The 55,612-nt window shown below is 72.6% G+C and carries 57 protein-coding genes, 1 tRNA gene, 1 pseudogene and 2 riboswitches (2 of these 61 only partly in view); of the genes and pseudogenes, 12 read left to right on the forward strand and 47 right to left on the reverse strand.

The genetic code is table 11. The features are described from left to right. The 4 genes from FDO65_RS21330 to FDO65_RS21345 all read left to right on the forward strand — a co-directional run. Positions 1-97, forward strand: partial view of a glutamate ABC transporter substrate-binding protein gene (locus tag FDO65_RS21330; RefSeq protein ID WP_137451780.1) — the 3' portion only. Its footprint begins 854 nt before the window's first position; the window shows 97 of its 951 coding nt (coding positions 855-951); its start codon lies beyond the left edge, outside the window; it ends in the stop codon at positions 95-97. Between the two features lie 225 nt (positions 98-322). Next, entirely contained in the window at positions 323-970 is a 648-nt protein-coding gene (locus tag FDO65_RS21335; protein WP_420847561.1) for an amino acid ABC transporter permease, read from the forward strand. Further along, the gene (locus tag FDO65_RS21340) at positions 967-1,941 is read left to right on the forward strand and encodes an amino acid ABC transporter permease (RefSeq protein WP_137451782.1); all 975 of its coding nucleotides are present in this window, start codon (positions 967-969) and stop codon (positions 1,939-1,941) included. The genes FDO65_RS21335 and FDO65_RS21340 overlap by 4 nt, the downstream gene beginning before the upstream one ends. Then, the gene (locus FDO65_RS21345) at positions 1,938-2,594 is read left to right on the forward strand and encodes a class I SAM-dependent methyltransferase (protein WP_137451783.1); all 657 of its coding nucleotides are present in this window, start codon (positions 1,938-1,940) and stop codon (positions 2,592-2,594) included. Before FDO65_RS21340 ends, FDO65_RS21345 begins: the two co-directional genes overlap by 4 nt. Positions 2,595-2,601: 7 nt before the next feature. Here the strand turns inward: FDO65_RS21345 and rny are convergent, their stop codons facing one another. From rny to FDO65_RS21375, 6 genes are all read right to left on the reverse strand, one after another. Further along, positions 2,602-4,398 carry a ribonuclease Y gene (gene rny, locus FDO65_RS21350; RefSeq protein ID WP_420847562.1) on the reverse strand — a complete coding sequence of 599 codons (1,797 nt, stop codon included), beginning with the start codon at positions 4,396-4,398 and terminating at the stop codon, positions 2,602-2,604. Between the two features lie 536 nt (positions 4,399-4,934). Continuing rightward, on the reverse strand, positions 4,935-5,678 hold the full coding sequence (locus FDO65_RS21355; RefSeq protein WP_137451785.1) for a regulatory protein RecX: 744 nt from the start codon (positions 5,676-5,678) through the stop codon (positions 4,935-4,937). A 264-nt stretch (positions 5,679-5,942) separates the two neighbouring features. Next, positions 5,943-6,983 (reverse strand): recombinase RecA, encoded by a 1,041-nt coding sequence (gene recA / locus FDO65_RS21360; RefSeq protein WP_137451786.1) that lies wholly within the window; start codon positions 6,981-6,983, stop codon positions 5,943-5,945. A 280-nt stretch (positions 6,984-7,263) separates the two neighbouring features. Continuing rightward, the gene (locus FDO65_RS21365) at positions 7,264-7,473 is read right to left on the reverse strand and encodes a DUF3046 domain-containing protein (RefSeq protein WP_137451787.1); all 210 of its coding nucleotides are present in this window, start codon (positions 7,471-7,473) and stop codon (positions 7,264-7,266) included. A gap of 175 nt (positions 7,474-7,648) precedes the next feature. Next, a complete protein-coding gene (pspM, locus tag FDO65_RS21370; protein WP_137451788.1) occupies positions 7,649-8,557 on the reverse strand; it encodes a phage shock envelope stress response protein PspM in 909 nt (302 codons plus the stop codon). Positions 8,558-8,612: 55 nt separating this feature from the next. Beyond that, positions 8,613-9,449 carry a PspA/IM30 family protein gene (locus FDO65_RS21375; protein ID WP_137451789.1) on the reverse strand — a complete coding sequence of 279 codons (837 nt, stop codon included), beginning with the start codon at positions 9,447-9,449 and terminating at the stop codon, positions 8,613-8,615. Between the two features lie 359 nt (positions 9,450-9,808). Here FDO65_RS21375 and FDO65_RS21380 point away from each other — a divergent pair, with 359 nt between their 5' ends. Next, a complete protein-coding gene (locus FDO65_RS21380) occupies positions 9,809-11,056 on the forward strand; it encodes a type 2 periplasmic-binding domain-containing protein (RefSeq protein ID WP_166442335.1) in 1,248 nt (415 codons plus the stop codon). A gap of 24 nt (positions 11,057-11,080) precedes the next feature. Here FDO65_RS21380 and FDO65_RS21385 read toward each other — a convergent pair whose 3' ends face one another. The 5 genes from FDO65_RS21385 to FDO65_RS21405 form a co-directional block, all read right to left on the reverse strand. Continuing rightward, positions 11,081-11,788, reverse strand: a complete 708-nt coding sequence (locus FDO65_RS21385; protein ID WP_137451791.1) for an MgtC/SapB family protein — start codon at positions 11,786-11,788, stop codon at positions 11,081-11,083. A gap of 103 nt (positions 11,789-11,891) precedes the next feature. Further along, positions 11,892-12,824 (reverse strand): hypothetical protein, encoded by a 933-nt coding sequence (locus tag FDO65_RS21390; protein WP_137451792.1) that lies wholly within the window; start codon positions 12,822-12,824, stop codon positions 11,892-11,894. Positions 12,825-12,889: 65 nt separating this feature from the next. Further along, positions 12,890-13,246: a VOC family protein gene (locus tag FDO65_RS21395; protein ID WP_137451793.1), complete on the reverse strand. Its 357-nt coding sequence runs from the start codon at positions 13,244-13,246 to the stop codon at positions 12,890-12,892. 89 nt (positions 13,247-13,335) lie between these two features. Further along, on the reverse strand, positions 13,336-14,409 hold the full coding sequence (locus FDO65_RS21400) for a hypothetical protein (protein ID WP_137451794.1): 1,074 nt from the start codon (positions 14,407-14,409) through the stop codon (positions 13,336-13,338). Then, the gene (locus tag FDO65_RS21405; protein WP_137451795.1) at positions 14,409-15,470 is read right to left on the reverse strand and encodes a helix-turn-helix transcriptional regulator; all 1,062 of its coding nucleotides are present in this window, start codon (positions 15,468-15,470) and stop codon (positions 14,409-14,411) included. Before FDO65_RS21405 ends, FDO65_RS21400 begins: the two co-directional genes overlap by 1 nt. Positions 15,471-15,568: 98 nt before the next feature. Here FDO65_RS21405 and FDO65_RS21410 point away from each other — a divergent pair, with 98 nt between their 5' ends. After that, positions 15,569-16,162: a TIGR03086 family metal-binding protein gene (locus FDO65_RS21410; RefSeq protein WP_137451796.1), complete on the forward strand. Its 594-nt coding sequence runs from the start codon at positions 15,569-15,571 to the stop codon at positions 16,160-16,162. 62 nt (positions 16,163-16,224) lie between these two features. Here FDO65_RS21410 and gcvP read toward each other — a convergent pair whose 3' ends face one another. The 13 genes from gcvP to FDO65_RS21475 form a co-directional block, all read right to left on the reverse strand. After that, entirely contained in the window at positions 16,225-19,104 is a 2,880-nt protein-coding gene (gene gcvP / locus FDO65_RS21415) for an aminomethyl-transferring glycine dehydrogenase (protein WP_137451797.1), read from the reverse strand. A gap of 125 nt (positions 19,105-19,229) precedes the next feature. Next, a riboswitch (glycine riboswitch) is annotated at positions 19,230-19,337 on the reverse strand. Further along, a riboswitch (glycine riboswitch) is annotated at positions 19,338-19,448 on the reverse strand. A 113-nt stretch (positions 19,449-19,561) separates the two neighbouring features. Beyond that, positions 19,562-20,968: an MFS transporter gene (locus FDO65_RS21420; RefSeq protein WP_240757801.1), complete on the reverse strand. Its 1,407-nt coding sequence runs from the start codon at positions 20,966-20,968 to the stop codon at positions 19,562-19,564. Beyond that, the gene (locus FDO65_RS21425; RefSeq protein ID WP_137451798.1) at positions 20,965-21,459 is read right to left on the reverse strand and encodes a MarR family winged helix-turn-helix transcriptional regulator; all 495 of its coding nucleotides are present in this window, start codon (positions 21,457-21,459) and stop codon (positions 20,965-20,967) included. The genes FDO65_RS21420 and FDO65_RS21425 overlap by 4 nt, the downstream gene beginning before the upstream one ends. 290 nt (positions 21,460-21,749) lie before the next feature. Continuing rightward, positions 21,750-22,295, reverse strand: a complete 546-nt coding sequence (locus tag FDO65_RS21430; RefSeq protein ID WP_137451799.1) for a MerR family transcriptional regulator — start codon at positions 22,293-22,295, stop codon at positions 21,750-21,752. Positions 22,296-22,533: 238 nt separating this feature from the next. Further along, positions 22,534-23,064, reverse strand: a complete 531-nt coding sequence (locus tag FDO65_RS21435; RefSeq protein WP_137451800.1) for a bifunctional nuclease family protein — start codon at positions 23,062-23,064, stop codon at positions 22,534-22,536. A gap of 72 nt (positions 23,065-23,136) precedes the next feature. After that, entirely contained in the window at positions 23,137-23,871 is a 735-nt protein-coding gene (ftsR, locus tag FDO65_RS21440; RefSeq protein ID WP_137451801.1) for a transcriptional regulator FtsR, read from the reverse strand. Positions 23,872-24,002: 131 nt separating this feature from the next. After that, positions 24,003-24,476, reverse strand: coding sequence for an FHA domain-containing protein (locus FDO65_RS21445; protein ID WP_205850230.1), 474 nt, complete (start codon positions 24,474-24,476; stop codon positions 24,003-24,005). A 201-nt stretch (positions 24,477-24,677) separates the two neighbouring features. Beyond that, entirely contained in the window at positions 24,678-25,082 is a 405-nt protein-coding gene (gene gcvH, locus FDO65_RS21450) for a glycine cleavage system protein GcvH (protein WP_137451802.1), read from the reverse strand. A gap of 122 nt (positions 25,083-25,204) precedes the next feature. Next, positions 25,205-25,975, reverse strand: a complete 771-nt coding sequence (locus tag FDO65_RS21455) for a DUF881 domain-containing protein (protein WP_240757803.1) — start codon at positions 25,973-25,975, stop codon at positions 25,205-25,207. Between the two features lie 2 nt (positions 25,976-25,977). Beyond that, the gene (locus tag FDO65_RS21460) at positions 25,978-26,328 is read right to left on the reverse strand and encodes a small basic family protein (RefSeq protein ID WP_137451804.1); all 351 of its coding nucleotides are present in this window, start codon (positions 26,326-26,328) and stop codon (positions 25,978-25,980) included. 61 nt (positions 26,329-26,389) lie between these two features. Then, positions 26,390-27,412: a DUF881 domain-containing protein gene (locus FDO65_RS21465; protein ID WP_137451805.1), complete on the reverse strand. Its 1,023-nt coding sequence runs from the start codon at positions 27,410-27,412 to the stop codon at positions 26,390-26,392. Beyond that, positions 27,405-28,004 carry a cardiolipin synthase ClsA gene (gene clsA, locus FDO65_RS21470; protein ID WP_137451806.1) on the reverse strand — a complete coding sequence of 200 codons (600 nt, stop codon included), beginning with the start codon at positions 28,002-28,004 and terminating at the stop codon, positions 27,405-27,407. Before clsA ends, FDO65_RS21465 begins: the two co-directional genes overlap by 8 nt. Beyond that, the gene (locus FDO65_RS21475; RefSeq protein ID WP_137451843.1) at positions 28,001-28,501 is read right to left on the reverse strand and encodes an NUDIX domain-containing protein; all 501 of its coding nucleotides are present in this window, start codon (positions 28,499-28,501) and stop codon (positions 28,001-28,003) included. Before FDO65_RS21475 ends, clsA begins: the two co-directional genes overlap by 4 nt. A gap of 178 nt (positions 28,502-28,679) precedes the next feature. On the opposite strand from FDO65_RS21475, the pseudogene FDO65_RS21480 reads away from it, so the two are divergent. Then, a pseudogene (locus FDO65_RS21480) lies at positions 28,680-29,774 on the forward strand (chorismate-binding protein); the annotation flags it as partial. On the opposite strand, the gene FDO65_RS21485 reads toward FDO65_RS21480, so the two are convergent. From FDO65_RS21485 to FDO65_RS21520, 9 genes are all read right to left on the reverse strand, one after another. After that, entirely contained in the window at positions 29,742-31,127 is a 1,386-nt protein-coding gene (locus FDO65_RS21485; RefSeq protein ID WP_205850233.1) for a UTP--glucose-1-phosphate uridylyltransferase, read from the reverse strand. The pseudogene FDO65_RS21480 and the gene FDO65_RS21485 overlap by 33 nt on opposite strands. Positions 31,128-31,317: 190 nt before the next feature. After that, entirely contained in the window at positions 31,318-31,470 is a 153-nt protein-coding gene (locus FDO65_RS22365; protein ID WP_166442337.1) for a hypothetical protein, read from the reverse strand. Positions 31,471-31,733: 263 nt separating this feature from the next. Further along, complete coding sequence (locus tag FDO65_RS21490; protein WP_137451808.1) at positions 31,734-34,427, reverse strand: rhomboid family intramembrane serine protease; 2,694 nt, start codon at positions 34,425-34,427, stop codon at positions 31,734-31,736. A gap of 101 nt (positions 34,428-34,528) precedes the next feature. Next, positions 34,529-34,996, reverse strand: a complete 468-nt coding sequence (locus FDO65_RS21495; RefSeq protein WP_137451809.1) for an NUDIX domain-containing protein — start codon at positions 34,994-34,996, stop codon at positions 34,529-34,531. Next, positions 34,993-36,090, reverse strand: a complete 1,098-nt coding sequence (locus FDO65_RS21500) for a LacI family DNA-binding transcriptional regulator (protein WP_240757806.1) — start codon at positions 36,088-36,090, stop codon at positions 34,993-34,995. The genes FDO65_RS21495 and FDO65_RS21500 overlap by 4 nt, the downstream gene beginning before the upstream one ends. After that, positions 36,087-36,542: a hypothetical protein gene (locus FDO65_RS21505; RefSeq protein ID WP_137451810.1), complete on the reverse strand. Its 456-nt coding sequence runs from the start codon at positions 36,540-36,542 to the stop codon at positions 36,087-36,089. Before FDO65_RS21505 ends, FDO65_RS21500 begins: the two co-directional genes overlap by 4 nt. Before the next feature lie 54 nt (positions 36,543-36,596). After that, positions 36,597-38,183: an AAA family ATPase gene (locus FDO65_RS21510; RefSeq protein ID WP_137451811.1), complete on the reverse strand. Its 1,587-nt coding sequence runs from the start codon at positions 38,181-38,183 to the stop codon at positions 36,597-36,599. Between the two features lie 96 nt (positions 38,184-38,279). Beyond that, on the reverse strand, positions 38,280-38,825 hold the full coding sequence (locus FDO65_RS21515) for a DoxX family protein (RefSeq protein ID WP_137451812.1): 546 nt from the start codon (positions 38,823-38,825) through the stop codon (positions 38,280-38,282). A gap of 44 nt (positions 38,826-38,869) precedes the next feature. After that, entirely contained in the window at positions 38,870-39,169 is a 300-nt protein-coding gene (locus FDO65_RS21520) for a DUF3253 domain-containing protein (RefSeq protein WP_137451813.1), read from the reverse strand. Between the two features lie 163 nt (positions 39,170-39,332). On the opposite strand from FDO65_RS21520, the gene FDO65_RS21525 reads away from it, so the two are divergent. Then, entirely contained in the window at positions 39,333-39,806 is a 474-nt protein-coding gene (locus tag FDO65_RS21525; protein WP_137451814.1) for a hypothetical protein, read from the forward strand. A gap of 19 nt (positions 39,807-39,825) precedes the next feature. Next, entirely contained in the window at positions 39,826-40,206 is a 381-nt protein-coding gene (locus tag FDO65_RS21530; protein WP_137451815.1) for a DUF4175 domain-containing protein, read from the forward strand. Positions 40,207-40,216: 10 nt separating this feature from the next. On the opposite strand, the gene FDO65_RS21535 is transcribed toward FDO65_RS21530, so the two are convergent. The 3 genes from FDO65_RS21535 to FDO65_RS21545 all read right to left on the reverse strand — a co-directional run bounded on the left by FDO65_RS21535 (position 40,217) and on the right by FDO65_RS21545 (position 43,639). After that, the gene (locus FDO65_RS21535; protein WP_420847563.1) at positions 40,217-40,804 is read right to left on the reverse strand and encodes an MSMEG_1061 family FMN-dependent PPOX-type flavoprotein; all 588 of its coding nucleotides are present in this window, start codon (positions 40,802-40,804) and stop codon (positions 40,217-40,219) included. A 191-nt stretch (positions 40,805-40,995) separates the two neighbouring features. After that, complete coding sequence (locus tag FDO65_RS21540) at positions 40,996-42,132, reverse strand: GGDEF domain-containing protein (RefSeq protein ID WP_137451817.1); 1,137 nt, start codon at positions 42,130-42,132, stop codon at positions 40,996-40,998. Between the two features lie 100 nt (positions 42,133-42,232). Then, positions 42,233-43,639, reverse strand: coding sequence for an MFS transporter (locus FDO65_RS21545; protein ID WP_166442338.1), 1,407 nt, complete (start codon positions 43,637-43,639; stop codon positions 42,233-42,235). A 107-nt stretch (positions 43,640-43,746) separates the two neighbouring features. Between FDO65_RS21545 and FDO65_RS21550 the strand changes: the two genes are divergently transcribed. Next, complete coding sequence (locus tag FDO65_RS21550) at positions 43,747-44,046, forward strand: YciI family protein (RefSeq protein ID WP_137451819.1); 300 nt, start codon at positions 43,747-43,749, stop codon at positions 44,044-44,046. Positions 44,047-44,101: 55 nt separating this feature from the next. Then, positions 44,102-44,512: an SRPBCC family protein gene (locus FDO65_RS21555; RefSeq protein WP_205850234.1), complete on the forward strand. Its 411-nt coding sequence runs from the start codon at positions 44,102-44,104 to the stop codon at positions 44,510-44,512. Between the two features lie 75 nt (positions 44,513-44,587). Here FDO65_RS21555 and FDO65_RS21560 read toward each other — a convergent pair. The 9 genes from FDO65_RS21560 to FDO65_RS21600 all read right to left on the reverse strand — a co-directional run bounded on the left by FDO65_RS21560 (position 44,588) and on the right by FDO65_RS21600 (position 53,110). Beyond that, a tRNA-Pro gene (locus FDO65_RS21560) sits at positions 44,588-44,661 on the reverse strand. 28 nt (positions 44,662-44,689) lie between these two features. Then, positions 44,690-46,609 carry an MFS transporter gene (locus tag FDO65_RS21565; RefSeq protein WP_240757808.1) on the reverse strand — a complete coding sequence of 640 codons (1,920 nt, stop codon included), beginning with the start codon at positions 46,607-46,609 and terminating at the stop codon, positions 44,690-44,692. 177 nt (positions 46,610-46,786) lie between these two features. After that, entirely contained in the window at positions 46,787-48,232 is a 1,446-nt protein-coding gene (gene der / locus FDO65_RS21570; protein WP_137451820.1) for a ribosome biogenesis GTPase Der, read from the reverse strand. Further along, entirely contained in the window at positions 48,229-48,966 is a 738-nt protein-coding gene (locus FDO65_RS21575) for a lysophospholipid acyltransferase family protein (protein ID WP_137451821.1), read from the reverse strand. Before FDO65_RS21575 ends, der begins: the two co-directional genes overlap by 4 nt. Further along, positions 48,963-49,676 carry a (d)CMP kinase gene (cmk, locus tag FDO65_RS21580; RefSeq protein WP_205850235.1) on the reverse strand — a complete coding sequence of 238 codons (714 nt, stop codon included), beginning with the start codon at positions 49,674-49,676 and terminating at the stop codon, positions 48,963-48,965. The genes FDO65_RS21575 and cmk overlap by 4 nt, the downstream gene beginning before the upstream one ends. Continuing rightward, on the reverse strand, positions 49,673-50,452 hold the full coding sequence (locus FDO65_RS21585; protein WP_137451822.1) for a pseudouridine synthase: 780 nt from the start codon (positions 50,450-50,452) through the stop codon (positions 49,673-49,675). Before FDO65_RS21585 ends, cmk begins: the two co-directional genes overlap by 4 nt. Positions 50,453-50,514: 62 nt before the next feature. Beyond that, entirely contained in the window at positions 50,515-51,366 is an 852-nt protein-coding gene (gene scpB, locus FDO65_RS21590; RefSeq protein ID WP_205850236.1) for an SMC-Scp complex subunit ScpB, read from the reverse strand. Beyond that, complete coding sequence (locus FDO65_RS21595; RefSeq protein WP_137451823.1) at positions 51,363-52,307, reverse strand: segregation and condensation protein A; 945 nt, start codon at positions 52,305-52,307, stop codon at positions 51,363-51,365. Before FDO65_RS21595 ends, scpB begins: the two co-directional genes overlap by 4 nt. Next, positions 52,304-53,110, reverse strand: coding sequence for a ParA family protein (locus tag FDO65_RS21600; protein WP_137451849.1), 807 nt, complete (start codon positions 53,108-53,110; stop codon positions 52,304-52,306). Before FDO65_RS21600 ends, FDO65_RS21595 begins: the two co-directional genes overlap by 4 nt. A 620-nt stretch (positions 53,111-53,730) precedes the next feature. On the opposite strand from FDO65_RS21600, the gene FDO65_RS21605 reads away from it, so the two are divergent. Next, a complete protein-coding gene (locus FDO65_RS21605) occupies positions 53,731-54,954 on the forward strand; it encodes an AI-2E family transporter (protein WP_137451824.1) in 1,224 nt (407 codons plus the stop codon). A 103-nt stretch (positions 54,955-55,057) separates the two neighbouring features. Here the strand turns inward: FDO65_RS21605 and FDO65_RS21610 are convergent, their stop codons facing one another. Beyond that, the gene (locus FDO65_RS21610; RefSeq protein WP_137451825.1) at positions 55,058-55,357 is read right to left on the reverse strand and encodes a DUF1540 domain-containing protein; all 300 of its coding nucleotides are present in this window, start codon (positions 55,355-55,357) and stop codon (positions 55,058-55,060) included. Between the two features lie 182 nt (positions 55,358-55,539). Further along, positions 55,540-55,612: the 3' portion of a site-specific tyrosine recombinase XerD gene (locus FDO65_RS21615; protein ID WP_137451826.1), read on the reverse strand. Its footprint extends 1,097 nt past the window's final position; 73 of the gene's 1,170 nt are visible here — the last part of the coding sequence; the start codon falls outside the window, past its right edge — the gene reads right to left on this strand; its stop codon occupies positions 55,540-55,542.

Genomic DNA, 55,612 nt, shown 5'->3' on the forward strand with positions numbered 1-55,612 from the left:
CGCGATGATCGCCGACGGCTCGTGGGAGAAGGCCCTGCAGGACACCGTCGGTGCGTCCGGCTTCACCCTGCCGGCGCCCCCGACCCCGGGCGCCTGATCCCCGTCCCACCCGTCGGTCGTCGACCCGCATTCGTGATCACCACGATCGGCTGACCGTCAGTCCCACCGGCAGTGCCCGCCGCCCCGGCTCCGGCCGGGGCGGCGGTCCGGTGTTCCCCCGATCCCGACCGCCGGCCCGGGTCGGGTTCCGTGAAAGGAGCGTGCGGGCGTGGACTTCAGCTTCCTGTCCGACCCCCGGTACAACCTGCTCGGGGCCTTCTGGATGACCGTGCAGCTGACCTTCTGGTCGGCCATCGGCTCGTTCGTGCTGGGCGTGCTGCTCGCCGCCATGCGGGTGAGCCCAGTCCCGCTGCTCCGCGGCTTCGCCGGGACATGGGTCAACGTCATCCGCAACATCCCACTGACGCTCATCATCATCGTGATGGCGCAGGTCATCGCCAACCAGCTCGGGGTCCGGCTGGCCCAGCGGGAGGCCGGCGTCAACCCCCAGGTGTTCCTGGACAACCAGAACTTCCGGCTCGCCGTCGTCGGGTTCATCATCTACACCTCGACGTTCGTCTGCGAGGCCGTCCGCGCCGGTATCAACACCGTTCCGCCGGGCCAGGCCGAGGCGGCCCGGGCCATCGGCCTGAAGTTCACCCAGGTACTCGGCATCGTCGTGCTGCCACAGGCCGTGCGGGCGGTCATCGCCCCGCTGGGGTCCGTGCTCATCGCCCTGACCAAGAACACCACCGTCGCCTCGGCGATCGGGGTGGCCGAGGTCGCCCTGCTCATGAACACCCTGATCGAGAACGAGGCCGACAAGCTCACCGCGGTGTTCATCGTGGTCGCCGCCGGCTTCATCGTCCTGACCCTGCCGACCGGTCTGTTCTTCGGCTGGCTGGCCAAGCGGAAGGCGGTGCGTCGATGACCCAGCTCGCTCCGGACGCGGCTCCGAAGGCCCGCGCGGCCAAGCCGGCAAAGGACCGGGCGTCGGTGCTCTACGACATCCCCGGTCCGCGGGCCCGACGCGTCAACCTCATCGTCAGCGTGGTGTTCGGGCTGCTGCTCGTGCTGCTGGCCTGGTACGTCCTGACGACGCTGGCGGGCAAGAACCAACTGGTCGCCGAGAAGTGGACCCCACTGGTCGACCCGCAGAACTGGACCACCTACCTGCTGCCGGGACTGTGGGCGACCATGGAGGCGGCGCTGCTCAGCGTCGTCATCGCGTTGCCGATCGGCGCCCTGCTGGGCATCGCCCGGCTGTCCGACCACGCGTGGGTGCGCTGGCCGGCCGCCGTCATCGTGGAGTTCTTCCGGGCCATCCCGGTCATCATCCTCATGCTCTTCGCCTTCGAGTTCTGGTTCCTCTCCTTCGGCACGGCCAGCCCGTTCGCCGGGGTCGTCATCGGCCTGGTGCTCTACAACGGCTCGGTGCTGGCCGAGGTGTTCCGGGCCGGCATCCTCGCCGTGCCCAAGGGGCAGACCGAGGCGGCGGAGGCCATCGGCCTGCGCAAGGGCCAGATCATGACCGGCATCCTGCTGCCGCAGGCCATCACCTCGATGCTGCCGGCCGTGGTCAGCCAGCTCGTCGTCATCGTCAAGGACACCGCGCTCGGCGGCATCCTCGTCGGGTACGTGGAGCTCCGGCGGGCGGCCAACACGTCGGCGTCGAACTACGGCAATCTGTTGCAGACCTATGTGCTGATCGCGGTCGTCTACATCGTCATCAACCTGCTGCTGACCTCGCTGGCCGGCTATCTGGAGAAGCGACTCCGGACCCGCCGGGGCGGTCGCACCCGGGTAGCGGTCACGCCGGTCGACGGGCAGACCGACCTGCTGGGCCGGCAGGACGTCACCGTGGTCGACGTCCCCGGGGTCGACGAGTTCAAGAAGAAGTGAGCCATCCGATCGGCTGGCGGACCCTGCCGACGCGGGCCCGGCTGGCCGCGGCCCGCCGGCTGCGCGGCGTGTCCATCGACCTCGACGCCCTGGCCGCCACCGTCGCCAGTCTGACCCCCGGGCCCCGGATCCTCGAGATCGGGTGCGGGAAGGGGAGCCTCGCTCTGGCGCTGCTGCGCGCCCTGCCGCCCGGGTTCGAGTACCTCGGCGTCGACCCCGGGGAAAGTCCCGGTCGCCGGTTCGCGACAGCGCGCCGTCTCGGCGATCTCCCCGACGGTGCGGTCACCTTCCGTCGGCTCCGCTCCGCCGAGCTGCTGCCCGCCGAGGCGGGTCGCTTCGATCTCGTGCTGCTGGTCGACGTGCTGCACCATGCTCCCGACGACGAACGGCGACCGGTGCTGCGGGACGCGGCCCGGCTGGTCGCCCCGGGCGGGTTGGTCGTGGTGGTCGACTGGGCCCGCGGTCGCTCGTGGGCCGATCCGTGGTGCCTGCTGACCTGCCGGTGGATCCCGCGGGACGAGCACGCCCGCTTCCTGGACCGCGCCGAGTTCGACGACATGCTGGGAGCCGAGCTGGGCGAGCTGAAACCGGTCATCACGACCGGAGTGCCGCCGCGGCGCAACAATGTGTTGTCCGTCCGCCGCCGGAACTGACCAGAGGTCAGCGGGCGATCTCGGTGGCCCGGGACTCGCGGATCACCGTCACCCGCACCTGACCGGGATAGGTCAGCTCCTCCTCGATCTGCTTGGCCACCTCGCGGGCCAGGACATGGGCGGCCAGATCGTCGACGACGTCCGGCTTGACCATGACACGCAACTCGCGACCGGCCTGCATGGCGAAGACCTTGTCCACGCCCCGCTTGGACGCGGCGATGGCCTCGATCTGTTCGAGCCGCTGCACGTAGGACTCCAGCGACTCACGGCGCGCGCCGGGTCGACCACCGGAGCACGAGTCCGCGGCCTGGGTGAGGACCGCCTCGACGGTCGAGGGCGCCACTTCGTCGTGGTGCGCCTCGATGCAGTGCGCGACCGCCTCGCTCTCGCCGAAGCGCCGGGCGAGTTCGGCCCCGACGATGGCGTGCGAGCCCTGGGCCTCGTGGGTGAGGGCCTTGCCGATGTCGTGGAGGAACGCCCCCCGGTTGACCACGGTGGGATCGATCCCGAGTTCGGCGGCCATGCCGCGGGCGATGTGCGCGGTCTCGACCAGGTGGCCGAGGACGTTCTGACCGTAGGACGTGCGGTACTTGAGCCGGCCGACCAGGCTGACCAGCTCCGGGTGCAGATCGGTGATGCGGACGGCCAGCAGCGCGTCCTCGGCGGCCCGCTGGCACAGCACCTCGACCTCGTCGCGAGCCCGCTCGTACGCCTCCTCGATGCGGTGCGGGTGGATACGCCCGTCGTCGATGAGGGTCTGCAGGGTGATGCGGCCGATCTCGCGGCGCACCGGGTCGAAGCAGGACAGCAGCACCGCTTCCGGGGTGTCGTCGATGATGACGTTGACGCCGGTGATGGTCTCGAAGGCCCGGATGTTGCGGCCCTCACGGCCGATGATGCGGCCCTTCACGTCGTCGGCCGGCAGGTGCAGGACGGCGACGACGGTCTGCGCGGTCTGGTCGGAGGCCACGCGCTGAATGGCGTCGGCCACGATCGCGCGGGCACGCTGCTTGGCGGTCCGTTGGGCGTCGGCCTCGACGCGACGGATCATCAGCGCGGAGTCCCGGCGGACGACCTCCTCCTGGCTGCTCAGCAGTTCGGCGCGGGCGTCCTCGGCGGTCAGTCCGGCGATGCGGCTCAGTTCCTGCTGCTGGGCAGCGATGGCGGCGTCGACCTCGGCGGCGCGGCGGGCGAGCTCCTCCGCACGGTGGGCCAGCTCGGCGGCCTGGGCGTCGAGCGCCGCGCGCTCCTGTTCGACGTCGTCGACCCGACGCTGGAGGTCGGTGCGGGTCGACTCGAGGCTCTGGTGGTCGTCCCCGAGGCGGCGGCGCTCGGCGGCGAGGGCCTGCTGTTCCTGGGTGAGCGCGTCGCCGGCCGCGCGGACCTTGCGTTCCAGGTCCTGGACTTCACGGCGGTCGGCAGCCACGGAGGCGACCGCTTCCTGGGTGGCCTTCACCCGGCCCAGCTCGACCTGCTCCTGCGCCTGGGCGGCCAGCTCCGCGGCCCGCTGGCGGGCCGCCGCCAGCGTCCGTTCGGCGTCCGCGCGGGCGTCGGCCCGGATCTGTTCGGCGTCCTGCCGGGTCTGGCGCCGGAGTTCCTCGGCGGCCTCCGTGGCGGCGCGACGAACGGCGTCGGCGGCCTCGGATGCCGCGGTGGCCTCGGTGCTGAGCAAGCCGTAGGCCCGGCCCACGGAGTTCTGCTCCTCCGGGTCGGCCGACGCGGCCGGGACGGCCGGGAGCGGGGTGGACGCCGATGACTGGCGGTGCGCACCGCCGGCGGGCCGGTCGACGGTCGTCTCTCGCAGGAGTCGACGCAGGGTGGCCTCATCGAGGACGGGGCCATCGGGACGGCGGCGGACGGCGATGACGGCGGCGACCACGGCCACCAGAACGAGCACGACCAGAACGACCAGGAGCACTTCGGACACAGCCACCCTCCCCTCGTCGATGCCGCCGCGGTCGACATCGGCGATGTCGTCCCGAGCCCGGCTCACAGGAAGGCAGAAGGCACGCCACGAAGGACGACGCGGCGCCGCGGGCCGGTGCCCGCCATCACGCCGCCCACCATGACCCGGTCGGAACCGGGCCGGTGCGGTGGAACCCATGCCGCTATCGGTATGCGCCGCCTGTCGGTGCGCGTTTCGTCACTCTCCTGAGATCTCCGAGGTTAGGTAGCCGCCCTCCGAGGGTCAAGCCGACCGTCGCCGTCGACGACCCGGCCGGACACCTAGGCGGTGGCGGCATCCGTTCGGCAGGTTGCCTCGTTCGCTCCGCGAGCTCCCCGCCCCAGAGTGAGTGTCACGGCCCTCGGCCTGATCGGGCCGGCCGGCGTCCCCGACGGTCAGGACGATCGCAGACTGCGGCGCGGCCAGCGACGACGGCCCGGGGGGCCGTCCGCGTCGTCCGGCGCCGCGCTCGGCTCGTCCTCGTACCCTCCCGTCGCTGCGCCGTCGGCCTCCTGCGCGTCCTCGCTCGCGGCGTTAGTGGAGTCTTTGGAATCGGGAAACTCCGTGAGGTAGGCGGCGACCGCGTCCGACACGACGGCGTAGGCCAGTCCGGACGGGTACCCGCGCCGAGCCAGCAGACCGACGAGGCGCCGGCGGGCGGCGACCGAGCCGCGCTGCATGGCAGCGTCGATCCGCCGGGCCACCAGATCGGCGGCCCGCACCCGCTCGTCCGCGTCGTCGATGTCGGCGACCGCCGCGGCGACGATCTCGTCGTCGAGGCCCTTCCGGCGGAGTTCAACGCGCAACGCACCGGCGCCTAACGACCGGTCCCGCTGTTTGGTGCTGACGTACGCCGCGGCATACGCCTCGTCGTCGATCAGGCCCACTTCGGTGAAGCGGTCCAGGACCGAGTCGGCGACGTCGTCGGGGATACCTCGACGACGCAGCACGTCGGCCAGGGCGGCGCGGGGCTTGGCGGCAGCGGTGAGCTGACGCAGGCAGATCTGTTTGGCGACGGTCTCCGGGTCCCCGGGCGCGTCCTCCGGGTGGCCACCGTCGGCTCGCCGGCCGCGACTCGATCGTCGGCCGTCACCGTCACCGGCACCGACCGGACTCGCCGACCCCGGCGATCGGGGCATTGATCGCCGGTCGGAGACGGGGGTACCAGCACCCTTCAAGTCTGCACAGGAGCCGATCGAGCGGGCGGATCGATCGGGAGCGGGCCGCGCCGGTACCGCCGCCAGCTGCTCGGCAAGATGGGCGATCAAGGCGGCCCGATGCTCCGCTGACAACCCGGCGGTCCGGCCGGCCGGACTGTCAGAGCGATCCGGGGTGCTCACACGGTCTCCTCAGGGCGTGCTGCGGTGCGGGTCGGCGGGAGGGCCGACCCGCACCGCCCGGCGTCAGAAGTCGACCGGTGCCGGGGCGACATCGTCGGCGTCGAGCCGGGCACCCACGCCCAGCTTCTCCTTGATGCGCTTGTCGAGCTCGTTGGCGATGTCCGGGTTGTCCCGCAGGAAGTTGCGGACGTTCTCTTTGCCCTGACCCAGCTGCTCGCCCTCGTACGTGTACCAGGCCCCCGCCTTGCGGACGAAGCCCTGCTCCACGCCGACGTCGATGAGCGAACCCTCGCGGGAGATGCCTTGCCCGTAGACGATGTCGAACTCGGCCTGCTTGAACGGCGGCGCGACCTTGTTCTTCACGACCTTGACCCGGGTCCGGTTACCGATGACGTCGGTGCCGTCCTTGAGCGCCTCGATGCGGCGGATGTCCATACGCACGGAGGCGTAGAACTTCAGCGCCTTACCGCCCGTGGTGGTCTCCGGCGAGCCGAACATGACGCCGATCTTCTCGCGCAGCTGGTTGATGAAGATCGCGGTGGTGCCGGTGTTCGACAGCGCACCGGCGATCTTGCGGAGCGCCTGGGACATCAGGCGGGCCTGCAGACCGACGTGGCTGTCGCCCATCTCGCCCTCGATCTCGGCGCGGGGCACCAGGGCGGCCACCGAGTCGATGACGATGACGTCGACCGCGCCCGAGCGGATCAGCATGTCGGCGATCTCCAGCGCCTGCTCACCGGTGTCCGGCTGGGAGACCAGCAACGAATCGGTGTCGACACCGAGCGCCTTGGCGTACTCCGGGTCCAGTGCGTGCTCGGCGTCGATGAACGCGGCGATGCCGCCGGCGGCCTGGGCGTTGGCCACCGCGTGCAGGGCCACGGTCGTCTTACCCGAGGACTCCGGGCCGTAGATCTCGATGATGCGGCCGCGGGGCAGCCCACCGATACCCAGGGCGACGTCCAGGGCGATCGAACCGGTCGGGATCACCTCGATCGGGGCGCGGCCCTCCTCGCCGAGCCGCATGATCGAACCCTTGCCGTAGTTCTTCTCGATCTGAGCGAGGGCGATCGACAGCGCCTTCTCGCGATCCGGTGCGGCGGCCATGGCTCACCCCGTGCCTTTCGGTGTCTGTACTGCGTTCTTCGGTGGACTGCTGGGCGTCTCGGGGCGGCTCCGCAGGGCGAAGATGCGCTGTCTCTGACGTGATGCCAACGCTAGGCCGGACCACCGACAGTGGGTTCTTCGTCGTCGCCGCTGTGGACAGACCGCGATGATGGGGACAACTGTAAGCGTACGGGTGTTCGAAATTCCAGCTTTCGATCAGCGTGTCTCGTCGATCGCCCGCCGCGGCCGACCGGTCGGTCGGGGCACCACCCGGCTGCGGTCAGTCCGGCAGTCCGTAGCGCAAGCTGTCGGGCACGTCGAAGGCGTCGCACACCGCCGACCAGACGGCTTTGGGATCGTCCCCAGCCTCGAGGGCCTCGTCGACGGTGTGCCCTCCCAGGGCCCCGAACACGTGGTCACGAGCGACGGACGGCGCTCGCACCGCCCCGAACTGGGCATCCATCAGGGCACGGAACTCGGTCAGACGCACGGCCCCACGGTACGTGCCCGCGGGGCACCGCCGTGGGCACACTGGACCCATGGACCCCACCGGACTGTCCAGCCCGCTCGGTCAGTTGGCCATCGCGGCCGGGCTCATCGCCACCATCACCGTGTTGATCATCGCCTGGCGCCGCAACCGCTGACCGCTCGGAAAGTGGCCGGGCTCAGCCGGACCGGCCGTCGGTGATCTCCCGCATCCCGGCGGCCAGGGCGCGCAGGCGGTCGGCCGATTCGTCGACCGCGGCCGTTCCCGGGCCGACGACCCCGGGGGCCAGGGACGACGACAACGCCCGGGAGGCCGCCACCGTCTCCCCCGCCGCAGTGACCAGCCGGCCGTACCCGTCGACCCCGGCGCGGATCTCGTCGGCCAGCGACCGGGCCGTCACCTCGAGCCCCGGTCGGGCCTCGGCGGGGGCGGTCGACCGGGCCCGCAGCACCCCGCTGAGATCGGCGGCCCGGCGCCGCAGGTGACGTTCGGTCGCGTCGGCGGCCGCTAGGATGTCGCGCCGCAGTTCGACGACCGAGGGGTCGGCGTCTCCGGCCCCCGCCCGTCGAGCGTTCCGGGCGGGCGATCCGGTGAGTGGCACCGGCGCGACGCCGATGAGCGCGACCAACTGGCGCAGACCGTCCGAGTACCCGTCAAGCTGCTGCATGGCCGGCCGGACGGCCCCGTCGACCGCGGGGCGGGCCGGAGCCGGCGCCGGCAGAGCCGACAACTGCCGGTCCAGCCGGCGGACCGTGCCCACGCTCCGCACCACTCCGGCGGCGCACCAGGCCGCGACCAGGAAGAGAACGACGACCATGACCACGACCGGGGCGGACACCTCACCGGCCAGGCGCATCGCCCCCAGGATGCCGGTGGCCAGGCCGCCGGCCCCGTAGGCCACTGCGGCCCGGCGGGCGCGCCGACGACGACGGGCCACCACCGCGGCGGGGTCCCGGCGCTGACGGACGAACTCCGACGCGGCACCGGAGGCCTGGGTGACCAGATCGGCGGACCGACCCACGGCCCGGGCCGCGGCCGCTGCCGCGGCGGCCGGGGACTCGGGGCGGCGTCCGGACTGCGGACTCATCGCAGGCGTCCTTCCCGGGCAGCGGACGACCCGCTGCCCGGGCGGGACGGACCGATCAGCCCTGCTGGTTCGGCTGGGTCGACTTGGTGAACGAGGTGGTGCCCGGGTTCAACGCGGCGTCGGAACCGGTCGTACCCGTGTCGATGGAACGCGCCTGCTGCGAACCCAGTTCCGGGTGCAACTGCGAACGCAGCTGCTCCAGACGGGAGGCGCCGGCCATGTCCAGCGTCGACTTCTGGACCTCCAGCATGCGCCCCTCGACCGAGTTGGCGTGCAGCTCCGCCGAGCCCAGGGCGTTGGCGTACCGCTGCTCGATCTTGTCGCGGACCTCGTCCAGCGACGGAGTGCTGCCCGGCGCCTGCAACTGCGACATCGACTGCAGGGACGCGGACACCTGCTCCTGCATCTTGGCCTGCTCCAGCTGGGAGAGCAGCTTCGTGCGCTCGGCCAGCTTGGTCTGGAGCTGCATCGCGTTGTTCTCGACGGCCTTCTTGGCCTGCTGCGCGGCGCCCAGGGCCTGGTCGTGCATGCCCTTGAGGTCTTCCATCTGCTGCTCGGCCGCGACCAGCTGGGTGGCGAACGCCTGGGCCGTCTGCTCGTACTTCTCGGCCTCGACGGTGTTGCCCTTGGCCCGCTGCTCGTCGGCCAGCACCAGGGCCTGACGGGCGGAGGACTGCAGCCGCTCCACGTCGCCCATCTGGCGGGTCAGCTTCATCTCCAGCTGGCGCTGGTTGCCGATGACCGCCGCCGCCTGCTGGGACAGCGCGGCGTGCTGGCGCTGCGCCTCCTCGATGGCCTGCTGGATCTGCACCTTGGGATCGGCGTACTCGTCGACCTTAGACGAGAACAACGCCATGAGGTACTTCCAGGCCTTGCTGAACGGGTTCGCCATCGCGGTGCTGTCCTCTCCGCCGGTGGGGCAGATGTGATGTCGGGCCGGGTTCCGGTCCGCCTACGGCTCCCCGCCGGGACTCGCCGTGTCACCCATCGTTGCAGGTGATGTTGTCGGGTTCCACCTCGAACACCCCCAAGGGGGTTCTTTCGGGGGACACCCGGAGGGGTTCAGGGTCCGACCCCCGGGCCCAGGCCGCGAACTCGCGGTCGGTCGGCGGCGTCTCGGGGCTTCGCCGTCGGCGCTGGTCGGCCCGTCTTCACCCCCACCGGCGCTGCTCCGACCGGGTTACAGTGCTTCGACCCATGCCATCCCACCAGGCCCCCGGGCCGGACGCAGCAGAACGGAGCGGGCCCGCCGTGACCACCCCGCCGCCCCCCTCCGACGACAGCCCGGACGCGGACGCCGTTCCGGCCGACAAGGACCCCGCCACGCCGCCCGGTGGCCGCGCCGCCGGACAGCGACATTCGGCCGGCGGCCGCCGCTGGGCGGTGGCGCCGTGGATCATCGTCACCGTCGTCGCCCTCGTGGTGGTGGCCGGTCTGACCACGGCCTGGGTCGTCTTCACCGGCGAGGACCAGACGGCGCGACCCGCCTGCACCGGCTCGGTAGTCCTCCCGGTCGTCGCTTCGCCGGGCGCCGCCCCCGCCTTGCAGGAGGCCGCGCGCCGTTTCGACGCGACCGGCCCGTCGGCCCGGTCCACCTGCGTGACCACCTCCGTCGGGGAGGAGGCCGGCGGCCAGGTCGCCACCGCACTGCTCGGCGGCTGGGTGAACGGGACCGGCGACGCCCCGGCGGTCTGGGCAGTCGATGACACCGCCGATCTGGCGTCCGTCGAAGCCGCCCAGTCCGGGTTGACAGCCGGCCGGTCCACCGCTCTGGCCGCCACCTCCCCCGTCGTCCTGGCCGTCCGCCCGGCCGACGCCGCCGCGCTGGCCGGCCGCAGCTGGGCGGACCTGCTGGCCGACCCGAGCCTGGCCGGCCGCATCGCCCTGCCCGACCCCCGGGTGAACCGGGCCACCGCCTACGCGCTGCAGTCGATGATCGCCCCGGCCGGCGCCGCCCCCGCGGCGGTGGACACCGCTGCGGTCACCGCGGCCGGCCCGGCCCTGCAGGCCCTGGCCGCCGGCACCGCGAGCAGCGTGGCCACCACGTCCGACGCCCTGGACCAGCTGGCCACCGGCGGGGGGCCCTTCACCGCCGTCCCCGTCACCGAGGCCGACCTCGCGGCCGACAATGCCGCCCGCGGCGCTCAGGCGGCGCTGGTGGCGGTCTATCCCACCGGTCCGACGGCCGGGGACGAGATCCTGCCGGTGGCGTTGTCGGCGTCCTGGGTGACCCCCACCCTGAAGGAAGCCGCGGGCGCGTTGCTGGCCTACCTGCGATCGGCCGACGGGCGGGCCGCCCTGTCCGACGAGGGTCTCCGGGTCTCCGCCGAGACCGGGTCGGCGGCGGCATCGACCGCCGCGAGCACGGCGGCGTCCACCACCGCCGGAACCGGCGATCCGGCGACGGGAGTCGACCGGTCCGTCGCCGTCGTCCGCTTGCCCGACGCGGGCTCCGACGTCACCGCGGCCCTGGCCCAGGCACTCGGACTGCCGGCCTGACGGTCGCGGCCCACCGCTGCCGGACTATTCGAGTTCCTCGCCCTCGGTCATGCTGACGGCGATGACGTCGTCGAGGCCGAGCAGGGCAATGCGCAGGTCATCGGGCCGCGCGGCGCCCGCCGCCTCGATGTCGACGCCGGTGGTGCCGTCGGGTAACCGGTCCGCCGCCGTCAGCCCGATGAGGCCGTCCACCCGCCATCCGTCGGAGGTGAGGCGGTTCAGGACCGTCCGCAGCGCCCCGTGCCCCTGGACGTAGAGCACCCGCAGCCGGACGGGCTGCACGGCACTGCCCGGGAGTCGGCGGGCCAGCAGCGTGTAGCCGTACACCGTCACGAAGTGCAGCGCGGTGACGACCACGGCGATCAGCCAGAGCCCGGCGCCGGCGGCGAGGCCGACCGCCGCGGTCTCCCAGACGGCCGCCGCCGTCGTCAGGCCGCGGATGACGCCGCGCCGGGCCAGGATCAGGCCGGCGCCGAGGAACCCGATACCGGACACCACCTGCGCCGCGATCCGGGACGGGTCGAGGACGACCAGACCGGAACTGAGGACGTCGCCGAACCCGTACTTGGAGACCAGCAGGATCGCGGCGGCGGTGGTGCCGACCAGCGCCTGGGTCCGCAGGCCGGCGCTCTTGCCACGCAGTTGCCGTTCCAGACCGATGGCCGAGGCCAGTACGAAGGCCAGGAGCAACCCACCGATCTGCGCCGGGCCCTGCCCCTGGAAGTCGATCACCGGGCGGACGCTACCTCCGGCGATCGGGCCGTCGACCCGGAACCAGCGGACCGGGCCGGAACACCGTCCATCACGGTGAATCGACCGCGGAACTGACCGTCGATCAGCCGGCCAGCGGTAGTGGTCGCTCCCCCCAGCCGACCACCGAGTCGGTGAGTTGCCGATCCCCGGTGGCGACCACGAAGCAGTTCAGCGTCCACGGATCGGTCGGTCGGCTCGCCCCGTCCGACGACACCGGGTCGAGGACGACGGACAGCTGACCACCCGCCGTCGGGTCGGACATCCGCAACATCGCCGCGGCCATCGCGGCGCAGCCGGCGCGCATCTCCTCCCGGGACGTCAACGAACGGTCGCCGACGCGGGCGACGGCCAGCAGTTCCGCCCCGTGCGGGGCGTCGCAGGGCAGCAGGGTGGCCGTGCTGTCCAGGTCCACCCCGCTCACGGCGCCGGCCGAGCCGCCGGTCTGCGCAGCCCAGCACGTCGCGAACGCGGCCGGCAGGGAACGCTCCGCGGTGTAGACGCCGTCGAGCCGGCCGGTGTAGACGCCACCGGCGTGCGGGGTCGCGAGGCAGGCGATCCAGCGCTGCCCGCCCCGGCGCGCCTGTTCACCGGGCTCGATACGGGTGATGGTGAAGCCGAGAAACGGAGCCCAGCTGACGTTGTCGGTCCGGGGGGCCTCCGGCAGGGTGGGGCGGCGACCCACGTACTGCAGTCCCGCTGCCGTCGCGGCGGCGCGGAAGCACGGATCCCGGCGGCTGCCGACGAGCTCCTGTGGCGCGTCCAGGACCCCGACGACCTGCCCGCGAATCGGCCCGTCGCACGATCCGAAGATCAGCCCGTCCAGCGGCAGCGACTGCGGGCGGGTCTGTCCCGCCGGGCCCGCGTCGAGCAGGCACGTCCCGGCCGCCGGGGCGTCCGGGAATCGTTGCGCCTGGGCCTGCCCCACCACGCGCCGCCCCTGCACGACGACCGGCACGGTCACGGCCGCCAGCAGGGCGATCACCAGCACCAGCCCGCCGAGCCAGCGCCGTCGCATCACCCCAGACTAGGCAGGGCCCGGGGCCGGTGGCGAAGAGCGGTGTCGCCCAGCGGCCCCGGTCGTCAGTCGGTCAGCTGCCAGCGCATCCCGTAGGGGTCGGTGAAGTCGGAGATCGTCTTGCCGGTGACCGGGATAAACGTATTGGCCCGGCTGAAGGCGTGGCCGGCCGCTTCCAGGGTCTGCACGTCCGCCGCCTGATCGGTGGAGGAGAAGGCCAGATGGTCGATCACGAACGCGTCGAGGGTGGCGTCCTCCCGGAGCTCGAAGACCACCTGCTCCGACCCGGGCAGGGCCACCTCGACCGACCCGCGGGCCGGCGTGCGGTTGACCTCAACGAACCCCAACGTCGCGAAGAACGCCAGGGCGACGGACAGGTCCGGCACCTTCAGATCGATGTGATCCACCCGGGTCAGCACCATGAACACCTCACAGACGACGAAACACCTCAGCGCGGGACCACGCGATCGTCCCGCACCGCCCGCCACCCCCAGGCAGGCGGGGGCCGGCATCAGCCCGGGGCGAGCGGTAGGGACGACGACCCGACTCCGATCAGACTGCCGGTCAGCACCGGCGACCCCGCGGCGCCGTCCGCACCGTCCGGAACATCGGTGGTCAGGTAGCAGGTGATGTCCAGGCTCCGGTGGCCACGCTGCAGCCGGGCGTCCAGGGCCTCCGGTCCGACGCGCGACCGGACACCGACGGCCGCCAGGTCGGCGACCGTCCGACCGGTCATGGCCGCGGCCACCCGGTCACACGACGTCCGGATGTCCGTCGAGGACGTGACGAGCGGACCGGTCCGGCCGGTGGCCAGCATCTCCGAGCGGTGCGGCACGCCGCAGCTGACGAAGTCCATCCCGGCCGACACTCCCGCCCCCGTCCAGCACAGCCCGTACGGCAGGGGCAACGGTCCGTCGGAGATCGCGGCCGCCACCCGCCCCGAGTAGTACGACGCCGAGAGGCTCGGGGTCACCGCGCAGGCCAGCCAGTCCCGACCAGCCGCACGCTGCAACGGCCCCGGCTGCAACCAGCGGAACCCCAGGCCGATGGCCGGGACCCAGTGGACCGCCGCCTGGTCCGCCGGGGAGGTGGCCGGATCGGCCGATCCCGGGTCGGTGAACAGGTCGGGGTGGGTCCGGGTCAGCCGGTCGACCCCGACGTAGGTGGCGGCCGCGGACCGGCAGTCCAGCACCGGCGCGGACCCGGCCGGCCACGGGGTTCCCGGCGCCGTCGACGGCGGGTCGGCCCGGCGGACGACCAGGACGACCTCCCCGGCCACCGCGCCGTCACAGGCGCCGAGCACCACCGCGCCCCGGTCGACGTTCGGGGCGACCCCGTCCCCACTGCCGGTCGCGGCCCGGCCGGCGGACAGCGGCACGGTGACCGCGTCGGCCGGTCCGTCACCGCCCCGGGGGACCGTGCCCCACAGGCAGGACCCGACCCGCGGCACCCCGGGCAGATCGCCCGGAACTCCGCGACCGGCGATGCGCGGCCCGCTCAGGGCAGCCGGGAGTGCGGTGGCGACGACCATCGTCACCAGCAGCACCAGCGCGCCCACGACGCGGCCGGTGAGCCGCGGGCTCATCACCCCACGGTAGGCCGATCCGCGGAATCCGGTCCGGACCGCCCGGGTGATGGCGATGCGGGCGGTTCGGCGCCCGGCCCCTGATAGCGCCGGGCGGCTGTCGCCGCCGTCATCGCCGCCCGCGCACGCAGATCCGCCGGCCCGGTGATCTCGACGTCGTCGGCCAGCCCGAGGCACACCCCGATGACGGCCCGGGCCAGCCGGAAGTCGCCGCTCAGCTCGACCGTCCCCGTGTCGTCCGCTGGGCCCTCTCGGTGCCGGACCCTCAGTTCCCCGGCGGCGAGCAACGGTTGCAGCGCCGTCCGGACGGTCGCCTCGGCCGACGCCCGCACCCGCAGGTGCACCGTGGCCGCCGGTCCCGGCGACGACTCGAAACGGTGCCGCAGCTCGTCCCAGACGGCGACCAGCCGAGCGTCGGGCGGTAGCCGGGCCGGCTCGTCGAGGACCTGCAGCCGACGGACGCGGGCCAGCCGCCAGGTCCGGGGCTCACCGCGGTGGTAGCCGACCAGGTACCAGCGGTTGCCGTTCTCGACCAGGCCGAGCGGATCGACCATGCGGGTCACCGGCTCGTCGTCGCGCGGGGAGCGGTAGGCCAGCCGCACCCGGCGACGCTCGGTGGCTGCGCGCCGCAACGCGGGGAGGTGGGTGATGTCGTCCGGTTCGGCGAACCAGCGTCGTCGGTCGACGTGCACCACGTCGCGGAGCCGCCCGGCCGGTGCGGCCAGCCGGTCCGGCGCGCTCGCGGCCAGCTTGTGCAGGGCCGACCGCACCTCACGCGACAGACCGAGATCGCCGAAGGTGTCCAGGCCCAGGTAGGCGAACAACACCTGTGCCTCGGTGTCGGCGAGCCCGGTGACGTCGGCCCGGAAGCCGGGCAGCAGCGCGAACCCGCCGTGCCGACCCCGTTCGGCGTACACCGGGACGCCGGCGGACGACAGCGCTTCCACGTCGCGCAGCACCGTCCGCTCCGACACCTCCAGGCGGCCGGCCAGCTCGGCCGCGGTCAGCCGGGCGTGGGTGCGCAGCAGCAGCATGATCGTCAGCAACCGGTCCGCGCGCACCCGGGAAGTATGCGATCAATACCTGACACAAGGTGTCAGGTATTGCGGACAGGGTGGCGGCATCGCCCAGAGCGGGCGAGACGAAGGAGACCGCGATCATGACCAGCCCCGCCCCCACCGATCCCCGTCCGGCCCTGCAGCGCGCCATCGAGATCGCCGACGCCGTACAGGGCACCGTCGGACCGGACCATCTCGACCGCCCCACCCCGTGCGCCGAGTTCGACGTCCGCACCCTGCGCGGCCACCTGCTCACCGTCATCCGGCGGGTCGCCATCGTCCTGTCCGGCGGCCGGTTCGACGCCGTCCCGCACGTCACCGTCGTCGCCGACGAGGACTACGACCGGCAGTGGGCGACCGGCCGGGAGGAGCTGCTCGCCGTACTCCCCGGAGTCGACCTCGGTCGGACGGTCATCGCGCCGTTCGGCACCGTGCCGGCCGGTGCGGCCATCGGCAGCTACATCGGCGAGTTCCTCGTGCACAGCTGGGATCTCGTCGCGGTCACCGGTCGCGTCGACCTGCTCGACCAGGAGCTCGCCGCCGCCGTCCTGGATGTCGCGCGGCAGCGCATCCCCGCCGAGGGGCGCGAGAACATCCCGTTCGGGCCGGTCGTCGACGTGCCCGTCGACGCCCCGGCCACCGACCGGCTAGCCGCCTGGATGGGGCACGACCCGGCCTGGGCGGCGCGGGTGTGAGCCCACACCGAGGGGGGTTCTTCCCGCTCAGCGAGCAGAACCCCCCTTGGCAGCCGGGAAGCTCAGGCGTACGCCTCCGGACTGGGGCAGGAGCACATCAGGTTCCGGTCCCCGTACGCCCCGTCGATGCGACCCACCGGCGGGAAGTACTTGTGCGCCGGCGACACCCCGGCCGGGAAGACCGCCTCGGTGCGGCTGTACGGCCGCTCCCAGTCGGCGGCCAGCTCGGCCGCCGTGTGCGGGGCGCCCCGCAGCGGGCTGTCGGCGACATCCCACTCCCCCGCCGCGACCCGGTCGATCTCGCCCTTGATCGCGATCATCGCGTCGATGAAGCGGTCGATCTCGGCGACGTCCTCGCTCTCGGTCGGCTCGACCATCAGCGTGCCGGCCACCGGGAACGACATCGTCGGGGCGTGGAACCCGTAGTCCGCCAAGCGCTTGGCCACGTCGTCGACGGTGACGCCGGTCGCCGCGGTGATCGGCCGCAGGTCGAGGATGCACTCGTGGGCGACGTAGCCGCCGGCGCCCGTGTACAGCACCGGGTAGTGCTCCTGCAGCCGCCGGGCGATGTAGTTGGCCGACGCGATCGCGGTGAGCGTGGCCCGCCGGAGCCCGTCCGGGCCCATCATGCGGATGTACGCCCAGCTGATCGGCAGGATCGACGCCGAGCCGAACGGCGCCGCCGCGATCGCGCCGATGCCGGTCTCCGGCCCGGCCTGCGCGACCATCGGGTGGTTGGGCAGGAACGGGGCCAGGTGCGCGGCCACCGCGACCGGGCCGACACCCGGGCCGCCGCCGCCGTGCGGGATGCAGAACGTCTTGTGCAGGTTCAGGTGCGAGACGTCGCCGCCGAACACCCCGGGCCGGCCCACCCCGACCAGCGCGTTGAGGTTGGCGCCATCCACGTAGACCTGACCGCCGGCCGCGTGCACCAGGTCGGACAGCTCGGTGACCGTCTCCTCGAACACGCCGTGCGTCGACGGGTAGGTGATCATGATCGCGGCCAGCCGGTCGGCGTGCTGCTCCACCTTGGCCCGCAGGTCGGCCATATCAATGTCGCCCGTCGTCGCCGTTTTGACCACGACGACGGACATGCCGGCCATCACCGCCGACGCCGCATTGGTGCCGTGCGCGGACGCCGGGATGAGGCAGACGGTGCGGCCCTCGTCGCCGCGGGAGCGGTGATAGCCGCGGATGGCCAGCAGCCCGGCCAGCTCGCCCTGCGAGCCGGCGTTGGGTTGCAGCGACACCGCGGCGTACCCGGTGACCTCACACAGCCAGGACGACAGCTGATCGATCAGCTCGAGGTAGCCGGCAGCGTCCTCGATCGGGGCGAACGGGTGTAGCCCGGCAAACTCCGGCCAGGTCACCGCGGCCATCTCGGTCGTCGCGTTGAGCTTCATCGTGCACGAGCCCAGCGGGATCATCGTGCGGTCCAGCGCCAGGTCGGAGTCCGACAACCGGCGCAGGTAGCGCAGCATCGATGTCTCGCTGCGGTGGGCGTGGAACACCGGATGGGTCAGGTACTCCGAGGTGCGCTCGGCCCACTGAGGCATCAGCGGTGCGTAGGCGGCGAAACCCGCCTGCAAGCCGAAGGACTCGACGACCGCAGCAAGGTGCTCGCCGGTCGTGGCCTCGGAGATGCTGATCTGGACGTGGTCGCCGTCCGCCCACAGGTGGATGCCCCGCTCGCGCGCTGCGGCGACCACCTCCCGGGCCCGTCCAGGAACGGCGGCGCGAACGGTATCGAAGAACAGCTCGTGCTCGACGGCGATCCCCCCGTGCTGCAGCGTCGACGCCAGCCACAGCGCATGCTTCCGCACCCGTTCGGCGATCCGCTTGAGCCCGTCCGGCCCGTGGTAGACGGCGTACATCGAGGCCATGACGGCCAGCAGCACCTGCGCGGTGCAGATGTTCGACGTGGCCTTCTCGCGGCGGATGTGCTGCTCGCGGGTCTGCAGGGCGAGCCGGAAGGCGGTGGTGCCGTGGCTGTCCTTGGAGACTCCGACCAGCCGGCCGGGCAGCTGCCGCTGCAGCTCGGAGCGGACGGCGATGAACCCGGCGTGCGGGCCGCCGAAGCCCAGCGGCACCCCGAAGCGCTGCGCCGATCCGACGGCGACGTCGGCGCCGACCTCACCGGGCGGGGTGAGCAGGGTCAGGGCCAGCAGGTCGGTGGCCACGACGACCTTGGCCTCGCGCTCGTGGGCGGCGGCGATGACCTGGCGGTGGTCGCGCACCGCGCCGGAAGCTCCGGGGTAGGACAGCAGCAGACCGAAGAAGTCGCCCACCGGCAGCGACTCCAGCCCGTTCGACAGGTCGGCCACGACCAGTTCGATGCCGACCGGTTCGGCCCGCGTGCGCAGCACGGCCAGGGTCTGCGGCAGGGTGTCGGCGTCGACGACGAACCGGGACGACTTGGACCGGGCGGTGCGCTTGATGAGCGTCATGGCTTCGGCCGCGGCGGTGCCCTCGTCGAGCATCGAGGCGTTGGCGATGTCCAGGCCGGTGAGGTCGGTGACCGCGGTCTGGAAGTTCAGCAGCGCCTCCAGCCGGCCCTGCGAGATCTCCGGCTGGTACGGCGTGTAGGCGGTGTACCAGGCCGGGCTCTCCAGCACGTTCCGCTGGATGACGCCGGGGGTGATGGTGTCGTGGTAGCCCAGGCCGATCATGGACACGGCCGGCCGGTTGCGGGCGGCGATGGCCCGCAGCTCGGTCAGCGTGGCCGCCTCGGAGGCAGCCTCCGGCAGCTCGAGCGGGCGGTCGTTGCGGACCGCGGCCGGGACGGCCGCCTTCTCCAGGGCATCGAGATCGGGCTGGCCGAGCACGCGCAGCAGGGTGTCGAGACCGCCAGCGTCAGGGCCGATGTGGCGATCAGCGAAGACGGCCGACCGCTCGGCCACCGGGCCGGAATGGGACGGGCCGGGGACGGACGAGGTGGACATGGGACCTCCCGAGGGACCGACGGACGGGGGCGGTGCCACCGGGACGCGGGCGCCCCGGCGTGGGACGTCGGACCGCCGCCGCTCGCCGTGCCGATCGTCGGCATGGTCGGTCGAGGTGACCCGAGTCCTCCCCCTCTGTCATCGGTGCCTGAGAGCTTCCGCCGGCGGACCGGCTTGCCCCTTCGGCGGGACCGGCTGCTGAACAGCGAGCGCGGTCCTCTTTCCAGAGGTGTCTGTCCCCCACGGTTCGGTGGCCTGTGAGTGTGGCGGGGAGGGCTTGCTCCTTCGGCGTCGTCCCGCACCGGCCGGGGCCGGGTCGGTCCGAGCTCTCCCGTGGAGGGTCGTCGACACACCGATGCTACAGGCCGGACCTGCGGCGTTGCCGGTCCATCGGGCGCGAGGTGGCCGTTCTCACGGGTCCGGCGCCCCGGTCGGTCGGGTCAACCGGACATGCCGGTCAGACCCGCTCGGCCACCCGTACGGATGGGACGGAGACCGCCGCCGGGCCGGCCCCCGCCGGGCCCGCCCACAGCGACCGGACGGCGGGACGGACGGCCAACCCGGCCCCCCGCAGCGCCAGCAGCCCGGCGATGAGCGTGGCGACCAGGCAGATGGCCCCGGAGATGATCAGCGCGATCGGGGCGCCCCAGCTCTCGGTGATCCAGCCGACGACCAGCGAGCCGATCGGGGTGCCGCCCATGAAGACCAGCATGTACAGGCTCATCACCCGACCCCGCAGCTCCGGGTCGCTGGCCAGCTGCACGGTGGAGTTGCCCAGCGTGTTGAACGTGACCGACACGAACCCGACGACCACCAGCAGGGCGACGAACGGCCAGAACCAGGGGGTGAGGCCGAGCACCACGAGAGCCAGCCCGACAGCGGCGGCCACCCCGAACAACAGGGCCAACCGGGCGGTCGACCGGCGGGCGGCCATCAGCGCACCCGCCACCGACCCGACCGCGATGGCGGTGTTGAGCAGGCCGTAGAGATCGGCCCCGGAGACGAACACGTCCTTGGTGTAGGCGGACAGGATGATCGCGAAGTTGTAGCCGAACGTCCCGATGAAGAACACCAGCACCACCGGCCAGAGCAGCGCCGGGGTCCGCCGGACGTACCGCAGGCCCTCCCGCAGCTGACCCTTGGCCCGGCTGACCAGCGGCGACGGCAGCAGCTCGGCCGGTCGCATCATGGCCAGCGCGGTGAGGACGGCGACGTAGCTGATCGCGTTGAGCACGAACGCCGAGCCGATGCCGACCGCACTGATCAGCACGCCGGCGACGGCCGGGCCGAGCATCCGAGCCAGCTGGAAGTTGCCGGAATTCAGGCTGACCGCGTTGCGGACCAGCTCGTGCGGGACCATCTCGTTGACGAACGTCTGCCGCGCCGGGTTGTCGACCACGGTGGCCAGCCCGAGACCGGCGGCGATGACGTAGACGTGCCAGACCTGCACGGCTCCGGTCACCGTCAGCACCGCCAGTGCGGCAGCGAGCAGCAGCATGGCGCTCTGGGTGATGAGCAGCAGCCGGCGCTTGGGGTAGCGGTCGGCCAGCAGACCGCCCCACAGGCCGAACAACAGCATCGGCAGGAACTGCAGGGCGGTGGTGATACCGACGGCCAGCGGCGAGTTGGTCAGCGACAGGACAAGCCAGTCCTGCGCGATGCGCTGCATCCAGGTGCCGGTGTTCGAGACGACCTGGCCGGTGAAGAACAGCCGGTAGTTCCGGATGTGCAGGGCGGCGAACGTGCGGGGGCGCTCGGCGGGTCCGGTCGGCCCCGGAGCGCCGCGGTCCGGGTCGTCGGGGTCACGGTGGAGGTGCAGGAAGGGCGCGTGCGAGTTCACGTGCAGGTGGGACAGGACAGTCACGGCAGTTCCGCCAATCGGGCGAGTGCGCCGGCGGCGGCGGTCAGCGCGGCCTGGTCGGCGGCGTCGAGCTGGTCGAACTGTCCGGCCAGCCACCGGGTGCGGACCTCGCGGGTCCGTTCGAGGAAGGCCAGGCCTTCGGGGGTGAGGCTGACCAGCACCCGCCGTCCGTCGTGCGGGTGGGGTTCCCGGCGGACGAGGTCGAGCTGGGCGAGGCGCTCCAGGATCGCCGTCATCGACGGCGGACGCAGATGCTCGGCGCGGGCCAGATCGGACGGGGTCACCGGTGCGCACCGCCGGATCCGGGCGAGGACGGCCACCTCGGTCGACGACACCTCGGCATCCACACCTCCGGTGGCCGCCGCTTGCGCGCCGACCTGGTGGCGCAGCCGCCGCGACAGCACCAGGACGGCCGCCCGCAGCGTGCCGACGGTGCCCAGGGACGGATCCTCGGCGGTCGGCGGGGCCGGGGCGAGCGGCGCGATAGTGGTCATGTCATTAGTTTACCAAATTACCTCGGCTAACGACAGCCGCGCAGGGTGGGTGGCCGGCCGCGCTGGTCACGTCCGCCGACGCTGATGAAGGTGGCCGAAAGCGCCGAACACGCCACAGAAGTCGGCCATTGATCGGCGTCGACGAACTCCCCCGGCGTCGGACACGTCGACCGGCGTCGCCGCATCCGGCGTCGCCGGTCCGGCAACCCGCCGGGAACGACCACGAAGAGACGACAACACCCCGCCGGCGCCGAGGCGCGGACGGGGTGAGCGAAGGGAGAACCGGCGGATCAGCCGGCGTTGCGGGCCTGGCGACGCTGGGACAGTTCGTCGGCCGCGGCCACCGGGACGACGAGGTCACCCTCGACCCGCTCGACCGGGAACTCGGCCAGCGTGCCGGTGATCTCGCGCATGGTGCCACCGACGGCGATCCCGAACACGCCCTGCCCGCCCTGCAGGAGGTCGACGATCTCCTCGGGCGAGGTGCACTCGTAGACGGTGGTGCCGTCGGAGAACAGCGTCACCCCGGCCAGGTCGTCCACACCGCGGGCCCGCAGGTGCTCGACCGCGACCCGGATGTTCTGTAACGAGACACCGGTGTCCAGCAGCCGCTTGACCACCTTGAGCACCAGGATGTCCTTGAACGAGTACAGCCGCTGGCTGCCCGACCCCTTGGCGCCCCGGACGGTGGGGACGACCAGATCGGTCCGCGCCCAGTAGTCCAACTGGCGGTAGGTGATGCCTGCCGCCTGGCAGGCCGTCGGCCCGCGGTAACCGGCCGACTCGTCGGGTAACGCGGCGTTCGGAAAGAGAGCGCCCTGCTCCTGGTCGGGCATCGCCGCTCCCTTGTTCCGAGCCGGTCGTGCGCCGGCTACCGCTGACTGCTCGCGCCTGACCGTCCCCGATCGCGCGCGTCCCACATGCGAATCACATGGACGCAAGTTCCGGTCTGACGGTAAGCGGGGCCCGGGTGCGGGTCAACGTCTCGAACGGGCGTGTCCTGGCCGGAGCCGGACGGCCGCCGCGACAGCGGGTGACGGACCGGCCCGGTGTGCGGGCGCGGCGTGGCCGCGATCAGGGCTTCTGACCGCCGAAGTCGTCCGGGGACACCGAGTCCAGGAACTCCCGGAACCGTTCGACCTCGTCCTCGGCGTCCCCCGGCTCCTCGGTGACGTCCTCGGCATCGGCGGTGGCCGCGGCGTCGGGCTCGTCCTCGGGCACGATGATGCCCGCCTCGGCCAGCACCTCCTCGGCCACGAAGACCGGGATCTCCACCCGCACGGCCAGCGCGACGGCGTCCGACGGCCGGGCCGAGACGGTGGTGCCGTCGTCGAAGGCCAGCTCGCCGAAGAAAGTGCCCTCGCGGAAGTCGACGACCCGCACCTGCACCAGCGACCGGCCGAGCGCCGTGATCACCTGGCCGAGCAGGTCGTGGGTGAGCGGGCGGGGCGGACGCACGCCCTGCTGGTGCATGGCGATCGCCGCCGCCTCCGCCGACCCGATGAGGATGGGCAGGCTGCGGGGACCGTTCACCTCGGTCAGCATCAGGATCGGCTGTTGGGTGGGCATCTCGACCCGGACCCCGACGATGCGCATCTCGATCATGTCGGTGTGCCTTTCTCCCTCACCCTGGAAAGCTACACGTCCCGCGGCCCACGCCGGCGGGCGCCAAGATCGTCAGGGACCGAGATCCCGCGCCAGACCGGACTTCACGAGCAGCGCGTGCAGACGCAGGATCGTCGCGGCCAGCCGGTGCGCCTCCGCGGCGGCCCGCTCCCGGGCGTCGGGGTCACGCTGCCGCGCCTGTGGGCCGACCAGCTGCCGGATGGTGTCGACCTCACGGTCGGCGGCCGTCCGGAAGGAGCGCAGGTGCCGGGCCTCCAGCCCCGCGGCGATGAGCTCGGCGGCGATCCGGGCGGTCAGCACGGCGTCGGCGTCGAACCAGCCCCCCGGGCCGGCCTTGACGAGCCCGAAGTGCTCCAGCTCGGCCAGGGCGGTGGCGTCCAGCCCGCTGGTGGTCAACAGATCCGACCGGTCGACCCGCACCGGAGCGGTACCCCGGGTCACGACGAAGTCGTCGGGCGCCGGGCCGTCGGTCGCCAGGACGGCGGCCATCGGCATCCGCGGCGCCGGCAGCTGGGGTTCCTCGCCGCGGTCCAGGGCCTCGAGCTCGTCCCGGATGACCTTCAACGGCAGGTACCGGTCCCGCTGGGCCGACATCACGAAGCGCAGGCGCTCGACATCGCGTTCGCTGTACTCGCGGTAGCCCGACGGCTTGCGGTGCGGGGTGACCAGACCCTCGGTCTCCCAGTACCGGATCTTGGACAGGGTGACGTCCGGGAAATCGGCCTGCAGGCGGGTCAGCACGGCCCCGATCGACAGACGGGGCTCCCGTGGCGTGCCGTTGGCCATGGCTGTGGTTCCCGGTGGATCGTTCGGCGGAGACAGGCGCGGTCCACCGGCGGAGTCGGCCGAGCGCAGGGGACGGGTCGTCGCCGTGCGCCGGACCGCCCCCGTCGAACCGTTCGGCAGACCCGCCGCCGTCATGAGTCGGTGGCGCCGGCGGCCTGGTCCCCGGACAGGAAGACCAACCGGAACTTGCCGATCTGGACCTCGTCACCGTTGGTCAGCGGCGACACCTCGACCGGCTCGCGGTTGACGTAGGTGCCGTTCAGCGAGCCGATGTCGGCGACCTCGAACCCGTCGCTGCCGCGCCGGAACTCGGCGTGCCGACGGGACACCGTGACGTCGTCCAGGAAGATGTCGCTCTCCGGGTGCCGGCCGGCCGTGGTCTTGTCCCGGTCGAGGACGAAACGGGAGCCGGCGTTCGGGCCCCGCTTGACGACCAGCAGGGCCGCCCCGGCGGACAGATCGCCCACACCCTCGCCGATGACGTCGGTGCCGGCGTCGGCCTGGTCAACCCCGGGGTCGGCCGGGGTCTCGGTGGTGTTGAACAACCCACCCGCGAAGATCGACGTCGAGTCGGATGCTCCGGAACCGCGCTCGCTCTGTGTCACCGAAACTCCCTCATCCGTAACCCACTACCTGTCATCGCCATCGTCGAGCGCACGGGTCGACCCCCGGCGAATCCACCACCCAGCGTCGACGAGTCGTCGCTCGTGGGAACGACCGTACCGTGCCCGCGCCCGCCGCCGCAGGCCCGGGCGACCCGGGTCGAACGGGACCGACCGCACCCACCGGGCCGACGAGGCGCCCGGTCAGTTCTCGCCGATGGTGCCGGCGTAACCGGCGGCGTCCAGCAGGTCGCCCAGCTGGTCCGGCTGCGACAGTTCGATCTCGACCATCCAGCCGTCGCCGTACGGGTCGCTGTTGACCAGCTCCGGACTGCCGTCGAGCGCGTCGTTGCGGGTCACCACCGTTCCGGCGACCGGGGCGAAGATGTCGGAGACCGACTTGGTCGACTCCACCTCGCCGATGGCGTCGCCGACCTCGACGGTGGTGCCCGGCTCGGGCATCTGGACGAACACGATGTCGCCCAGGGAGTTCTGCGCGTAGTCGGTGATGCCGACCCGCACCACCGGGGTGCCGTCGGTGTTCTCGGTGTCGGCCAGATGACGGATCCACTCGTGGTCCGTGCTGTACCGAAGGTCGTCGGGGATCACGCAGGAATCCTCGCACGAGCAGCCCCCGCGGGTCCGTGACCCCCGGGCCGACACGGGGATGTGCCGGATCGGCGCGGCCGGTCGATCCCACCGCGGTCGACCCCGGTCGGGCACCGCCCCGGTCAGCCGGTGGTCGGCTGGGCGTACTGCGGGGTGAGGACGGCGCGGACCGCGTCGATGCGGACGTCGTCGGACTGGGTGACCTCCATGGTCCCGCCGGCCCGGCGCACCGTGTCCAGCACCCCGCCGGCGATCGACAGCGCGGCGGTCAACGTCGGCGGATCCCCGATCGCCAGCACCGTGTACGGGGACTGCAGCGCGATGCCGTCGAGGGTGATCGCGCCGCGGCCGCCGGTGAACGCCGAGTTGACGCCGATCCGGACGGACCCGACCTGGAACGCCTCGCCCCCGGCGTTGCGCAGTTCCTGGATGGCGTCCAGCAGGACCTCGGGGGGCACCGTGCCGTTCGGATCGTCGATGACGATGCGCACCCCGGGCCCCGCGGCCGGGACGGTACCGGTGAGGATGCCGAGCGCGGCCGCCTGCCGCTGCGCCTCGGACAGCGCCTCGGCCGACGACGCCCCACTGGACCGGAGCCGGGTCAGCGTGTCGCGCAGGTCCCCGATCTCACCGTTCAGCTCGTCCTCGCGACGTTGCAACCCGTCCAGGATCTGCACCAGGTCGTCGGGGCGCGCGGTGGCCAGCGTGTCGCCGGACGCGGTGCGGCGGACCTGCAGCACGAGGGCGAAGCCGAGCAGGGCGCACAGCACGGCGACGACGACCTTGATCCCGGGGCCGGCCGGTCGGGGCGGGCGGCGCCGCGGAGCCGGGCTCGCCGGTTCTCCGGGCGCAGCACCCGGGTCGGGCCCCGGGACATCGGTGGGGGCACCCACGGTCAGGCCTTGAAGATGTGCCGGCGGATGGCCGCCGCGTTGCCGAAGATCCGGATGCCGAGGACGACCACCACGGCGGTGGACAGCTGCGTGCCGACCCCGAGCTGATCACCGAGGAACACGATGAACGCGGCCACCAGCACGTTGGCGATGAACGACACCGTGAAGACCTTGGGGTCGAAGATGTGGTCGAAGCGGGCCCGCACGCCGCCGAAGACGGCATCGAGTGCGGCGACCACCGCGATGGGCAGATAGGGGGAGAGCCAGTCAGGCACCGTCGGGCGGAAGACCAGACCGACGACGACACCGACGATCAGGGCCAGGACCGCGTACACGCCCCTACCGAACCACATCCGGGGCGTGCGCCGCGACCGACAGGCGGGTCACCGGCAGGGCTTTCGCGAGCCCGACCGCTCAGGACGTCGGCGTCGCCGGAGCGGTCGCAGACGGGGCGGTCGGTGTCGGGCTGGTCGATGACGGGGCGGTTGTCGGGCTGGACGGAGCGGAGGCGTAACGGGGGTCCGGGCCCCCGCCCGCGGGGATCGTCAGGTCGGGCTGCGTGGTGAGCTCGAACCGGATGCCGTACAGCTGGCTGAACGAGGTGAACCGGCCGACCGCCGTGGAGGACACCAGGTCGACCTGCATGGCCGCCGCGTCGCCGACGGCGTCGATCTCCAGCGGCCAGAACGTCGGTCGGTTGTCGACCAGGATCGACTGACCCGCCTGCCGGATGGCACTGGTCGGCCGCAGACGGATCCCGCCGACCGAGACGGCCTCGGCGCCGGCCGCCCACAGGTCGTTGACCAGCAGCTGGATGTCCCGATCGAGGATGCCGCCGCCGCCCGACCCGGTCGCCGCACCCGGCGCCTGGTCGAGGATGACCCGGACACCAGGACCGTGGACCGCGGTCCCGCCGCCGGCGAACTCCAGTTCGCTGACGGTGACCAACGGGCCGGCGACGCCGAGGGCGGACTGGGCGGCGCGGATCTCGTCGGCCAGCGAGGTCGCCGCCGCCCCCAGCTCGGTCTGCCGGACCTGGGCCCGGTCGATGTCGTCGAGCAGGGCGGTGCGGGTGCTCGACGTCCGCGACTCGTTGGCGTCGGTGGTGGACGCGGCGATGCCGAACAGCAGGCCGGCGACGAGCAGGCCCACCACGGCCACCACCCGCACCCGGGTGCGCCCCACCCCGGTGGGGGCCGTGCCGCCCCGTCGGCGGGCGGCCTGGGCGTAGCCGGGGTCGAGGTGGTCGCCGTCCAGCACCTGCAGCAGGGACGGAACCGCGGTCCGCCGGACCGTCGTCGCCCCGTCCGACCAGCGATCCCGGTACGTGGCGGATCCGGCGGCACCGGCGTCCGGGACACCCGGGCCGGCCGGCGCGTCGGGCGGCGTGGACGGGACGGGCAGGTCGGACGGGTCGGCGGGCGGTCGGTCAGCCATGGGCCGCCCGGCGGGGCACGTGCCGCACCACCCAGCGCAGCTGCACCAGGTAGATGCCGCCGGCGAACAGGTACAGCACGGTCCCCCACCCGATCAGCCCGTAGGCCAGCGGCGTGACCCAGGGACGGATCGATTCGAACGCGGCCGCCAGCAGCAGCATGGGCAGCCCGTACAGCAGGACGAAGGTGGCGGCCTTACCGACGTAATGGACCGGCAGGGCGGTGTAACCCCGGGGGCGCAGGATCGGCAGCGTGCAGAACAGCAGGACGTCACGACCGATGATCAGCGCGGCCACCCACCACGGCAGCAGGTCCACCAGGACGAACCCGATCAGGGTGGCCAGGATGTAGAGCCGGTCCGCCGCCGGGTCCAGCAGCTCGCCGAGCCGACTGTACTGGCCGAGCAGCCGGGCCAGCTTGCCGTCCAGCCAGTCGGTGATCGCCGAGACCGCGAGGACGACGAAGGCCCAGCCGTACTCGCGCGGGCCGAGCAGCAGCCACAGGAACAGCGGGATGCCGGCGAGCCGGGCGAAGGACAGCAGGTTCGGCACCGTCCAGATGCGGTCGGTGTCCGGGACGGACCGTTCGCTCACCGGTGCAGCTCCAGGCGCAGCAACCCGTAGGCGGCGATGGTGGAGCCGTCGACGATCTCGCCGGCCCGGATCATCGCGCGGAACTCGTCCTCTCCGACCAGCCGGTGGACCATGTCCGCCTCGGACTCCTCGCGGCGGTGCGGGCCGGCGTGCAGTTCGGTGGCGTGGAAGACGGAGAACGACTGGGAGCAGAACCCGAGGGCCCCGTGCAGGGTGCCCAGCGGACGCCACCGCTCGGCGGTGAGGCCGGTCTCCTCGACCAGTTCGGCTTGGGCGAGCTCCAGCGGCGTGCCGGTGCTGGCCCCGGCCGACCCGGCCGGCCAGGTGCCCATCGGGAACTCCCAGCTGCGACGGCCGATGGCGTACCGGAACTGTTCGACGAGGTGGAAGCCGCCGTCCTGCTCGGCGACGACGATCGCGTAGTCGGACTTGTCGACGACGCCGTAGATGGTCTCGGACCCGTCCGTCAGCCGCAGCCGGTCCTCCCGCACGGTCATCCAGTTGTTGCGGTAGACGACGGTCGAGGAGACGGTGGTCGGGGGGGTCCAGCCGGCGGGGGCCCGCTCGCCGCGATCGGAACTCACCCGGACAGTATGGAACGCGGCACCCCCCGTCACGGTGCAGCCGGGGCCCGACCGGTCCGTCGGGATCGGGTCGCGCCCTACCCTGCTGACCATGCCCGTGTCCCGCGCCGCCCCCGGGAACGCCGCTGCGGCGTTCGCCTGGTTCGACGGGCGGTGGGCGACCGATCTGGTGCAGACGGTGGACCTGCGCGCCGACCCGGACGTGCTGGACGACGGCGGCTGGTGGGCGGTGGTCGGCGAGTTCGAGGGACCACTGTGGGGCCACCGCTTCGCGACGGTCCGCCGGGGTCCCCGGCCCCGGTCCATCGGCCCGTGGACCGGCCCGGCGGCCGACGCCTGGCGCAGCTCGCTGAACGGCCCGGCCTACCGGGCCGGGGTCCGCGCGATCCGGGAGTCGATCGCCGCCGGTGACGTCTATCAGGTCAATCTCTGCCGGCTGCTGTCGGCGCCGTTGCCGCCTGGCGCGGACCCGCTGGCCCTGGCCGAGGTGCTGGCCGCCGGGAACCCGGCCCCGTACGAGGGGGTGCTGCGGCTGCCGGACCGGTGGCTGGTGACCGCCTCCCCCGAGCTGTTCCTGGAGCGGGACGGCGACCAGGTGACCTCCAGCCCGATCAAGGGCACGGCCGGTCCCGGGCAGCCGTTCGCGGCCAAGGACGGTCCGGAGAACGTAATGATCACCGACCTGATGCGCAACGACCTGGGCCGGGTGGCCCGACCGGGCAGTGTGCGGGTGACCGCGCTGCTGCACCGCGAGGAGCATCCGGGCCTGGCACATCTGGTGTCCACGGTCACTGCGACCCTCCGGCCCGGGGTGGGGTGGGGGCAGCTGCTGCGCGCCACCTTCCCGCCGGGGTCGGTCAGCGGGGCGCCCAAGAGCAGCGCCCTGCGGGTGATCGACCGGTTGGAGCCGGTGGCCCGCGGCCCCTACTGCGGCACGATCGGCTACGTCGACGCCGACCGGGGCCGGGCCCGCCTGGCCGTCGGCATCCGCGGCTTCTTCACGACCGGTGACCTGGCGGGTGCGGACCCCCGTGACCCGGCCCGGTTGCACTTCGGCACCGGGGCCGGGATCACCTGGGGGTCCGACGAGGACGACGAGTGGGCCGAGACGGAGCTGAAGGCCGCGCGGCTGGTCGCGCTGGCCTCCGGGACGTCAGGACAGCCGGGTGCCGTCCGGGATGGTCCCGGCGCCGTCCGCGGGCGGGTCCAGCACGACGGTGCCGACGACGGTGACGTCCGCGCCGAACGTCCAGTCGCCCTTGACGGTCAGCGAGTCGGCCGCGATCAGTGACGGCGCGCCCTGCGGGAACCGGGCGTCGAAGTCGCCGACCAGCTTGTAGGGCTTGTCCAGGTCGACCAGCGGGGCGGCGGTCCGCTCCGGGACCAGCCGGATCTCGGCGTCGTCGGCCATCTCGTACGCGTCCGAGCGCAGGACCAGCAGGTCGCTGGTCGCCTTCACCGGCAGGAACCGCGACCGGGACACCTCGATGGCGGTCGCCCCGGGGATGACGCCGATGGCCGAGCCCATGGCCGTCTCGATCTGGATGACCTCCGGGCTGGTCGGGTCGGTCGGGTCGACCGTCTTGACGTTCCGCAGGATCGGCAGGCCGAGCACGCCCTGCGTTTCCTCCAGCAGGTCGGCCAACGCGGCCAGGTTCAGCCAGAGGTTGTTGCAGTTGAAGTACTGGTGCCGGTCGACATCGGCGAAGGCGGCCTCGTCCTCGGGGCGGGTCTGCGCGGACTCGCGGAGCACCAGTTGGCCGTCCGCGATCCGGCGGGCCAGGTGGCCACCCTTGCGGTCGGCGGCGGTGCGGCGGCACTGCTCGGACGCGAACGGGGCACCGGACCCGGCGAACCAGGCGGCCAGCCGGGGGTCGGGGCGGGCGCCGAGGTTGTCGGCATTGGAGACGAACAGGTAGCGGTAGCCCTGGTCGAGCAGGGTCTGCAGCAGGCCGGACGCCGACAGCGCGGTGTAGATGTCGCCGTGTCCCGGCGGGCACCATTCGAGGTCGGGGTCGGCCGGCCACTGCACCGGGGTGAGATCGGTGGACAGCAGCTTGGGCTCGCGGTTCTGCAGGAACTCCAGGGGGAGCCCGTCGACGGGCAGGTCGGGGTGCGCGGCCAGGGCGGCCAGGGTGTCGGCCGACGTCCGGAACGAATTCATGAAGATGACGGGCAGCGGCACGTCGTACCGCCGCCGCAGGGCGATCACCTGGCGGGCGATGACGTCCAGGAACGAATAGCCGGGCCGCACCTCCAGCAGCGACTTGGCCTTGTCCATGCCCATCGAGGTGCCGAGGCCGCCGTTGAGCTTGACCACGGCGGTGGCGGCCAGGGCCGCGGCCTCCTGCTCGGGATCGGTGGTCAGGTCGGCGAGCCGCGGCAGGTCGGTGACCGGCTCCAGGTCGGTCTCGGCCAGCAGACCGGTCTCGCCGGACGCCAGCACCTCGTACGAGTGGGCGAACACGGCAATGGCCTGGGGGTGGACCCCGGCGGAGGTCATCAGATCGCGAGCCTGCTGCAGGCCGGAAGAGGTCATGGCCCCAGATGCTAGGGGTCACCGGGCCGCGACGGAGGGTCGGGAGACAAGTACCACCGCGGGGCAACCCACCCGAAAACGGTCGCCGGGCCCGGGACTCGCACCACGGTCGACATCCCCGGCCCCCAACGAGAAGAACCGGCCCGGCGCAGGGCGCCGAGCCGGTTCGAAAAGCCCTCGCGGGCCGGGATCACAGACCGCGGATGCGCCGCGGGTTCCCGACCAGGACCTGCTCCGGAGCGGAGGCGCGGAGCATGCTCTCGTCCAGACCGCGGGTGCGACGGGGGTTGCCGACCAGGACGCTGCTCGTCGTGGTGACGGACTGGGTGTCGGAACCGGACATGGGGCTCACCTCTTCTGCGCGGTCCACGGACCTCCTGACGCCGGGGTGGCGGCCGGGGTCCGCGGAAGGGGGCGGATGGCACCTCGGCTTCGTTGCCACAGGTCACTCGTCTCCCACAAGCGGGAGAGATTGATTCTGACGCATGACCGCGGAGCGACGAAGAGCATTCGTCCATTCGGGGCTGTGAGAGACCCCACGGTGTCCGTCGGTGAGATCGGGCAACCCGGTCGGCTGACGTAGCCGACCCCGGGCCCACCGTCGGGTCAGGTGAGCTGACCCATCATCCGCACCGTCTGTCGCATGGTCATGTCCGGCAGGTAGGCGTGGGTGATGCCGAGGCCGATCCGCGGCAGCACGGCGGCCTCCGGGAAGCACAGGTACATCGGCCGGTAGACGGGCTGGAACTTGGCCTTGAACCGCAGCAGGGAACGGAAGCCGTACACCGGTTCCATCGTCTTGCCGAGCATCTCGAGCAGCCGTTGCACGCCCTGCTGTTCCGGGTCGGGGTTGGCCTGGGCCAGCGGGGCCCCGGACAGCGACAGGAACTCCGCGCCCTCCTTCTGCAGGTCGAGCGCGGCGGTGCCGATGAGGAACTCCATGACGCCCTTGAACCCCTCACTGCGGCGGCGCATGAAGTCCAGCGTCCAGCCAACCACCTGTCCGTCGCGGTGGCAGGGCATCCAGCTGGTCACCCCGTGGACGGTGCGCTCGCCGTCCACGGCGATGAGCACCCGCACGGCCGGGTCGTCGAGTTCGTCGAGACCACCCAGGGTGAAACCCATCTCGGGCAGCGCCTTGTCGGACACCCACTCCTCGGAGATGGCCTGGATCTGGTCGCGGATGGCCAGGGGCGCGTCGGGATAGCGCAGCCACTCCCCCACGATGCCGCTCTTGCCCGCCCGGCTGATGGACGTCCGGATGTCCTGGAACTTCTTGCCCGAGAAGGCGAGCGCGCCCAGGGGCAGCACCGTCTCCTCCGCCACCTGCAGCGACGCCCAGCCGAACCCGTCGGTGATCTCGCGGACCGCCTCGGTGGTCGAGTACAGGCACGGTGTCCAGCCCTGGGCGGCGCAGTACTCGACGAACCGCCGGGTCACCGCGGGCAGCCGGTCCGGCGGGCACACCGGGTCGCCGGTGGTGATGGCGACGCCTCCTTCGACCCGGTAGGCGACGAACGCGTCCGGTTCCGTTCCGGCGGCCACGGCGGCGCCGTCCTCGACGCCCCGGCCGGGGCCCGGCCCGGGGGTCGGGGCGTCGAACCAGTAGGAGTTGCCCTCCCAGGTCGTCAGATAGGACAGGGCGGTAATCCCGTGCTGCTCGAGCAGGGCCCGGGCCCGGGACCGGTCCTCGACGGCCGTGTCGATGCGCGCGGCGGTGAAGGACCGCAGCAGACCGACCATGATGACGAGCCAGGTGATCACCGGGGCCACGTCGGTGACCAGCAGGGCCAGATTCCCGACGGGGGTGAAGCCGGGGTCGATGATGTACAGGTAGCCGTTGGGCAGCAGCCGCATCGGGAAGTTCAGGATCAGTTGGACGACGGTGGGCTCGGGGTCGAACTCGTCGGCCAGGACCGCCCCGACCAGCACGAACAGTACCCACAGCGTGGTCAGCACGCCGGCGACCGAGGCGGCCAGCCTGCGGTAGGAGTCCACCGGGGCCCGCACCCCGAACGACGAGCGGGTGACGAGCAGCAGGACCACCACCAGTAGCGGGATGAGTCCCAGCGGGACCAGCCAGGCGACCCAGCTGAATCCGTCGTCGCCCGCACTGAGCTCGCCCTGGTCCCGGGCCCAGTCGTAGTAGTCGAAGGCGTACAGCACCCCGACGACGAACAGCACGAGGTGGAAGACCAGGGTGGCCCACCAGGCGAACCGGCGACCCCGGCGCAGACCCGCGGCCAGCACCAGGACGAGGACGGCCGGCACGACGGACATGAAGAAGTCGGCCAGATCGGCGACGAACCCGACGAACCCGCCGCCCGGGTCGGTCGTCGCCTGCCCGACGTAGAGATCGGCCAGGGCCGACAGCGGCCCCTCCTCCGCCCCGGTGAGGGCGACCACCAGCGGGCCGAGCGCGGTCGCCGCCACGATCACCGCGACCAGCACGCGGGTCTCCCGGCGACTGACCCGGACCTGCCGCGCCCGCTCACCGGAGTGCAGCAGCAGCGCCCCGGCCAGCAGACCGACCAGGGCGGCGCCGGAGCGCAGGACGTCCTGCAGCTGGCCGCCGTAGAGGACCAGGACCAGGCAGACGGTGAGCACGCCGACCCGGATGCGGCGGCGCCACTGGGCGCTCAACCCGGCGCTGTAGGCCGTCAGCAGACCGGCGATCAACGGCGTCGGGCCGACGGCCAGCAACTCGGCGAGGTACTGCGGCCACACCCAGTTCAGCAGGCTGCTCAACGCGACCGCGCCGATACCCACCGCGGTCCCCACGACCTGCACGAGCAGGGTGAAGGCCACCATCCGCAGGCTGCCCCAGCGGTGCTCGAACACGATGCCGACGATCAGCAGCAGCACGGTCACCACGGCGTAGGTGATGAGGTCGGCGGCGAACAGCCCGGAGGTGGCCAGGGTCCACCAGCGTTGCTCGGACAGGGACGGGACCCCGGCGCCGACCATGGCCTCCGTGTCGCCGTCCGGTCCGTTCGGCAGGCTGCCGGTGACCCCGGCCAGGACCCACAGGACCGCGACGAGGACCAGCGTCACCGGCGTGCGCCGCGCGTGCCGGGCCAGGTCGCGGCCGAATCCGGCGGCCGCCGTCCCGAACCGCCGGGCCGGGAGGAGACCGGCGCCGAGCCGGGCCGCCGGGCCCCGGCCGTGACCGGCGTCGGGTGTGACGGCCGTCGGCGTCGTCCGGGCGAGCGCGTCGCCGCCCGCGGACCGGACCGGGGGTGGGGTGTCGACGGGGCCCGCCGGCCGGGACGGGGACGGCGGGACGGTGGGCGGGGTCATCGCGAGAACTCCTGGCATCGGCGGGCGGTGCGGCTCCGACCCGGGACGACGATCCCGTCCCCGGCGTGCACCTCCCCTGTCCGGGCAGTATGCAGCCCCGGTCAGTGCCTCCGCAGCCTGGGCCAGGTCCGGGCGAACCCGGGATGCAGATCCAGCTGGTCGACACCCGTCTCGGCGACCCACCGCAGTTCCAGGCTTTCGTCGTTGGCCACCGGGACGAACGGCGCGACCAGCTCGGCGATGACCGTCACGTACGACCAGTCGCCGTGATCGTCGACCAGCTCGTCGACGACCCGGACGACGACGGCCGGTACCCCGGCCTCTTCGTGCGCCTCGCGCACCGCGGCGTCCGCGGCGGTCTCGAAGCTGTCCCGGGCCCCGCCGACCAGCCCCCAGGTGTCGCCGTGCGCGGTCCACGGCGCCCGGTGCTGCAGCAGCACCTGCGTGGGGCCGGCATCCCCCGCCTCCGGGTCGGTGCGCCGTAGGAGCAGCCCGGCCGCCCCGAAGCGACCCCAGTGCCGGTGCCCGAGGGCGCACTGCACCCAGCCATTGCCGTCCCCCGCCGTCACGACCGGCTCCCCGACGACGCCCGGACCACCAGTCGCGGCGGGAAGATGATCGGGTCGCGGCGGACCGGTCGGTCGCCGGTCGGTCCGCCGTCGGGGTCGGCCACGCCGAGCCGTTCCAGCAGCACCGTTCCGGCCGCCCGGGCCATGTCGGCCACCGGGTTGACCACCGTGGTCAGCGGCGGGTCGGTGGCCGCGGCGATGGCCGCGTCGTCGTACCCGACCACCGCGACGTCGGCGGGGACGTCGCGTCCGCGGGCCCGCAGCACCCCCAGCGCTCCGACGGCCATCAGGTCGGAGGCGACGAAGAGGGCGTCGACGTCCGGGTGCGCGTCCAGCAGGCGGGCGGCCGCCTCCGCACCGCCCGGCGTCGTGTAGTCGCCGTGTTCAACGGGACCGGGCGGGAGACCGGCTTCCGCCAGCGCTTCCCGCCAGCCCAGCAGCCGGTCGGCCGCGGACGTCATGTCGGCCGGTCCGGCGATGGTGCCGATGCGTCGGCGGCCGGCCGTCACCAGGTGGGCCGTGGCCAGCTGGCCACCACGGCGGTTGTCGACGTCCACGTAGTCACTCCACTGGGTGGCGGGCCGGTCGGCCCGGTCGAGAGCCAGTTCCCAGGGCCGGCCGACGAAAACCGTCGGCAGCGACGTGTGCGCAAGGCTCCGCTCCAGCAGGTCGTTGCGGTGGTGGGAGACGACCACGGCGCCGTCGATGTGGCCCAGGCGCAGGTAGCGCGCGGTGCGCTCGACGTCCCGGCCGTCGCGGGCCATCAGCAGCAGCAACTGGATGTCGGTGTCGTCCAGGGCCTGCGAGAGCCCCTGCACGGCCGAGGCGAAGAACGGGTCGCCGACCACCCGGTGGTCGGGTTCGCCGATCAACAGGGCGATGGAGTCGGCCCGGGCGGTGACCAGTGAACGCGCGGCCCGGTTCGGCGCGAACCCCAGGCGCCGGACCGCCGCCTCCACCGCGGCCTGCGCCTCCGGGCTGACCCGGCGGCCCCCGTTGATCGCGCGGGAGGCGGTGGACCGGGAGACCCCGGCCGCGGCCGCGACGTCCTCCAGGGTGGGCCGGGCCGGCGGACCGGGACGCTGCCGGGTCACCCGGATCGTCGGCCGAACCACCGGCGACGCCGTCCGCCGCCGTCCGCGCCCTCGCCGGCGGCCGCGGCGCCGTCCCCACCGCCGGGCACGCGGTTCATGTCGGCCTCGGTGAACTCCGGTTCCTCCGGGCGGTCGGGAGCGATGACGCCGAGCAGCCGGCCACCCTCGACCACCGGGGCGCCGACGTCACCGGGACCGGCGGTCGCGCGGGTGACGGGGGTGCGGGGTGGGCGGCCCGTCAGGTCCAGGGCCTGCCGCAGGGGCGTCGCCGACACCTCGCGGGCGAGCACCGGCTGGACCTCGGCGAGGACGAACACGTGGTACTCGGGGGCGGCCGGATCGCCGGCCGTCACGACGAGGGACATCCGGGTGCTGGCCGCGGTCAGCAGCCGCAACCGCAGTGGGCCGACGGTCTCGTCGGCCCCGACCGCCACGACGGGTTCGGTGCGCACGGTGGTCACGCTAGCGCCCGGAGTCACCCGGGCGGCACCCCGGTCCGCGGCTCGTCATACCTGATCGGGCGGGGCGCACGTGTCCCACTGCCAGCCGGCGGGGCGACCGGAGTCGTCGGCCTGGCCGTCCGGGCCGGATGCGGCGTCGGGGTCGACCGGCCCGCCGAGCACGGCCCGGCTCAGCGCCTCCCGCTGCCGGGTGAACTCGTCGAGCACCCCGCGCAGCACGGCGTCGGTGATCAGCGGCGCCGCCTCGTCCGCGTCGGGATCGGCGGTGAACGCCGCGAGCACCGCCCGGCGCATCACCTCCTTGATCGCCGAGGCCGTGGCCCCCTCGGTCACCGCCACCAGCGGCGTGAGATCGGCGGTCACCTCCGCGGTGCCGCTGTACAGCCGGGCCAGGGCCAGGCGTCCGGCGGCGTCGGGCCGGGGCACCTCGACGGCCAGGTCGATCCGGCCGGGCCGCTGGATGAGCGCCTCCTCCAGGATGTCGGCCCGGTTGGTGGTCAGCACGAACGTGACGTCGGCGTCGGCGGCCACGCCGTCCATGGCGTCGAGCAGGCTGAACAGCAGTGGGTTGCCGTGCGGGGTGGTGCTGCGATCGGCGGCGATGAGGTCGACGTCCTCGACGACGATGAGGGTCGGCGCGAGCCGGCGGGCCAGGGCCGCGGTGTAGTCGATGTTCTTCAGCCCCACGCCGGTCAGCACGATGACGGTGCTCTCCCGCAGCCGTCCCATCAGATAGCGGACGATGTGGGTCTTGCCGGTGCCGGGCGGGCCGTGCAGCAGCAATCCCCGCTTGAGGTGGATGCCGGCGGCCCGCAGACGCGCGGCGTACTGGGCCGGTCCGAGCACGTGCCGTTCGATGGCCGGCAGCACCTCCGGCGGCAGGATGACGTCGGACGCGGGGACGTCCGGCCGGCGCAGGAACGACACCAGCTCGTTGCCGTTGGTCTCGGACTCGCTGAACGACACCACCTGGCCGCGGACGGCCTCATGGGCGTCGACGGTCTCCTCGAGCAGCTCGATCATGGCCCGGGCATCCGCCCGGTCGGCGGCCAGCACGTCGATGCCCATGGGCGGCGGGTGCGAGACGTAGGCGGTGCGCAGGGTGATGACCACCGGCGCCCCGGTCGGCCCGACGGTCGCCACCATCCCGAAGGAGACGGCCTCCTCGGTGCTCTCCGGCCCGTTGGCCAGGCTGGCGTAGTCGGCGTTGGCCGGCTCCTCGATGCGCCCCTCGGCCTCGTTGCGCAGCAGGTTCATCAGGTCGGGCTGCTCGCGGTAGGGCACATTGGGCAGTCCGAACCAGCGGGCGCCCGGGGTGTGCTCGTCGAGGTAGGCGCGGACGGCCCGGTACATCGACAGGTGTCGCCAGTGTGGCCAGTGGGCGCTGACGATGGTGGCGTCGAGGTAGCTCTCCACCCCGAGGTGCTCGCTGATCCGCCGGAGCGCGAACGGCTGCGACCGGGGCCGCACGCTCACCGTGGCGATGTCGTACAGATCGGCCAGCGAGACGGCCAGACGTTCGGCCGTGGCGCGGCCGATGGAACCGCCGGGCCGGCCGTCAGAGCCTGCCGAGCCGTCGCGCTGCTGGATGCGGTCGCGGACGCGGCCCTGGATGTCGCCGTTCACGGTCATGGTGAACCCCCTGGCGGCACCCTAGGCCGTGAGAGGTCCGCCCACACCGGTACGCCGGTCCGGGTCACCCGAACCGGCCGACCGGAGTTCCGACGGTCAGACGGGCAGGGCGTGCCGGACGGCGGTGGCCGCGTCCTTGATGCTGTGGGTGACGTCCTTGGACGCCAGCGCCGCCTCCAGGCGGGCCTCGTTGGCCGACCGCTTCACCGCGGCGGGGGTCCGCCGCAGCCGCCAGCCCAGCGACGGCTTGCCGTGGGTGTCGACCGCCGCCAGGATCAGTCCGCCGAGCATCGAGGCGTTCTTGAGGAAGTGCAGCAGCTGCTGCTCGCGGGCGGCCGGCTCCTGCTCGTTCCAGAACGCGTGACCGGCGATGGTGGTGGGCACCAGCGAGCCGGCCAGGGCCAGGGCGGACAGCCGGGGGAAGTAGCCGAACGCCAGCGCCGTACCGGCCACCACCTTGACGGCCGCGTCGATGGTGACGAGTTGCTCGGTGCTGCGGATCCCGTCGACGTTCTCGACGACCGGCTTGACCACATCCTCGGCGGCCGGGGTCACCGCCTTCGGGTGGCGCAGGGTGTCGATGCCGCCGACGACGAAGACGGTGGCGAGCAGCGGGCGGGCCAGGCGACGGACGAGAGGCATGCCCTGTTTCTACCCCCCGGGGGTCCCGTCGAACCGGCCGGGCCTCACCCGCGTGTCCGGGGTCGGCGGATCCGGATCGGCCCGGTCACCGCCGTGGGGTCGACGACGATGCCGCGCTGGGTGATCTCGGCCTCGCCGCGGGCGACGAGGCGCCGGGCGATGACGCGGACCGGTTCCATCAGGTCACGCCAGTCGTCGGTGTCGACGGCTCGGGCGACCTCGCTGGGGCACACCGAGCCGTTCGGGGCGCGGCGGTCGAGCAGCTCGGTCAGGACGGCGGCCAGTCGGTGGTCCTGCCCGTCGGCGACCTCGGGGTCCTGGTCGTCGGATCGCGGCTCGGTCATCTGGTTCCTCCGCACGCTCGGGCGACCCGTCGGGCCCGTCTCCGGCCGTCCGCGCCGTACCGTCGGGGGCGACCGCAGAGTTCCCCGCGCTGCGGCGATCGAGCGATCGGAGTGTGCGGTGTCGGTGACGGGAGAACCCGGGGACGGCGAAGCGGCACCCCCGGTGCCGACCGAATCGTCCTGGTACGCCCGGCACCCGGTGCTCACGGCGACGGTCCTCGGTCTACTGGCCGGGGCGGCGGTCGCCGCGCTCGACCTGACCCTGGGCAGTCCCGGACGCGACTGGCGGGGCTCGGTGGTACTGCCGGCCGGCCTGGTCACGGTGTCGGTGCTGCTGACCCTGGCGCGGGTCCGGCGCTCCGCGCGGCTGCGGGCCGACCGGCTCGGCCTGGCGCTGGCCGCGGTCGTCGGGATCGCCCTGGTGGTCGTCGGCGTCAGCGTCATCCCCGGTTCGACGACCGTGCCCCGGGTGCTCAACGGCGGCCTGGTGACGCTGCTCGGTCTGGTGCTGGCCGTGGTCGCCGGCGCGGCGGCCATCCGCCCACCGGTGCGGCACGCCGATGCCTCGGCGGGCACCCTCGACTGGTCCGCCGGCACCCCGGACGACACCCCGCCCACGCCCGTCGACCGTCCCTGATCAGGCAGGATCGGCGACCATGGAACAGCTGCAGCGGTGGTTCATCCGCTGGCCCATCGGCATGGGGATCGCGTTCGGGGTGGTCCTCGGGGGCGTGGTGTTCCTGCTGAGCCGGGGCTCGGGAACCACCGGTTCGCTCATCGGCGACGGTTTCCTGCCGCTGTGCCTGACCGGTGGGGCCATCGCCAGCGCCCTGCTCGGCGACCGCCGGCGCGGCGGGCCGTTCGAGGACCGGCTGTGGACGGGGGTGGCCGGGGTGATCGGCCTGGCCCTGGCCGGGTTCGGCGGCTGGCTGCTGACCTCGACGGCCCCGGCGCTGCTCGGTGCCCTGCTCATCGTCGTCGGGCTGGCCGTCGTGGTGCTGTGCGTGGACCGGGCCCGGCGCTGGGAACGGCCCTGACGGGCCGCGCCTACTCCTCGCGGTACAGGCGCTCGGCGTAGCTCGGCCCGTACCGCTCCTGCAGGTCGGCCAGCGGCACCTCGGGGGTGACGATGGTCCGGGTCAGCACGGCGGTGGACGGCACCGCTTCGGCCGGCGAGCCCGGGCCGCCCCAGCTGTCGGGCTCCCACAGCTTCGAACGCAGGAACGCCTTGGGGCAGTGGTGGAACACCTCGTCGATGTCGACGACCAGCGCCAGCATCGGCCGGTGGCCCTTGACGAGCAGTTCGTCGAAGAAGGGGGCGTCGCGCAGCACGCGGGCCCGGCCGTTGATCCGCAGGGTGTCGTTGCGCCCGGGGATGAGGAAGATCAGCCCGACGTGGGGGTTGGTCAGCACGTTGAGGTAGCCGTCGACCCGGTGGTTGCCGGGCCGTTCGGCCAGGGCGATGGTCTTGTCATCGATGACGTGCACCAGGGAGCCCGCCGGGTCGCCCTTCGGGGAGACGTCGCAGGTGCCGTGGCCATCCGCGGTGCCGACGAGACAGAACGGCGACGCGGCCAGCCAGACCCGGTCGAGCTCGTGCAGCGCGGGGCGGACCTTGCGGACCGCGGTCGTCATCGGCTCGCCGACGAGCGCGCGCAGTTCGGCCGGGTCGCCGACCGGGACCCAGCCGGCCTCACGCGGGGAGGCCTCGGCCGGTGCGGTGTGCTGACGGGGGGTCGCGGTGTCGCCCATGACGGGAGCCTAGCCCGCCTCCGTGGCACCCGGGCCGGGACGACCGACCCGACACCGGGGTGACGGACGGCCGGTCAGGGCTGGGCCGGGCCGGCGGGGACGGGCCGTTCACCGGTCAGTTCCTCCGGTCGGCCGGAGGTGGACGACGGGCCCGGGCCGACGATGACGCGGGAGGTGCCGGTCGAGACGACGATGCGGTCGCGACCGGACCGTTTGGCCTCGTAGAGCGCGATGTCGGCCGCCGTGTAGAGGCTGCGGTGGTCGCCGGCGTGGCTGGGGGCGTGAGCGGCCCCGCCGCTGACCGACAGACTGGTCGTCCCTCCGTCGGGCAGCGTGACGGTCAGGCCCCGGACGGCGACGCCCAGCGCCTCCGCCCGGTCGGGGAGGTCGGCGGCGTGCATGCCGGGCAGCAGGATGGCGATCTCGTCGCCGCCCAGCCGGCTGATGACATCGGTGCTGCGGCACTGGCCGCGCAGGACTGCGGCCAACTGCACCAGGACCTCGTCACCGGCCGGATGCCCGAACCGGTCGTTGATGGCCTTGAAGTGGTCGACGTCGACCAGGATCAGGCCGGTGCCCACGTCGGGCGAGCGGCTCAGGGCGGTGCGGGTGGCCTCTTCCAGGACCCGGCGGGTGACCAGCCCGGTCAGCGGGTCGACCGCGGCGAGCTGTTCGAGCCGCTCGACCAGCCGGGCCGTCCGCTCGACGCTCTGGAACAGCAGCAGGGTCGCAGTGAGGCCGATCCCGGCGAAGTAGGCCATCGTCACGACGGCGTCGATCGGCGGCAGCACGGTGAAGACGACGACGGCACAGGCGGTCTGCACGAGACCGGAGATCAGGATGACGCCTGGTTGACGCAACTGGGACGCGGCGTAGAGGGCCGGGAAGACGAAGCTGAACAGTCCGACGAATCCGGCGTCCGAGGTGGCCAGGTCCAAGGCGGCGATGAGGACGACGCCGGCGACCGGGAGAACGGCCCAGAGGGTGCGCCCGACCAGCGACGGTTCCCGGCGCACGGCGAGGAACGCGACGGCGACCGCGAAGAGGGCCAGCGACGTGGTGACCGGAGCGATCAGATCGCCGGTGTGGCCACCGGCGATCCGGACCAGTGCCTCGAACAGCATCACGCCCGCGGCGACTGCGGTCATGATGGCGACCTTGTGCGCGGCCACCCGGCGGTCGCGGGGGTGCAGCCAATCGATCAGTCGCATGGGGATCCGTTCAGAGGACGTGGAGGACGCCCGCCAACTGTATCGCTCAGAGTAGCCAAAGACTACTTTGCGTAACTGATCGTGGGGGCGGGCGGCGCGATCAGGCCCGCGTCTGCACGTCCGCCCGCCGCAGCAGTCCGGCCATCACCAGCCCGACGGCCACCAGGACGACGACGGAGCCACCGACCGCCCGCACGAAACCGTCGTCACCGCCGGCCACCACCGCGGTGGCGGCCACGGCCCCGAGGACGGCCACACCGAAGCCGCCGCCCAGGTCGTAGGCGATCTCCTCGAGGGCCGCCGCCCCACCCACCTCGTGCTCACCGGCCGAGGAGATGATCAGGTCGTTGGCCGCGACGGCCACCACCTCGACACTGAACCCGACCACACCGGTGCAGATCCCGAAGACGACGAACGACTCGGCCCCGCCGAGGGCGACGACAGGCACCAGGGCCAACCCGGCGACGACCAGTCCCCCGGAGATCGTCCGGCGGTGACCCAGCCGGCGCAGCAGCCAGGGCGAGCAGAACCCGCCGGCCATCGTGGCCAGCGCCAGGGGCAGCAGCATCAGGGCGGCGGTGAACGCGGCCAGGCCCCGGCTGAGCTGCAGGTGCTGGGCGAACTGCAGATCGAGCCCGACGATCGCGAACATGGCCAGGAAGATCGCCACCAGCGCCGCCGAGAAGGACCGGTCCGCGAAGAGCCCCAGGTCCAGGGTGGGCTGCACGCCGGCGGCCATGGCCGCCCGCTGCCGGCGCAGGAACGCGACCACCAGGCCGGCCGAGACCACCGCGCTGACCGCGCTGACCAGCACGGCGTGGTCGGCCAGCTCGTTCGCGGCCAGACAGGCGGCCAGCACGGCCCCGACGGCCAGCAGCTGGCTGACCAGATCGAAGCGGGCCGGTCGGTCCGACCGGGACTCCCTCGTCCAGGCCAGCGCGGCGACGATCACCACCGCGCAGACCGGGACGTTGACCAGGAACACCGATCCCCACCAGAAGTGCTCGACCAGGAAGCCACCGATCACCGGGCCCGCCGCCGCCGCCCCGGCCGAGGTCATCGACCAGATCGCGACGGCCCGGACGCGGGTGGCGCGATCGGGATAGGCCACCCGGATCATCGACATCGTCGAGGGCATCGCCATCGAGCCACCGACGGCGGACACCGCCCGGGCGAGGATCAGGGTGGTGGGGTCGCCGGCGAACGCCGCCCAACCGGAGGCCAACCCGAAGACCGCCAGCCCGACGACGAGGAACAACCGCCGCCCGAACCGGTCCCCCAACACCCCGGCCGACAGCAGCAGCGGGGCGACGACGAACGGGAACACGTCGATGATCCACAGCAGCTCGCCGGGTGTGGGGTCCAGGGCCCGCTGGATGGAGGGGGCCGCCACGTGCAGGACGGTGACGTCGATCGAGATGATGCCCAGCGCCGCGCACACCGTGGCCAGCACCAGGGCCGGGCGGGCCGGGCGCTTGACGGAGGGTGACGGGGACGCGGCGGTCACGCGGGTCAGACTAGGACCGGCATACCGGTTCGGTCTCGGGTTCCGGACCGGACCCCGACCATCGGGCGACCCCCGGGCCGCCGGGACCGTGGTGTTCACTGCGGGACATGTTCGTGATCGTCGTGGAGTACACCGCCGACCTGTCCGCCGTCGAACCCGTCATGCCGGCCCACATGGAGTGGGTGGACGAGCACTACCGGGCCGGGTTGTTCCTGGCCTCCGGGCGGCGGGTGCCCCGCACCGGTGGCGTCGTCCTGGCCCAGGGCGAACTGGCCGCGGTGGAGGCCGCGGTGGCCGCGGACCCGTTCACCACCGAGGGCGTGGCCCGGTCCACGATCATCGAGTTCACCCCGTCGCGGTTCGGTGGCCCGCTGGACACCGACGCCGTCCGGGCCGCCCTGGGGTGATGTCGTGGGCGGTGCGGACCGGGCGCGGACCGCGCCGCGGTGCCAGACTCGGCGGATGCGCAGCCGTCACATCAGCCGGGTCGTCGCGGCCGCCCCGGATGTCATCTACGCCTACGCCGCCGACCCGGATCACCTGCCGAACTGGGCGTCCGGGCTGGCCAGCAGCCCGGCGGTGCGGGACGGCGATGCCCTCGTCGTCGACTCCCCCATGGGCCGGGTCACCGTTCGGTTCGTCCCCCGCAACGATCTCGGCGTCCTGGACCATGACGTGACCCTGCCGTCCGGGGTGACCGTGACCAACCCGATGCGGGTGCTCCCCCACCCGGAAGGCGCCGAGATCCTGTTCACCGTCCGTCAGCTGGATGCCAGCGACCAGGAGTTCGACCAGGACGCGGCGCTCATCGAGGCGGACCTGCGGACCCTGGCCCGGTTGATCGAGGAACAGACCCTCGCGGTGGGCGACTGACCTGGCGTGGCTGACCGGCCGGACCCGGAAACGACGAAGCCCCGACGAGACCTGCGGTCTCGTCGGGGCTTTCGGTCGGGCTGACAGGATTTGAACCTGCGACCCCTTGACCCCCAGTCAAGTGCGCTACCAAGCTGCGCCACAGCCCGAACACCCGGCGAACCGGGCTCGAACAGCCTACCGCACGCCGGCGGCCGCTCGGTGCCGCCCGCCGCCGCTGCCGGGGTCGGACCCGGGCGCGACAGCCGTCCGGTCGATCGCGGCGTGCTGACCGGCGGCGTGCCGGGCAGGCTGGTCCGGGATGCGGGGGGCGGGGCGATCACCGGTGTCCGCCGACGAACCGGCCGCGCCCACCAGCATCTTCTCGTCGGCCGGGGCGGCCTCGACGGGTGCGGGCTCGCCGTCGTAGAGCACGACCTCGTCGTGGACGACCCGCTGGCCGCGGAAGAGCGAGACCACGGCGGCGATCAGCAGCATGGCGATGGCCACGCCGAAGGCGACGGTGAGGCCGTCCTTGAACGGGCCGGAGATGAGGCTCGGGAAGAACGTCTGCCCGGTCAGCGTCGCGGTGTCGACGCCCGGCATCGACGTGCCGCCGAGCAGGGTGGCGATCGGGTTGGCGCCGAGGAACGCGGCGAACAGGGTGCCGACCGGCGGGGTCTGGGCGATGGCGTCGGCGGTCCCGGCCGGGACGCCGTGCGCGGTCAGCCCGCCGTACAGCGCGGACGGCATGGAACTGGCCAGGCCGATGGCCATGAGGGTGAAGAACCCGCCCATCGACAGCACCTGGCCGGCGTTCATGCCGGTGGCCCGGATGCCGGCGGCGGCGCCACGCTCGGCCGCCGGGACGGCGTTCATGATCGCGGCGGCGTTCGGCGAGGCCATCAGGCCGGAACCGATGCCGTTGATCGCCAGCATGGTCGCGAACGCCGGATAGGAGAAGTCGGCCGGCAGCATCAGCAGCCCGACGAAGCTGGCCGCCTGGATGAGCAGGCCGCCGGTGGCGAAGGCTCGGGCGCCGTAGCGGTCGGACAGGTAACCGGACACCGGTCCGGCGACCAGGAAGCCGACGGTCAGCGGCAGCATGTAGATGCCGGCCCACAACGGGGTCTGCTCGAAGTCGTAGCCGTGCAGCGGCAGCCAGATGCCCTGCAGCCAGATGATCAGCACGAACTGCAGCCCACCGCGGGACATCGCCGACAGCAGGTTGACGATGTTGCCGGCGGTGAACGCGCGGATGCGGAACAGTCGCAGGTCCATCATCGGCTCGGCAACCCGCATCTGGACGGCCACGAACACGCCCAGTAGCACGACGCCCAGGACGAGCAGGCCGACGACGGTCGGGCTGGTCCAACCCATGGTGTGGCCGCCATAGGGCTGCAGGCCGTAGGTGATGGCGACCAGGATGGCGATGAGGCCGAACCCGAACGTCACGTTGCCCCACCAGTCGACGGTCACCTTGCGCGCGGCCCCGGCCGGCTTCGGCGCATCGTGCAGGTGCCGGTAGCCCATGTAGGTGCCCCACAGCCCGATCGGCACGCTGACCCAGAACACCGCACGCCAGTCCCACTCGGACAGCACGCCGCCGATGATCAGACCGAGGAACGAGCCGGCCAGCCCGGCGACCTGGTTGATGCCGAGGGCGAACCCGCGACGGTCGGCCGGGAAGGTGTCGGTGATGATCGCGGCCGAGTTGGCGGTCAGCATCGCGCCACCGACGCCCTGCAGGATGCGCAGACCGATGAGTTCCCAGGCGCCGGCGGTGCCGGTGTTGGGCAGCAACGCGCAGGCGATCGAGCCGACGGAGAAGATCGCGAAGCCGAGGTTGAAGAGCTTGGCCCGGCCGTACTGGTCACCCAGCCGGCCGAAGGTGACCACCAGGACGGCGGTGACCAGCAGGTAGCCCATCAGCATCCACAGCAGCAGCGAGATGTTCTGCGGGGCCAGCGGATCCAGGCCGAGGCCGGCGAAGATCGCCGGCAGCGAAATCAGCAGGATGGACGAATTGAGCATCGCGGCGAGGATGCCGACGGTCGTCAGGCCGAGGGCCACTCGCCGTTCGTGGGCGACCGAGTGGGTCGTGGGCACAGTGCGCACGGGAATCCTTCAGGAAGCGGAACGGGTGTCAGGTGGCTTCCCGGACGGCGGCGCTGCCCTCCGAGATCGTTAGCCAGTCTAACAACTATTTCGCTTCGCTAACAACCCCCGGTCATCGCGAACGGCGAAGGCCCCGGGTCACTGACGTGACCCGGGGCCTTCGCGGACGGAAAGCGACTACTTGCGCCCGCGCTTCTCCCGCACCCGGACGTTCACGCGCACCGGCGAGCCGGTGAACGAGAAGTCCTCGCGCAGCCGACGCTCGATGAACCGGCGGTACCCGGCCTCCAGAAAACCGGTGGTGAACAGCACGAACGTCGGCGGCCGGTTCGCGGCCTGGGTCGCGAAGAGCACCCGCGGCTGCCGGCCACCCCGGACCGGCGGCGGGGTCGCGGCGATGAGCTCCCCCAGCCACGAGTTCAACCGGCCGGTCGGCACGCGCCGGTCCCACGACTCCAGCGCGGTCCGCAGCGCCGGGGCGATGCGATGCACGCCCCGCCCGGTCTCGGCCGAGATGTTGAGCTGCTGGGCCCAGGGAACCCGGTTCAGGCCGCGTTCCAGCTCCCGGGTGATCTCCTCGCGCCGGTCGGCGTCCACCAGGTCCGCCTTGTTCAGGGCGAGGACCAGCGCCCGCCCGGAGTCGGCCACCATCGAGATGACCCGCTGGTCCTGCTCGGACAGCGGTTCGGAGGAGTCGATCAGCACGATCGCCACCTCGGCCGCCTCCAGCGCGCTCTGGGTGCGCAGCGAGGCGTAGTACTCCATGCCCGATGCCTGGTTCACCCGTCGCCGTAGACCCGCGGTGTCGACGAAACGCCACACCTCGCCGTCCAGCTCGACCAGGGAGTCGACCGGGTCGACCGTGGTGCCGGCGACGTCGTGGACGACGGACCGCCACTCGCCGGTCAGCTTGTTGAGCAGCGACGACTTGCCGACGTTCGGCTTGCCGACCAGGGCGACCCGGCGCGGGCCCCCGCCACCGAAACCGAACTTGTCCATCGGCGCCTCGGGCAGCGCGGCCAGCACGGCGTCGAGCAGATCGCCCGAACCCCGGCCATGCAGGGCCGACACCGGGATCGGCTCACCCAGACCCAGCGACCACAGCGCCGCGGCGTCCGCCATCAGCCGCTCGTCGTCGACCTTGTTGGCGACAAGGATCACCGGCACCTTGGAACGCCGCAGCACCCGGGCCAGGGCCTCCTCGGCCGCGGTCGCCCCGACCGTCGTGTCGATGACCACCAGGACCGCGTCGGCGGACTTCATGGCCCGTTCGGCCTGCGCGGCCACCGACTGCTGCAACCCGGCCGCGTCCGGCTCCCACCCGCCGGTGTCGACGACGGAGAACTTCCGGCCGTTCCACAGGGCGTCGTAGCTGACCCGGTCCCGGGTGACGCCCGGGATGTCCTGCACGACCGCCTCTCGGCGCCCGAGGAACCGGTTGACCAGCGAGGACTTGCCGACATTGGGCCGACCGACCACGGCCAGCACCGGCAGCCGGGCCCCGCCGGAATCGCCGTCGGCGTCGTCGCCGAACTCCTCCCAGCCGGTGAATTCGCTCTCGTCCGACCAGCTGCCGTCACCGGCCCAGCTCTCGCCGGTGTCGCCGGGCTCCTGCGTCGTCATCGTTCCTGCTTCCGTCCGGAGGGGGCCGCGGCCCCCTCGTGCTGCGCGAGTTGCCCATCGAGCGTACGGACGAGACCGGCCAACCGGACCCGCACTTCCTCCGTCGCGGCGGCCACGGCGGCGCGGCCGGCGCCCTGGGGCACGCTGAACGGCGTCCCGACGAGCATGTCGACCCGCGGTTTGATGCGGCGCCGGGCACCCGCCGGGCGGGCCGTCCCGCGGATCGCGACCGGCAGGACCTGCGCGCCGGACCGGGCGGCCAGCCACCCGGCGCCGGGGAACACGGTGTCGACGTTGCCGTCGCCGCGGGTGCCCTCCGGGAAGATCCCGACGACGCCGCCCGCCTTGAGCTGGGCCAGCGCCTTCATCAGCGGCTCCCGGTCGGGGACCCCACGGACCAGGGCGTACTGCCCGACGTTGGTCAGCAGCCAGCCCAGCGGGCCCTTCACCGCCTCGGCCTTGATGAGGAACGACGACCGGCGGGTCAGTTCCCCGAACGCCAGGGCACCGTCCAGGAAGTTCTGGTGGTTGACGACGACCAGCAGCGCCCCGTCGGCCGGCACGTTGGCCATCCCGTGCACCCGCATCCGGTAGAGCACGGCGGCCAGCGTGATGCCGATCCGGCGGCCCCGGTCCATCCCCTTCGGGCCGACATGGTCCGGGGTGGGGTCGTTCTCGCCGCCCAGCCGGAACCAGCGGCGAAAGCCCCTGGCCGGCTCAGCCGTCCTGCTCATGAGCGGATCCCCCGCTCGGCCGCCAGGCGCAGCACGGTGGCGACGGTCTCGGCCAACTCCATCTGCGACGAGTCGATCACCACGGCATCGTCGGCGGCCTGCAGCGGAGCGTGCTGCCGGGACGAGTCGGCGTCGTCCCGGCGGGCCAGATCCAGGGCGACGGCGGCGATGTCGCTGGCCGGCGCCACAGCCGCGGCCGTCCGGCCGGCGTCCTGCCGGTGCCGGCGGCGCGCCCGCTCGTCGGCGTCGGCGGTCAGGTAGATCTTCAGTTCGGCGTCCGGGACGATGACGGTGCCGATGTCCCGGCCCTCCACCACCATCCGCCCCGAGCGGGCGAGCCGGCGCTGCCGGGTGGCCAGGTGTTCGCGGACCGCCGGGTTCGCCGACACCGGGGTGACCGCCCGGGTCACCTCCGGCCCGCGGATCTCGGAGGTCACCGACCGGCCGGCCAGTTCGTGCTGCTGCGCCGAGGGGTCGGTCGGGGAGTCGAACGTGACCGACGCGACCATCGTGGCCACCGCCTCGTCGTCCGTCGGATCGATCCCGGTCTCCAGCACGGCCAGCGTGATCAGCCGGTACATGGCGCCGGTGTCGAGGTAGCCGGCCCCGAGGGCGGCCGCGACCCGCCGGGCCACCGTCGACTTCCCGGTCCCGGACGGGCCGTCGATCGCGATCACGAACGACCCGGGGGCGTGGTCGGCGGCACTCACAGACCGACCGCCTTGTACAGCTGGCTGACCTCGACGGGGTTGAGTTTGCGCAGGGTGCCGGGCCGCTGGTGGCCGAGGCGCAACTCGCCGATCTGGGTGCGGACGAGCCGCGTCACCGGATGGTCGACGGCGGCCAGCATCCGCCGGACAATGTGGTTGCGGCCCTCGTGCAGCACCACCTCGACGACGGCGCGGCCGTTGTGGATGTCGACCACGTCGAACGAGTCGACCTTGACCAGGCCGTCCTCCAACTGGATGCCGCGCTTGAGCTGGCGGCCGAGGTCCTTCGGGATCGGCGCCGGCACCTCGGCCATGTAGGTCTTGGCCACCCCGAAGGACGGGTGGGTGAGGCGGTGGGCCAGATCGCCGTCGTTGGTCAGCAGGATCAGGCCCTCGGAGTCCATGTCGAGGCGGCCGACGTGGAACAGCCGCTCGGTGCGGTCCTCCAGCAGCTGCCCGATGTGTGGGCGACCGAGCTCGTCGGACATGGTGGACAACATGCCGGGCATCTTGTTCAGGGCCAGGTAGACGAGGTCGTCACGCAATTGCACGCGCATGCCGTCGACGTGCACGACGGCCTGGTCGGGGTCGATGCGGGTGCCCATCTCGCGGACGACGATGCCGTCGACCTTGACCCGGCCGGACCGGATCAGCTCCTCGGCCTTGCGGCGGGACGCGACCCCGGCCGAGGCCAGCACCTTCTGCAGGCGCACGCCCTCGGCGTCGTCGTCGGGCTGGTCGTTGGATCGGCCGCGGCCGGGGGTGTGTGCACTCATCACTGTTCCGTCGTCGTGTTCGTGTTCATCGTCTGCTGATCGGACCGGGGGTCGACCCGGCCTCAGGTGTCATCGGGACGCAGGGCCCGGTCCAGGGCGGAGTCCAGGGGTTGGTCCAGGTCGGCGGCCTCGGGTAGCAGCGGTCCCAGGGACGGCAGCTCGGCCAGGTCGGTCAGGCCCATCCGGTCCAGGAACAGCGGAGTGGTCCGGTAGAGGATGGCCGAGCTGTCCGGATCGGACCCGGCCTCCTCGATGAGACCACGGGCGGTCAGGGTGCGGAAGACACCGTCGACGTTCACCCCACGCACCGCCGACACCCGAGCGCGGGTGACCGGCTGGCGGTAGGCGACCACGGCCAGCGACTCCAGGGCGGCCTTGGACAACCGGCCCTGCGCGCCGTCCAGCACGAAACGTTCGACGATCGGCGCGAACCGGTCCCGGGTCCAGAACCGCCACCCGCCACCGATCTCCCGCAGCTCGATCCCCGACCCGGCCGACGTGTACCGGTCGGCCAGCGCCTCCAACTCGGCGGTGACCCGCTGCGGGGTGTGGCCGACGGCCACGGCCAGATCGGCGGCGGTCGCCGGGTTGTCCAGGATCAGCAGCACCGCTTCCAGGGCCCCGACCAGGTCGTGGTCGGGGACCCGCTCGGCCGGCTCGCCTCCGCCCCGGCCACGCGGGGCGGGCGCAGCCGGTTCCGCGTCCCGTTCCTCCACGGTCGCCTCACCGTCCGGTGGCTCGGCGCTTTCCGGGGCGACGGCATCGGGATGCTCCTCGGATGCGGCCCCGACGGGGCCGGACGGCCCGTCGATGTCTGCTGTCCCGGGTGCCGGCGGCGACGGGACGGCCGGGGTCGCGGCCGCGTCCGGGGTCTCCTCCGGGACGGCGGATGCCGTCGACCCGGGGCTGGTCATGCGTACTCCTCCACGGTCTGCGGGGGCCCGTCCGACGGGCCCGGAACGCCGGGGGCGTCCGACCCGACCGACGCGGCTCCGGTCCACCGTACGGTGAGCGGGCCGAGGGGTTCGACCTGATCGAAGGCCACCTGGGCCTCCCGATACAGATTCAGCAGTCCGAGGAAGCGGGCGACCACCTCCAGGGTGATCCCACAGCCCGCGACCAGCTCGCTGAACGTCGCCGAGCCCCGCGCGGCGAGCAGCTCCTTCATGGACGCCGTGTGTTCGGCCACCGACACCGGGGAGGCGTGGATGTGGTCGAGGTTCACCGACGGGGGCGGCGGCTTGGGGGCGAACTGGGCCGCGGCCAGCGCGGCGAACTGTTCGGGGGTCACCCCGATCCGCACCGGCGCGAGCAGTCCCAGGTAGCGGGGCTCCAGGGTGACGGCGCGCGGGTACCGGCGGAGTGCCCCGGCCTCCAGTTCGGCGAACAGCACGGCCACCTGCTGGTAGGCCCGGTAGGCCAGCAGACGGGCGAACAGCAGGTCCCGCGAGGCGAACAGGTCGTCGGCCAGGCCGGACTCGGCGTCCTCGTCGGTCTGCGGCAGCAACCGGGCCGCCTTGATCTCGACCAGGGTGGCCGCGATGACGAGGAACTCGGTGACCTGGTCCAGATCCCAGCGGTCCCCCATCCCCCGGATGTGGGCGACGAAATCGTCGGTGACCTGGCTGAGCGCCACCTCGGTGACGTCCATCCGCCGCGAGCTGATCAACTGCAGCAGCAGGTCGAACGGCCCGTCGAAGTTGTCCAGCCGGACCCGGAAGGTCCGGTTCGGGGGGACCGCCTCGCTGGTCGCCGCGTCGGTGACGTCCGGCGGCGACCCGTCGGGGGATGCGGTGCTGTTCGCGTCGGTGACCGGCGCCGCCGGGGCCTCGTCGGGCTCCGGCGTCGCGGTCATCGTGCGATCACTTCACGCGCGAGCATCCGGTAGGAGTCGGCCGCCCCCGAGCTGGGGGCGTAGCTGGTGATGGGCTCCCCGGCCACGGTGGTCTCCGGGAACTTCACGGTCCGCGAGATGACCGTGTCGTACACCGCGTCCCCGAACCGCTGGACCAGCATCGACAGCACCTCACGGGCGTGCATGGTGCGCCCGTCGTACATCGTGACCAGCACGCCGCTGACGTCCAGATCCGGGTTGATCCGGTCCTGCACCTTGCTGATGGTGTCGACCAGCAGGGCCACGCCCCGCAGCGAGAAGAACTCGGCGGCCAACGGGATGATGACGCCCTGGGCACAGGCGAGCGCGTTGACCGTGAGCAGACCCAGCGACGGCTGACAGTCGATGAGAACGTAGTCGTAGGCGTGCAGCACCGGGCGCAGGGCGCGGGCGAGGGTGTGTTCGCGGCCGACCTCGTTGATCAGCTGCACCTCGGCGGCCGACAGGTCGATGTTGGCCGGGATGAGGTCCAGCCCCTCGACGGACGTCGGGATCAGCACGTCGGTGAGCTGCGTCTTCGGGTCGAGCATCAGGTCGTAGATGGTGTGCTCGAGCTGGTGCGACGCCACCCCGAGACCGGCCGACAACGCCCCCTGGGGGTCGAGGTCGACGACCAGCACACGACGCCCGTAGCCGGCCAGCGCAGCACCCAGGTTGATGGTCGAGGTCGTCTTGCCGACCCCGCCCTTCTGGTTGCACATCGCCAGCACGGTGGCCGGACCGTGACTGCTCAGCGGGGTGGGTTCGGGATCGCGACCCCGCATCGCCCGCACGGCGGGCGAGGAGGAGTGCGCCAGGTTGGGCCGATCGGCCGGGCCCGGCTGAGCCGGGACCACTGGCGCGACCGCCGGGGCGGTCAGCAGAGCACTCTCGGAGCGGCCCTCCGCGGCCGGTTCGGCGTCGACCGCAGGCGGCGACACCACCTCGGCCTCGGGGGCGGTGCCGCGGTACACCTGCGGCTCCCAACCCGGCGCCTGCACCGTCGCATCCGGACCAGCTTCCCCACTGGCCCCGATGTTCCGGGAGGCGAAGGCACTGAAGTCCCTCGCTGGTTCGGTCATCACACTCCCGCCCTGACGCAGCACGTCGTCATCCCGACGACCCGGCCAGACTATGGGCCCCCCGCACGCCCACCAAGGCGACCCGCCGCACGACACGCCGCGATCGATGCCCGACAGCGCAGAAACGGCGCGCTGGCAAGACCTTCCGCCCGAAAGCGGGGTTCGGCTCACGGTTCGACGGCGCGTCCGGCGGACGGAACGCCCCCACCGACCCGGTATCCACCACAATCGGCAACCGTCTGCAATTCCGGCATTCCGGGACGGGCGAGGCCGGTACGACCTCGGTGTCACCGCCCGTCCCGGCAGCAGAACGGACCGTTGCCATGCCCGAGCCGATCGACAGCCCCGCCGCCCGCGCGACCGACGCCGCGGCGTCCGCGCATCCCGAGGCGCACCCCGACGATGGCTTCGCCGCTCCCCCGGCGGTTTCGCCGGCGGCGGACCCACCGGCCCCGCTGATGACCGCCCTGCCCCGCGGACTCGTCGTCATGCTCGCCCTGGCGTCGCTCGTTGTCGTCGGGGCGGGTATCCGCGCGGTGCCGGACATCGTCGGGCCGGTCTTCCTCGCGCTGGTCCTGACCATCACGGTCGAACCGATCCGCGGCTGGATGGTCCGGCACGGCGCCCCCCGGTGGCTCGCCACCCTGGCCGTCGTGGTGGGGGTCTACGCGATCATCATCGGCCTGGTCGCCTCGGCCGTCATCGGCATCGCGCAATTCGCGTCGATCCTTCCGCAGTACGCCGACCAGATGACCGCGCAGATCGCCGGCCTGCGGCAGTTCCTCGCCGGATTCGGCATCTCACCCGACCGCACCCAGGACCTGGTGGGTCACCTCGACAGCAGCAAGGTGGTCTCGGTGATCACCGCCCTGCTGTCGGCGGTCGGCTCCGTCCTGTCCTCGCTCTTCTTCGTGGTGACCCTGCTGATCTTCCTGGCCGTCGACGGGGCCGTCTTCGGCGAACGGATGGAACGGGTACGTCAGGGCCGGGAACCGGCGCTCGGCGCGCTGTCCACCTTCGCCGTCGGCACGCGCAAGTACTTCGGCGTCTCCACGGTCTTCGGCGCGATCGTCGCCGTCCTGGACTGGGCGGCGCTGCTGCTCCTCGGCATCCCGGCGGCCGGCCTGTGGGGGCTGCTGGCGTTCGTCACCAACTACATCCCCAACATCGGGTTCATCATCGGCATCGTCCCGCCGGCCCTGCTGGCCCTGCTCGTCGGCGGCCCCGGCCTGATGATCGCGGTGGTCGTCGTCTACTGCGTGCTGAACTTCGTCATCCAGTCCGTGCTGCAACCGAAGTTCGTCGGCGACGCGGTGGGCCTGACGACGACGGTCAGCTTCCTGTCCCTGATCGTCTGGTCCTACCTGCTGGGTCCGATCGGCGCGGTGCTGGCCATTCCGGCCAGCCTGCTGGTCAAGGCCCTGCTGATCGACGTCGACCCGGACGCCCGGTGGCTGCAGCTGTTCCTGGGCGACGAGCCGGTGTTCAAGCCCAAGGACCCGAACCGGGGGCCGTGGTACCGCCGTCGGCCGTCCGGCACCCCCTGACCGGGCTGACCGGGCCGGGAAACAGCTCGACCCGGCGACCGCGGTGCGGTCGCCGGGTCGAACCCGTGCGGCGGGGTGGAGAGTTCGGTGTCGCCGGCTGGGATCAGCGGGTGGAGAAGGTCAGGCAGTCGGCGGCGTCGGAGCCTGCGCCCACCCGGATGGAGCTGGCGGTGCACTCCAGCGACTCGTTGTGGGAGCAGTCCGACCGCTGGCAGGCGCCGACGTGGCCGGTCACCTTGGTCAGCCCACCCTTGGCCCCGAGCGGGATGAAGGTCGCGCACTCGGCGGCCTCGCCGCCGGTCTTGATGGTGATGGCGTGCGCATGACACGACGAGTGGTCGTTGTACGAGCACCCGGAGACGGTGCACTCGGTGATCGGGGGCATTTCCAGGGACGCGGTCATGGCTCCTCCAGGAGGGTGTCGGTCGGGCCGTGCTGCTGCGAGGCGCTGAACGTAGGGCCGACGGTAGACCGCCCCGGCGCGTTGCGCTAGCAAGGCAGTGCTGCCTTACCGCAGCTCAGAGGCGGTGTGAACGATCATGAAAGCTTAGGCTCGCCTGATCTGACGGCGCGGGCGGTGGGCGGTCACCGGGCCCGCGGGTGGGCGGTCGCGTAGACCTCGCGCAGGGTGTCGACGGTGACCAGTGTGTAGATCTGG

It is taken from the genome of Nakamurella flava (genome assembly GCF_005298075.1).
In the GTDB taxonomy this organism is placed as follows: Bacteria; Actinomycetota; Actinomycetes; order Mycobacteriales; family Nakamurellaceae; genus Nakamurella; species Nakamurella flava.

What these genes read in the sequence shown, in the direction of transcription:
- FDO65_RS21410 (WP_137451796.1), top strand. Translation starts at nt 15,569, where the DNA reads ATGACCAGCCCCGCCCCCACCGATCCCCGTCCGGCCCTGCAGCGCGCC.
- FDO65_RS21530 (WP_137451815.1), top strand. Translation starts at nt 39,826, where the DNA reads ATGGAACAGCTGCAGCGGTGGTTCATCCGCTGGCCCATCGGCATGGGG.
- FDO65_RS21355 (WP_137451785.1), bottom strand. Translation starts at nt 5,678, where the DNA reads ATGCCCCGATCGCCGGGGTCGGCGAGTCCGGTCGGTGCCGGTGACGGT.
- FDO65_RS21610 (WP_137451825.1), bottom strand. Translation starts at nt 55,357, where the DNA reads ATGACCGCGTCCCTGGAAATGCCCCCGATCACCGAGTGCACCGTCTCC.
- FDO65_RS21520 (WP_137451813.1), bottom strand. Translation starts at nt 39,169, where the DNA reads ATGACCGAGCCGCGATCCGACGACCAGGACCCCGAGGTCGCCGACGGG.
- FDO65_RS21535 (WP_420847563.1), bottom strand. Translation starts at nt 40,804, where the DNA reads ATGACGACCGCGGTCCGCAAGGTCCGCCCCGCGCTGCACGAGCTCGAC.
- FDO65_RS21425 (WP_137451798.1), bottom strand. Translation starts at nt 21,459, where the DNA reads ATGACCACTATCGCGCCGCTCGCCCCGGCCCCGCCGACCGCCGAGGAT.
- FDO65_RS21540 (WP_137451817.1), bottom strand. Translation starts at nt 42,132, where the DNA reads ATGCGACTGATCGATTGGCTGCACCCCCGCGACCGCCGGGTGGCCGCG.
- FDO65_RS21585 (WP_137451822.1), bottom strand. Translation starts at nt 50,452, where the DNA reads ATGAGTGCACACACCCCCGGCCGCGGCCGATCCAACGACCAGCCCGAC.
- FDO65_RS21390 (WP_137451792.1), bottom strand. Translation starts at nt 12,824, where the DNA reads ATGCGACGGCGCTGGCTCGGCGGGCTGGTGCTGGTGATCGCCCTGCTG.
- FDO65_RS21400 (WP_137451794.1), bottom strand. Translation starts at nt 14,409, where the DNA reads ATGAGCCCGCGGCTCACCGGCCGCGTCGTGGGCGCGCTGGTGCTGCTG.
- FDO65_RS21375 (WP_137451789.1), bottom strand. Translation starts at nt 9,449, where the DNA reads ATGGCGAACCCGTTCAGCAAGGCCTGGAAGTACCTCATGGCGTTGTTC.
- FDO65_RS21550 (WP_137451819.1), top strand. Translation starts at nt 43,747, where the DNA reads ATGTTCGTGATCGTCGTGGAGTACACCGCCGACCTGTCCGCCGTCGAA.
- gcvP (WP_137451797.1), bottom strand. Translation starts at nt 19,104, where the DNA reads ATGTCCACCTCGTCCGTCCCCGGCCCGTCCCATTCCGGCCCGGTGGCC.
- FDO65_RS21475 (WP_137451843.1), bottom strand. Translation starts at nt 28,501, where the DNA reads ATGACCGTGCGGGAGGACCGGCTGCGGCTGACGGACGGGTCCGAGACC.
- FDO65_RS21575 (WP_137451821.1), bottom strand. Translation starts at nt 48,966, where the DNA reads ATGAGCAGGACGGCTGAGCCGGCCAGGGGCTTTCGCCGCTGGTTCCGG.
- FDO65_RS21600 (WP_137451849.1), bottom strand. Translation starts at nt 53,110, where the DNA reads ATGCGGGGTCGCGATCCCGAACCCACCCCGCTGAGCAGTCACGGTCCG.
- FDO65_RS21395 (WP_137451793.1), bottom strand. Translation starts at nt 13,246, where the DNA reads ATGGTGCTGACCCGGGTGGATCACATCGATCTGAAGGTGCCGGACCTG.
- recA (WP_137451786.1), bottom strand. Translation starts at nt 6,983, where the DNA reads ATGGCCGCCGCACCGGATCGCGAGAAGGCGCTGTCGATCGCCCTCGCT.
- FDO65_RS21555 (WP_205850234.1), top strand. Translation starts at nt 44,102, where the DNA reads ATGCGCAGCCGTCACATCAGCCGGGTCGTCGCGGCCGCCCCGGATGTC.
- scpB (WP_205850236.1), bottom strand. Translation starts at nt 51,366, where the DNA reads ATGACCAGCCCCGGGTCGACGGCATCCGCCGTCCCGGAGGAGACCCCG.
- FDO65_RS22365 (WP_166442337.1), bottom strand. Translation starts at nt 31,470, where the DNA reads ATGTCCGGTTCCGACACCCAGTCCGTCACCACGACGAGCAGCGTCCTG.
- FDO65_RS21430 (WP_137451799.1), bottom strand. Translation starts at nt 22,295, where the DNA reads ATGCCCGACCAGGAGCAGGGCGCTCTCTTTCCGAACGCCGCGTTACCC.
- FDO65_RS21605 (WP_137451824.1), top strand. Translation starts at nt 53,731, where the DNA reads ATGCCCGAGCCGATCGACAGCCCCGCCGCCCGCGCGACCGACGCCGCG.
- der (WP_137451820.1), bottom strand. Translation starts at nt 48,232, where the DNA reads ATGACGACGCAGGAGCCCGGCGACACCGGCGAGAGCTGGGCCGGTGAC.
- FDO65_RS21510 (WP_137451811.1), bottom strand. Translation starts at nt 38,183, where the DNA reads ATGACCGTGAACGGCGACATCCAGGGCCGCGTCCGCGACCGCATCCAG.
- FDO65_RS21465 (WP_137451805.1), bottom strand. Translation starts at nt 27,412, where the DNA reads ATGGCTGACCGACCGCCCGCCGACCCGTCCGACCTGCCCGTCCCGTCC.
- FDO65_RS21335 (WP_420847561.1), top strand. Translation starts at nt 323, where the DNA reads ATGACCGTGCAGCTGACCTTCTGGTCGGCCATCGGCTCGTTCGTGCTG.
- FDO65_RS21340 (WP_137451782.1), top strand. Translation starts at nt 967, where the DNA reads ATGACCCAGCTCGCTCCGGACGCGGCTCCGAAGGCCCGCGCGGCCAAG.
- FDO65_RS21490 (WP_137451808.1), bottom strand. Translation starts at nt 34,427, where the DNA reads ATGACCCCGCCCACCGTCCCGCCGTCCCCGTCCCGGCCGGCGGGCCCC.
- ftsR (WP_137451801.1), bottom strand. Translation starts at nt 23,871, where the DNA reads ATGGCCAACGGCACGCCACGGGAGCCCCGTCTGTCGATCGGGGCCGTG.
- FDO65_RS21515 (WP_137451812.1), bottom strand. Translation starts at nt 38,825, where the DNA reads ATGCCTCTCGTCCGTCGCCTGGCCCGCCCGCTGCTCGCCACCGTCTTC.
- pspM (WP_137451788.1), bottom strand. Translation starts at nt 8,557, where the DNA reads ATGAGTCCGCAGTCCGGACGCCGCCCCGAGTCCCCGGCCGCCGCGGCA.
- FDO65_RS21460 (WP_137451804.1), bottom strand. Translation starts at nt 26,328, where the DNA reads ATGTGGTTCGGTAGGGGCGTGTACGCGGTCCTGGCCCTGATCGTCGGT.
- FDO65_RS21435 (WP_137451800.1), bottom strand. Translation starts at nt 23,064, where the DNA reads ATGATCGAGATGCGCATCGTCGGGGTCCGGGTCGAGATGCCCACCCAA.
- FDO65_RS21595 (WP_137451823.1), bottom strand. Translation starts at nt 52,307, where the DNA reads ATGACCGCGACGCCGGAGCCCGACGAGGCCCCGGCGGCGCCGGTCACC.
- FDO65_RS21485 (WP_205850233.1), bottom strand. Translation starts at nt 31,127, where the DNA reads ATGACCTCTTCCGGCCTGCAGCAGGCTCGCGATCTGATGACCTCCGCC.